Source organism: Rhodococcus sp. 15-2388-1-1a (genome assembly GCF_002259145.1).
In the GTDB taxonomy this organism is placed as follows: Bacteria; Actinomycetota; Actinomycetes; order Mycobacteriales; family Mycobacteriaceae; genus Rhodococcoides.
Genome location: NZ_NPFP01000015.1, coordinates 1 through 56,949, shown reverse-complemented (window position 1 = coordinate 56,949; position 56,949 = coordinate 1). Strand labels below are relative to the sequence as shown.

General features: G+C 65.3%; 53 protein-coding genes, 1 tRNA gene and 2 pseudogenes (1 of these 56 only partly in view). 23 read left to right on the top strand and 33 right to left on the bottom strand.

The features are described from left to right. A protein-coding gene (locus tag CH302_RS09585) for a PDR/VanB family oxidoreductase (protein WP_230596515.1) crosses the window boundary here: on the bottom strand, positions 1-459 show its beginning. It extends 561 nt beyond the left edge of the window; 459 of the gene's 1,020 nt are visible here — the first part of the coding sequence; it begins with the start codon at positions 457-459; its stop codon lies off the left edge, out of view. A gap of 83 nt (positions 460-542) precedes the next feature. Continuing rightward, complete coding sequence (locus CH302_RS09580; protein WP_037195510.1) at positions 543-1,442, bottom strand: metal-dependent hydrolase; 900 nt, start codon at positions 1,440-1,442, stop codon at positions 543-545. 115 nt (positions 1,443-1,557) lie between these two features. On the opposite strand from CH302_RS09580, the gene CH302_RS09575 reads away from it, so the two are divergent. Beyond that, on the top strand, positions 1,558-2,073 hold the full coding sequence (locus tag CH302_RS09575) for a hypothetical protein (protein ID WP_052048032.1): 516 nt from the start codon (positions 1,558-1,560) through the stop codon (positions 2,071-2,073). 140 nt (positions 2,074-2,213) lie between these two features. On the opposite strand, the gene CH302_RS09570 is transcribed toward CH302_RS09575, so the two are convergent. Then, a complete protein-coding gene (locus CH302_RS09570; protein ID WP_037195506.1) occupies positions 2,214-2,681 on the bottom strand; it encodes an alpha-isopropylmalate synthase regulatory domain-containing protein in 468 nt (155 codons plus the stop codon). 228 nt (positions 2,682-2,909) lie between these two features. Here CH302_RS09570 and CH302_RS09565 point away from each other — a divergent pair, with 228 nt between their 5' ends. Beyond that, complete coding sequence (locus CH302_RS09565) at positions 2,910-4,109, top strand: ATP-binding protein (protein WP_037194877.1); 1,200 nt, start codon at positions 2,910-2,912, stop codon at positions 4,107-4,109. 65 nt (positions 4,110-4,174) lie between these two features. On the opposite strand, the gene CH302_RS09560 is transcribed toward CH302_RS09565, so the two are convergent. The 3 genes from CH302_RS09560 to CH302_RS09550 form a co-directional block, all read right to left on the bottom strand. Next, a complete protein-coding gene (locus tag CH302_RS09560; protein ID WP_230596446.1) occupies positions 4,175-5,848 on the bottom strand; it encodes a DUF2075 domain-containing protein in 1,674 nt (557 codons plus the stop codon). A gap of 79 nt (positions 5,849-5,927) precedes the next feature. Next, entirely contained in the window at positions 5,928-6,248 is a 321-nt protein-coding gene (locus CH302_RS09555) for a nucleotide pyrophosphohydrolase (protein ID WP_037194875.1), read from the bottom strand. A gap of 92 nt (positions 6,249-6,340) precedes the next feature. After that, the gene (locus CH302_RS09550) at positions 6,341-7,525 is read right to left on the bottom strand and encodes an alkane 1-monooxygenase (protein ID WP_052048031.1); all 1,185 of its coding nucleotides are present in this window, start codon (positions 7,523-7,525) and stop codon (positions 6,341-6,343) included. 167 nt (positions 7,526-7,692) lie between these two features. On the opposite strand from CH302_RS09550, the gene CH302_RS09545 reads away from it, so the two are divergent. Together CH302_RS09545 and CH302_RS09540 are read left to right on the top strand one after the other, a co-directional pair. Continuing rightward, on the top strand, positions 7,693-8,547 hold the full coding sequence (locus tag CH302_RS09545) for an alpha/beta hydrolase (protein WP_037194874.1): 855 nt from the start codon (positions 7,693-7,695) through the stop codon (positions 8,545-8,547). A gap of 28 nt (positions 8,548-8,575) precedes the next feature. Next, positions 8,576-9,424, top strand: a complete 849-nt coding sequence (locus CH302_RS09540; protein WP_037194873.1) for a patatin-like phospholipase family protein — start codon at positions 8,576-8,578, stop codon at positions 9,422-9,424. 9 nt (positions 9,425-9,433) lie between these two features. On the opposite strand, the gene CH302_RS09535 is transcribed toward CH302_RS09540, so the two are convergent. Both CH302_RS09535 and CH302_RS09530 read right to left on the bottom strand, forming a co-directional pair. After that, positions 9,434-10,342 (bottom strand): amidohydrolase family protein, encoded by a 909-nt coding sequence (locus CH302_RS09535; protein ID WP_052048030.1) that lies wholly within the window; start codon positions 10,340-10,342, stop codon positions 9,434-9,436. After that, entirely contained in the window at positions 10,329-11,012 is a 684-nt protein-coding gene (locus tag CH302_RS09530) for a dienelactone hydrolase family protein (RefSeq protein ID WP_094649929.1), read from the bottom strand. Before CH302_RS09530 ends, CH302_RS09535 begins: the two co-directional genes overlap by 14 nt. 106 nt (positions 11,013-11,118) lie before the next feature. Between CH302_RS09530 and CH302_RS09525 the strand changes: the two genes are divergently transcribed. Beyond that, positions 11,119-12,096 carry an NADPH:quinone oxidoreductase family protein gene (locus tag CH302_RS09525; RefSeq protein ID WP_037194869.1) on the top strand — a complete coding sequence of 326 codons (978 nt, stop codon included), beginning with the start codon at positions 11,119-11,121 and terminating at the stop codon, positions 12,094-12,096. A 35-nt stretch (positions 12,097-12,131) separates the two neighbouring features. On the opposite strand, the gene CH302_RS09520 is transcribed toward CH302_RS09525, so the two are convergent. Beyond that, positions 12,132-13,502, bottom strand: a complete 1,371-nt coding sequence (locus tag CH302_RS09520; RefSeq protein ID WP_255137794.1) for an ABC1 kinase family protein — start codon at positions 13,500-13,502, stop codon at positions 12,132-12,134. Then, complete coding sequence (locus CH302_RS09515; RefSeq protein ID WP_176460676.1) at positions 13,499-14,062, bottom strand: TetR/AcrR family transcriptional regulator; 564 nt, start codon at positions 14,060-14,062, stop codon at positions 13,499-13,501. The genes CH302_RS09520 and CH302_RS09515 overlap by 4 nt, the downstream gene beginning before the upstream one ends. A 65-nt stretch (positions 14,063-14,127) precedes the next feature. On the opposite strand from CH302_RS09515, the gene CH302_RS09510 reads away from it, so the two are divergent. Then, positions 14,128-14,784, top strand: a complete 657-nt coding sequence (locus tag CH302_RS09510) for a DUF998 domain-containing protein (protein WP_052048029.1) — start codon at positions 14,128-14,130, stop codon at positions 14,782-14,784. Here the strand turns inward: CH302_RS09510 and CH302_RS09505 are convergent. Next, positions 14,767-15,546, bottom strand: coding sequence for an enoyl-CoA hydratase/isomerase family protein (locus tag CH302_RS09505; RefSeq protein ID WP_037194868.1), 780 nt, complete (start codon positions 15,544-15,546; stop codon positions 14,767-14,769). The two genes, CH302_RS09510 and CH302_RS09505, sit on opposite strands and share 18 nt — an antisense overlap. A gap of 79 nt (positions 15,547-15,625) precedes the next feature. Between CH302_RS09505 and CH302_RS09500 the strand changes: the two genes are divergently transcribed. Continuing rightward, positions 15,626-15,699: transfer RNA gene (locus tag CH302_RS09500), tRNA-Met, on the top strand. A 52-nt stretch (positions 15,700-15,751) separates the two neighbouring features. On the opposite strand, the gene CH302_RS09495 is transcribed toward CH302_RS09500, so the two are convergent. From CH302_RS09495 to CH302_RS09475, 5 genes are all read right to left on the bottom strand, one after another. Further along, positions 15,752-16,390: an LON peptidase substrate-binding domain-containing protein gene (locus tag CH302_RS09495; RefSeq protein WP_037194867.1), complete on the bottom strand. Its 639-nt coding sequence runs from the start codon at positions 16,388-16,390 to the stop codon at positions 15,752-15,754. Continuing rightward, positions 16,387-17,301, bottom strand: a complete 915-nt coding sequence (locus CH302_RS09490) for an alpha/beta fold hydrolase (RefSeq protein ID WP_037194866.1) — start codon at positions 17,299-17,301, stop codon at positions 16,387-16,389. Before CH302_RS09490 ends, CH302_RS09495 begins: the two co-directional genes overlap by 4 nt. Positions 17,302-17,400: 99 nt before the next feature. After that, complete coding sequence (locus tag CH302_RS09485; protein ID WP_037194863.1) at positions 17,401-19,974, bottom strand: alpha/beta fold hydrolase; 2,574 nt, start codon at positions 19,972-19,974, stop codon at positions 17,401-17,403. A gap of 183 nt (positions 19,975-20,157) precedes the next feature. Further along, entirely contained in the window at positions 20,158-22,680 is a 2,523-nt protein-coding gene (locus CH302_RS09480) for an ABC transporter permease (RefSeq protein ID WP_037195494.1), read from the bottom strand. A 68-nt stretch (positions 22,681-22,748) separates the two neighbouring features. Further along, positions 22,749-23,483, bottom strand: a complete 735-nt coding sequence (locus CH302_RS09475) for an ABC transporter ATP-binding protein (RefSeq protein ID WP_037194862.1) — start codon at positions 23,481-23,483, stop codon at positions 22,749-22,751. A gap of 75 nt (positions 23,484-23,558) precedes the next feature. Here CH302_RS09475 and CH302_RS09470 point away from each other — a divergent pair, with 75 nt between their 5' ends. Then, positions 23,559-24,323, top strand: coding sequence for a deoxyribonuclease IV (locus tag CH302_RS09470; RefSeq protein WP_037195492.1), 765 nt, complete (start codon positions 23,559-23,561; stop codon positions 24,321-24,323). Here the strand turns inward: CH302_RS09470 and CH302_RS09465 are convergent. From CH302_RS09465 to CH302_RS09445, 5 genes are all read right to left on the bottom strand, one after another. Further along, on the bottom strand, positions 24,301-24,996 hold the full coding sequence (locus CH302_RS09465; RefSeq protein WP_141216617.1) for a hypothetical protein: 696 nt from the start codon (positions 24,994-24,996) through the stop codon (positions 24,301-24,303). The two genes, CH302_RS09470 and CH302_RS09465, sit on opposite strands and share 23 nt — an antisense overlap. Before the next feature lie 106 nt (positions 24,997-25,102). Next, positions 25,103-25,579: a DUF309 domain-containing protein gene (locus CH302_RS09460; RefSeq protein ID WP_037194857.1), complete on the bottom strand. Its 477-nt coding sequence runs from the start codon at positions 25,577-25,579 to the stop codon at positions 25,103-25,105. Positions 25,580-25,615: 36 nt separating this feature from the next. Further along, entirely contained in the window at positions 25,616-26,881 is a 1,266-nt protein-coding gene (locus CH302_RS09455) for a multidrug effflux MFS transporter (protein WP_052048028.1), read from the bottom strand. 61 nt (positions 26,882-26,942) lie between these two features. Beyond that, positions 26,943-27,887, bottom strand: a complete 945-nt coding sequence (locus CH302_RS09450) for an aldo/keto reductase (RefSeq protein WP_037194855.1) — start codon at positions 27,885-27,887, stop codon at positions 26,943-26,945. 51 nt (positions 27,888-27,938) lie between these two features. Continuing rightward, positions 27,939-28,871 carry a DNA-3-methyladenine glycosylase family protein gene (locus CH302_RS09445; protein ID WP_052048027.1) on the bottom strand — a complete coding sequence of 311 codons (933 nt, stop codon included), beginning with the start codon at positions 28,869-28,871 and terminating at the stop codon, positions 27,939-27,941. A 175-nt stretch (positions 28,872-29,046) separates the two neighbouring features. On the opposite strand from CH302_RS09445, the gene CH302_RS09440 reads away from it, so the two are divergent. The 4 genes from CH302_RS09440 (at position 29,047) to CH302_RS09425 (ending at position 33,586) form a co-directional block, all read left to right on the top strand. Then, positions 29,047-30,240: an MFS transporter gene (locus CH302_RS09440; protein ID WP_037195488.1), complete on the top strand. Its 1,194-nt coding sequence runs from the start codon at positions 29,047-29,049 to the stop codon at positions 30,238-30,240. Between the two features lie 119 nt (positions 30,241-30,359). After that, positions 30,360-30,959: a ribonuclease H family protein gene (locus CH302_RS09435; RefSeq protein ID WP_037194854.1), complete on the top strand. Its 600-nt coding sequence runs from the start codon at positions 30,360-30,362 to the stop codon at positions 30,957-30,959. A 210-nt stretch (positions 30,960-31,169) separates the two neighbouring features. Then, positions 31,170-32,576 (top strand): hemolysin family protein, encoded by a 1,407-nt coding sequence (locus CH302_RS09430; RefSeq protein WP_037195487.1) that lies wholly within the window; start codon positions 31,170-31,172, stop codon positions 32,574-32,576. After that, the gene (locus CH302_RS09425; RefSeq protein ID WP_037194853.1) at positions 32,573-33,586 is read left to right on the top strand and encodes a hemolysin family protein; all 1,014 of its coding nucleotides are present in this window, start codon (positions 32,573-32,575) and stop codon (positions 33,584-33,586) included. The genes CH302_RS09430 and CH302_RS09425 overlap by 4 nt, the downstream gene beginning before the upstream one ends. Positions 33,587-33,595: 9 nt before the next feature. On the opposite strand, the gene CH302_RS09420 is transcribed toward CH302_RS09425, so the two are convergent. The 4 genes from CH302_RS09420 to CH302_RS09405 all read right to left on the bottom strand — a co-directional run bounded on the left by CH302_RS09420 (position 33,596) and on the right by CH302_RS09405 (position 36,491). Beyond that, a complete protein-coding gene (locus tag CH302_RS09420; RefSeq protein WP_037194851.1) occupies positions 33,596-34,483 on the bottom strand; it encodes a pirin family protein in 888 nt (295 codons plus the stop codon). Further along, on the bottom strand, positions 34,480-34,953 hold the full coding sequence (locus CH302_RS09415; protein ID WP_037194849.1) for a MarR family winged helix-turn-helix transcriptional regulator: 474 nt from the start codon (positions 34,951-34,953) through the stop codon (positions 34,480-34,482). Before CH302_RS09415 ends, CH302_RS09420 begins: the two co-directional genes overlap by 4 nt. Then, the gene (locus CH302_RS09410) at positions 34,940-36,031 is read right to left on the bottom strand and encodes an LLM class flavin-dependent oxidoreductase (RefSeq protein WP_037194848.1); all 1,092 of its coding nucleotides are present in this window, start codon (positions 36,029-36,031) and stop codon (positions 34,940-34,942) included. Before CH302_RS09410 ends, CH302_RS09415 begins: the two co-directional genes overlap by 14 nt. Before the next feature lie 85 nt (positions 36,032-36,116). Beyond that, positions 36,117-36,491 carry a hypothetical protein gene (locus tag CH302_RS09405; protein ID WP_094635053.1) on the bottom strand — a complete coding sequence of 125 codons (375 nt, stop codon included), beginning with the start codon at positions 36,489-36,491 and terminating at the stop codon, positions 36,117-36,119. 538 nt (positions 36,492-37,029) lie between these two features. On the opposite strand from CH302_RS09405, the gene CH302_RS09400 reads away from it, so the two are divergent. Further along, positions 37,030-38,067 carry a GGDEF domain-containing protein gene (locus tag CH302_RS09400; protein ID WP_176460674.1) on the top strand — a complete coding sequence of 346 codons (1,038 nt, stop codon included), beginning with the start codon at positions 37,030-37,032 and terminating at the stop codon, positions 38,065-38,067. On the opposite strand, the gene zapE is transcribed toward CH302_RS09400, so the two are convergent. Beyond that, complete coding sequence (gene zapE / locus CH302_RS09395; RefSeq protein ID WP_082323826.1) at positions 38,006-39,061, bottom strand: cell division protein ZapE; 1,056 nt, start codon at positions 39,059-39,061, stop codon at positions 38,006-38,008. The two genes, CH302_RS09400 and zapE, sit on opposite strands and share 62 nt — an antisense overlap. A gap of 59 nt (positions 39,062-39,120) precedes the next feature. Between zapE and CH302_RS09390 the strand changes: the two genes are divergently transcribed. The 3 genes and pseudogenes from CH302_RS09390 (at position 39,121) to CH302_RS30555 (ending at position 40,258) form a co-directional block, all read left to right on the top strand. After that, positions 39,121-39,681: a TetR/AcrR family transcriptional regulator gene (locus tag CH302_RS09390; protein ID WP_052048024.1), complete on the top strand. Its 561-nt coding sequence runs from the start codon at positions 39,121-39,123 to the stop codon at positions 39,679-39,681. 144 nt (positions 39,682-39,825) lie between these two features. After that, positions 39,826-39,900: pseudogene (locus CH302_RS30560) on the top strand (hypothetical protein); the annotation flags it as partial. Positions 39,901-40,021: 121 nt separating this feature from the next. Then, positions 40,022-40,258 (top strand): hypothetical protein, encoded by a 237-nt coding sequence (locus CH302_RS30555; protein ID WP_052048022.1) that lies wholly within the window; start codon positions 40,022-40,024, stop codon positions 40,256-40,258. A 10-nt stretch (positions 40,259-40,268) separates the two neighbouring features. Here CH302_RS30555 and CH302_RS09380 read toward each other — a convergent pair whose 3' ends face one another. Beyond that, positions 40,269-41,156, bottom strand: a complete 888-nt coding sequence (locus CH302_RS09380; RefSeq protein ID WP_037194846.1) for an oxidoreductase — start codon at positions 41,154-41,156, stop codon at positions 40,269-40,271. Positions 41,157-41,191: 35 nt separating this feature from the next. Between CH302_RS09380 and CH302_RS09375 the strand changes: the two genes are divergently transcribed. Next, entirely contained in the window at positions 41,192-41,401 is a 210-nt protein-coding gene (locus CH302_RS09375; RefSeq protein ID WP_037194845.1) for a DNA-binding protein, read from the top strand. Positions 41,402-41,413: 12 nt separating this feature from the next. On the opposite strand, the gene CH302_RS09370 is transcribed toward CH302_RS09375, so the two are convergent. After that, positions 41,414-42,220 carry a pentapeptide repeat-containing protein gene (locus CH302_RS09370; RefSeq protein WP_037194844.1) on the bottom strand — a complete coding sequence of 269 codons (807 nt, stop codon included), beginning with the start codon at positions 42,218-42,220 and terminating at the stop codon, positions 41,414-41,416. Between the two features lie 32 nt (positions 42,221-42,252). Then, entirely contained in the window at positions 42,253-43,890 is a 1,638-nt protein-coding gene (locus tag CH302_RS09365) for a 2-isopropylmalate synthase (protein ID WP_052048021.1), read from the bottom strand. A 213-nt stretch (positions 43,891-44,103) separates the two neighbouring features. On the opposite strand from CH302_RS09365, the gene CH302_RS09360 reads away from it, so the two are divergent. From CH302_RS09360 to CH302_RS09340, 5 genes are all read left to right on the top strand, one after another. After that, entirely contained in the window at positions 44,104-44,766 is a 663-nt protein-coding gene (locus CH302_RS09360) for a FadR/GntR family transcriptional regulator (RefSeq protein WP_371828461.1), read from the top strand. Between the two features lie 95 nt (positions 44,767-44,861). After that, entirely contained in the window at positions 44,862-45,644 is a 783-nt protein-coding gene (locus CH302_RS09355) for a putative protein N(5)-glutamine methyltransferase (protein ID WP_037194840.1), read from the top strand. Positions 45,645-45,689: 45 nt separating this feature from the next. Beyond that, complete coding sequence (locus tag CH302_RS09350; RefSeq protein WP_037194838.1) at positions 45,690-46,391, top strand: type 1 glutamine amidotransferase domain-containing protein; 702 nt, start codon at positions 45,690-45,692, stop codon at positions 46,389-46,391. Between the two features lie 108 nt (positions 46,392-46,499). Further along, positions 46,500-48,827: an endopeptidase La gene (lon, locus tag CH302_RS09345; protein ID WP_037194835.1), complete on the top strand. Its 2,328-nt coding sequence runs from the start codon at positions 46,500-46,502 to the stop codon at positions 48,825-48,827. Positions 48,828-48,939: 112 nt separating this feature from the next. Beyond that, positions 48,940-50,805, top strand: coding sequence for an ABC transporter ATP-binding protein (locus CH302_RS09340; protein WP_037194833.1), 1,866 nt, complete (start codon positions 48,940-48,942; stop codon positions 50,803-50,805). A 36-nt stretch (positions 50,806-50,841) separates the two neighbouring features. On the opposite strand, the gene CH302_RS09335 is transcribed toward CH302_RS09340, so the two are convergent. From CH302_RS09335 to CH302_RS09325, 3 genes are all read right to left on the bottom strand, one after another. Next, complete coding sequence (locus CH302_RS09335) at positions 50,842-51,834, bottom strand: iron-siderophore ABC transporter substrate-binding protein (protein ID WP_037194831.1); 993 nt, start codon at positions 51,832-51,834, stop codon at positions 50,842-50,844. An 86-nt stretch (positions 51,835-51,920) separates the two neighbouring features. Further along, positions 51,921-53,135, bottom strand: a complete 1,215-nt coding sequence (locus tag CH302_RS09330) for a lipase family protein (protein ID WP_037194829.1) — start codon at positions 53,133-53,135, stop codon at positions 51,921-51,923. Between the two features lie 225 nt (positions 53,136-53,360). Beyond that, positions 53,361-55,664, bottom strand: coding sequence for an ATP-dependent DNA ligase (locus CH302_RS09325; protein WP_037194826.1), 2,304 nt, complete (start codon positions 55,662-55,664; stop codon positions 53,361-53,363). Between the two features lie 59 nt (positions 55,665-55,723). Between CH302_RS09325 and CH302_RS09320 the strand changes: the two genes are divergently transcribed. Beyond that, entirely contained in the window at positions 55,724-56,152 is a 429-nt protein-coding gene (locus CH302_RS09320; RefSeq protein WP_032396781.1) for a type II toxin-antitoxin system Rv0910 family toxin, read from the top strand. Positions 56,153-56,237: 85 nt separating this feature from the next. Here CH302_RS09320 and CH302_RS30985 read toward each other — a convergent pair. Beyond that, a pseudogene (locus tag CH302_RS30985) lies at positions 56,238-56,949 on the bottom strand (DUF222 domain-containing protein); the annotation flags it as partial.

Below are 56,949 nucleotides of genomic sequence, written 5' to 3'. Positions count from 1 at the left end.
CATTGCAATGATGGGGGTGATACCGATTCCGCCCGCGATGAACAGGGCGCTGCCCTCGCCGACGAAGGGAAACCCGTTGCGCGGTCCGCGGACGGTGACCTCGGTGCCCGGCTGCAGCCCGTGCATCTCGATGGATCCGCCTGCGCCGGTCGGGATTCGGCGCACGGCGATGCGGTACGAGCTGCGGTCGGACGGATTGCCGCACAGTGAGTACTGCCGGCGGCGGCCCGAGGGCAGGTGTAGATCGAGGTGACAGCCCGGATGCCAGATCGGCAGCTGCTCCCCCATCGGCGACGCGAGGGTGAGAGCGGCGACATCGTTGTCCTCGGCGACGATCTTGCGTTCGGTGACGACCAACTTCAGTGCGGAATCGGGATTGTGTCCTGCGACGGCATCGTTGTACTCCGCACCGGCAGCCGCCTGCATGTACCCGTTGAGGAACGTACCGAGCAGCTGCATCGAGCGGTCGGGACGTGCTCGTCCGCGCAGGTCGGGCGGTGCATCCTTGGGAAGCAGCCGCGGGACGCGTCGTGCGTTGAGCTTCACCGTGCCGCAGCCTGCGCGGCAGGCGAGGACGCGAGGTACCGGACTGCCTGTGCGGTGGAGCCTTCCTGGCTGGGGTGGTACGACTTCTTGAGGTAGCGCGACATGCTGCGGCCGACGTGCGTCAGCGCGGGAAGGGTGCCGCGTTTGACCGACTTCCGCCACAGAGCCGACCGAGGCTTGCGCACGGACTTGGGTGCAGACTGCAGCTCCGGATCGTTCTTCATGAGGAAGATGATCCCGCGCATCCAGATGTAGGCCATCAACGGCACGACCACCACGAAGGTGCGCAGGCGACGGACCTCGCGCTTGTCGAAGTACCGCAACGTGTCGTACGCGACCGAACGGTGCTCGACTTCTTCGGCACCGTGCCAGCGCAGCAGATCGAGCATGGTGGGGTGAATGCCCGCGCGATCGAGACCGTCGGCGTTGAGCACCCAGTCGCCGAGAAACGCCGTCACGTGTTCGATGGCGGCGATCAGAGCCAGTCGCTCGACCAGGTTGTTCTTCGAGCGCAGGCTCGTCACCGAGTCGGATCCGAGGACCTTGCCGAAGGCCCACTCCATCTGATCGGTGAACGGTGTCGGGTCCAGGCCCTTGGTCTGGAGGTGCACGAGCACGCCGGTGTGCGCCTCGGCGTGAACGGCTTCCTGCCCGATGAAACCGATGACGTCGTCGCGCAGCTTCTCGTCGTCGATGTACGGCAGAGCTTCCTTGAAGGTGTCGACGAACCAGTGCTCGCCGGCCGGAAGGATCAGGTGCAGCACATTGAGTACGTGCGTGGTGTACGGATCGCCCGGCACCCAGTGCATCGGCAGGTCGGTCCAGTCGAACTTCACGTTCCTGGCCTGCAGCATCACTTCGCCGGGATCCGACGCGACGGTGTTCCGTTCGGTCATCGAGCCCACCTCCTCCACATCCGCATGTGTGGCCGATGCCACAGTGCGCGCTTTAGTATAAACACCAGTTACAGGTAAAAGGAACCGTGTCGGCGTCGAGTGAGAGACTGCTGTGATGACCGACCCCTCCCCAGCGGCTGTTCCCCCGAGCACCGTCCCCATCACCTGGCCTGCCGAATGGCCCGCCGAGGTGCGACGGATCGCCGATGCCACGAACGATGCCCTCGCCGCTGTGGCGGCGCGGGCTCCGATCGCGTTCGACGACGCCGTCGAACTTCTGGGCCGCTCGGACTCGGCACAGGCCGGTCGAGTGCATGCCGAAATGGTACGCACGTTGCTCGAAGAGGTATACAGCGATGGATTGACCGGCGAGAACGTCCAGGAGGTGCTGGGCCGAACCGTGCGCGCCGCGGACTGGCTGCCGAATCTGGACATCGCCGGGTTCGTCGAGGTGCTCACCGGGGCCCTGGGGGTTTCCGACGTCGAAGAGCAGTCGCGCATGAGGCCGCGTCCGGCGCATGCGTTGCTGGTGGTCGCGGACCTACTTGCGGTGCGCCGCGGCCGCGCCGAGACCTATCTGCGGTACGCACTGGCCGAAGTGCGCCGCGCCGAGACGATCGAAATGCCCTAGCGAGATCTGTACCTGTCTTGCGCACGTGCTGGACGGGCGAAGAAAGCGCTACCCATGCAGGAGATTGTGCGCGTCGAGTTCGCAGTTGTGCGGACAACGAGGGTCTTTATTGCCGCACAACTGCGAACTCGGAGTTTTGGCTACCGATGCAGGATGTTCGCCCCGGCGAGGATGGCCCTGATCGACGACAGGTGGGCGTCGGCATCCATGCCCATCGACCATTCGCGGCGACCGTCGTGCTCGGCCAGGACGAAGGTGGCGGTCTCGTCGCCGATGATCTGCTGGTGGAACGAGAGGATCTCGATGCGGAATCCGGCGTCGTGGAGCATCGACGTCAAAGCCTCGATCGGCCCGTAAGTCGTTGCCGCACAAGCGATGATCGTGTCGCCGACGCCGAAGGTCGCGTCGAAAGCAGTCCGACCGCCAGTTGCGCTGTCGGCAGTCCATGACCCCAGTCGAAGCGGTCCGGTGGTGGGCGAGAAGCGGTCGGCGAAGTGTGCCCACGACATGTGTTGCCAGGTGATCTCGTCGCGCATCGTGCGTGGAAGGGCACAGCCGAAGCGGGCATGGAACGGATCGGTGGCAAAGGTGGAAGCAAGTGAATTCATGAGGGTGGTCTTCCGAATGTGAAGGGAGGACCGATAGAGCACGACGACCCGCAGCGAGGGGTCGGTCCGAATCAGACCCCGCTACGGCGGCGTACTACGAGAATTCGCTTCACACCCCAGAAAGTAGCCCTTCGCCGCAGCCGCGCGCAAGTATCGAGTGAATTCCGATCTCTAGGACACGAACTAGATGTCCGCATATATCGCACGATTCGTTGTAACTTTGGCCCCATGGACCCCGTGCGTAACCCCTACGCTCCCGGCGCCGGCCAGCGCCCACCCGAGCTCGCAGGCCGAAAGAAGCAGCTCGACGCCTTCGACGTCGTGCTCGAACGCATCACCCGCGGCAGACCGGAGCGCAGTGTCGTACTCACCGGGCTGCGAGGCGTCGGGAAGACGGTATTGCTCAACCAACTCCGATCCGCGGCCATCGCCCGCGGATGGGGCACCGGCAAGATCGAGGCTCGGCCGGACCAGGAACTGCGTCGACCGCTGTCGTCGGCGCTGCACATGGCGGTCCGCGGCATCGCGGCCTCGCATCGCGATCCCGAACGCGTCGACGAATTCCTCGGTGTGCTCAAGGCCTTCGCCCTGCGCTCCACGGCCGACAAGGGCATGCGGGAGCGGTGGCAGCCCGGCATCGACGTCCCGGCGAAGACCGGCCGCGCCGACTCCGGCGACATCGAGATCGACCTCGTGGAACTGCTGCTCGACGCCTCCGCGCTGGCCGGCGACGTGGGCGTGGGCATCGCCATCTTCATCGACGAGATGCAGGACCTGGGTGCCGCGGACATCTCCGCACTGTGCGCCGCCTGCCACGAGCTCAGTCAGGACACCGCGCCGCTGATCATCCTCGGGGCGGGGCTGCCGCACCTGCCTGCGGTGCTGTCGGCGTCCAAGAGCTACTCCGAGCGCCTCTTCAGCTACCACCGGATCGGCCGACTCGAACGAGCCGCGGCCGACCTGGCCCTGATCGCCCCGGCCGATCGCGAGGACGTCGAATTCACCCCCGACGCGCTCGACGCGCTGTATGCGGCCGCCGACGGCTACCCGTACTTCGTGCAGGCCTACGGCAAGGCGACATGGGATCTCGCGGCCGACACCCCGATCACCGTCGAGGACGTGCGTGTCGCCGCTCCGACGGCGGAAGAGGAACTGGCCGTCGGATTCTTCGGTTCTCGCTACGAGCGTGCGACGCCTGCCGAGCGCGAATACATGCGTGCGATGGCCGAACTGTCGGTGGACGACGGCTCGGTGCCGACCTCTGCCGTGGCGACCGAACTGAAGCGCAAGCCGGCGTCACTGTCTCCCGCCAGGGACGGACTGATCAAGAAGGGCCTGATCTATTCGGCCGAGCGGGGCACCATCGCGTTCACGGTGCCGCACTTCGGTCGCTACCTGCGGGCACAGACCGACGAACCTGCTGGGTGAGTCAATGATGAATGCCGAGCCAGCAAACAACTAAGAGGTGGGAAATGGCCTTGCAAGGTCATTTCTCAGATTGACTGCTGGGATGGGATGTACTGCCGCAGGTATTCACGTAAGCCAGCGTCGACCGCGTAAACGTATGTACCCAGCATCCCTCGTGTCAGCAGCACGCCGTAAATATTGACAATGAACTGCTTGAGATCGTCATCGCTGTACCTGATTCCAAGAATTGCATTGTTCTCCTTGCCTTTCGAGTCGAAGTAGGAAGCGCGATCGATGAACAGGCCACGGCCTGCCTCGTAACGTAAATCGGCACCGATGATGACTCCGGCGTAGTTGAGGTCGTACCCTTGCACGGTGTGGATCGAGCCGACCTCGTCCAACGACTCTGGCGATGCAATCCAATCAACCGCAGTTCCGTTCCAACGAAACTGTTCCCCCTCGATTTCAATATCCCATGCTTGTTTGTCCTTCTTGGACTTCCATTGCCACGCGTAGCCGGCAAGGAGTCGGGCAAGGCCGACGTCGGCGTCTCGGCGGAAGATCTCATCGCGCATGTCGGCTACGTTGTCGAAAAGGCGAAAATCGTAGTCTCGGAAGGTCTCTCGACGTAGCGGCTGGGCGACTATTTCTGCACCGACGACGCGGCGGACATATGAGACGTAATTCTCTTCCGCTCGAATTCGCATCTGTGTAGTCAAGGGGTAGTGGCGCTCGTTGCTCGCCGCCCGTCGCACCACGCTGCGCAGCCGCTCCGCAGTGAGGTCGGCCGGGCGGACGCGTTGCGCACCATCGAGGAGGAGAAGCTGGTGATGGCTCTTTTCTTCTATCCAATCGAGTTGTGTTTTTGAAAGGTCATCGGATCCGAAGATTTTCGATGTGATCTCGGCGAACCGCTTGTTCTGAGAGCCAGATGGTTGGTTGGCACGCTGGTTCAGTCGGTGCGCTTCGTCGACTATGAGCAGATCGTAGGTTTCCGCGGACTCGCCGACTTCGAAGGGCGTGAGCACCATGTCGGGCCTGAGGCCCGGAGTCTTCCTGAAAACTCGTTGGATGGAGGTGCGCAGCGATTGCTGCGGGACGACCAGGCCGATGCGTTTGTCTTTCAGGAGTTCGCGATAGCCATCGACGAAAAATTCGGCAAATATAGAGTTACTTTCGACTGTGTCGTCCTGATTCGAACTTGCTATGTCCATCAACAGCTTCAGCAGGTAGATGGCGATTACGGTCTTGCCGGTTCCGGGGGAACCCTGAACAACGCTCGTGCTTGGGGTTTCGAATTCGAAATCCTGGAGCAAACCCTCGACGATTCCCTCGACGGCTACAGCCTGATCCTGGCTGAGCGCCTTGAATGGAGACAGCTTGAAGAGGTCGCTGTTCTCGATCTCTTCAACCGACCGCGTGAACATGCCGTCCGCGCGTAGGGAGTCAAAAACATCCTGAAAGCTCTCGCGGTACGAGGCGCGCTCAAAATAGTCTGATTCGACAATGCCGTCGTTTCGGTTGAGAACACGAAAGGTTCCATCGCCAGCCAACAAGCGAATGAGGTACGACTCAAGATCCAAACAGGCAGACTTATTGAACCGGTCATTCAAGATTACGCGGATTTCGCTGAGGTGCCGCTTGTCGGAGCTCTCCAAGTGTTGCTTCATGCGATTCGCAGCGTTGATGGTCTCGCCCACATAGACATTGCGAAGAACTTCACCGCGACCTGGTAACGGAGCACCGTCGAGAACGTACACGACTGGCCAGTTTCTGTTGCGCGAACTGAGTGGCGCCCATTTCGCTACAGCGGAAGACGAGAACTCCAGGTGCTCGATCTCAAAGAGTGTCATACTTCTCGCTGCGGCCGAAAGACTTCTCTATCGGATACTTTTCACGAGTCAACGCGAGCTTGTTCTGGACGATCCGATCTGGATCGAGTCCGAGTTTGTCGGCTAGCAGGAGGCAATACGTCAATACATCTGCGAGCTCGTCGCGGACGTCAGCATCGTTGGCGTTGGAGGTCCATTGGAAGCACTCGAGTAACTCGCCGGCCTCGATCGAGATACTTTTCGCGAGGTTTTCGGGGCTGTGAAATTGGGACCAGTTTCGCTCCGCGACGAATGCCGCGATCTGCTCACGCGTAGTAGCCTCAACCATGGCTTCACGTTAGCACCGGCTGCTGACGAAACGTCGTCGGAGCCGCTACCTACGCGCACAGACCGACGAGCCTGCAGCGGTGTGACTGTCGCCTAGTGTGCCTCGGCTCGCTCGACGCACAGTCGCTCGAGTTTCCGAACTGCCTTGGGGTCGGAACGGTCGACGTTGACGAGCTCCGGGTCACCGTCGTAGAAGTCGATCAGTCGCTGATCCATCACCTTGCGCCACAGTGGCGGTACCAGCGCGCAGAAGATCATCACCGCATAACCGGCCGGTAGCTGTGGGGACTCGTCGACGGTGCGCAGAGCCTGGTAGCGGCGCACCGGATTCGCGTGATGATCGCTGTGACGTTGCAGGTGATAGAGGAACAGGTTGCTCCAGAGGTGATCGCTGTTCCAGCTGTCCCGGTGGGTCGGCTTTCCGTATCGACCGCTGGGGCGCTTCTGTCGCAGCAATCCGTAGTGCTCGAGGTAGTTGGCCGCCTCGTACAGGACGATGGCGATCGCGGCCTGAATCAACAGATACGGCACGATCACCGTGCCGAAGACGGCGATCAGGACGCCGAACAGCAATACGCTCATGGCACCGGCATTGAACAGGTGATTCTTGTGGGTCCACCTCGACATGCCCTGCCGAGCGAGGCGTCGGGACTCGAGGTCCCAGGCCGAGTGCAACCCGTGGACGATCGTGCGCGGCAGAAACTTCCAGAACGACTCGCCGAACTTCGCCGATGCCGGATCGTCCGGGGTGGCAACGCGGAGGTGGTGGCCGTGGTTGTGCTCGACGTAGAAGTGGCCGTAGAGCGTCTGCGCCAGCGTCACCTTCGAGAGCCAACGCTCGCGGAGCTCGCGCTTGTGCCCCAGTTCGTGGGCGGCATTGATGCCGACGCCGCCGACGATGCCCACCGTGATGGCCAGGCCGATTCGCTCGGGAACGCCCAACGGCCCGTGCGCCCACAGATAACAGGCGGCGACGAGGCCCGCGTACTGCAGCGGCAGGAACAGGTACACGCACCAGCGGTAGTACGGATCCTTCTCCAGTGCGGCGATCGCCTCGTCCGGGGGATTGCTGCGGTCCACTCCGGCGAACTTGTCCACCAGTGGCAGTGCGACGCCCATGATCATCAGGCCGAGGGTCCAGAACGCGCCGGGGCCGAGGAGCGACACCAGACCCCAGGCCAGGAACGGGCTCAGGGGAATGATCAACCCCAGCGGCCACAGGTAGCGCTTCGGGTCGCGCCACCGCGGCGACGTTCTAGTGGCGGACTCATCACGCATTCTGGATTCTTCACTCCTGGTCGGTGCCGTGTCCCGATGCACGAGGACAATCGGTAGTGGGGTGTCACAACTACATCGCCCGTCCCACCAGGATAGTTACCCAAGCAAATATTTGTAGGTTGTCCGATGGGCCGTCGCACGACCCGCTGCCCTTGTACGGTGACCGAATGAAGCATGTCGAGTCGTCGTTCGTCGGAGTCCACGGAACCCGAATCGTCTACGACGTCTGGACCCCCGAAACCACGTCGACCGGGATCGTGGTGCTGGCCCACGGCCTGGCCGAGCACGCAGGCCGGTACCGGCACGTCGTCGAAAGGCTGGGCTCGCTCGGTCTCGTCGTCTACGCGCCCGACCACCGCGGACACGGGCGATCCGGGGGCAAACGGGTGTCGCTGGAGAAATGGTCCGACTTCACCGACGACCTGCACACGCTGTTCGGCATCGCAGCTGCTGAGCATCCCGATCAGCGCACCTTCCTGCTCGGCCACAGCATGGGCGGTGCTATCGCACTGTCGTACGCACTGGACCATCAGTGCGACCTCGACGGTCTGATGCTGTCCGGGCCCGCGGTGGCTCCCAGCGTGGGACAGCCGAAAGCCCTGGTGGCGGTCGGCAAGGTCCTCGGACGATTCCTACCGGCAGTGCCCGTACTGAAACTCGACCCCAAGCTCGTCTCGCGCGACAAGACCGTAGTCGACGCCTACGTCGCCGATCCGCTGGGCTACCACGGCACCGTTCCTGCGGGCCTGGCCGCAGCGATGCTCGGCGTCGGGGAGACCTTCCCCGCGCGGTTGCCGTCGCTGAAGATTCCCGTGCTGCTCCAGCACGGGACGGCAGACGGATTGGCCGATGTTTCGGGCAGCGAACTCGTCGCCGAACTTGCCGGATCCGACGACCTGACCCTGAAAACGTACGACGGGCTGTTCCACGAAGTGTTCAACGAACCGGAGAAGGAGCGCGTACTCGACGATCTCATCGACTGGCTGCGTCCACGTGTACACACCGGCGCTGTAAGTTCCTGACGGATCTTTTCGAAGAAGGAGTACGACCATGACCAGGCGAGCACTCGTATTGGGCGGCGGCGGAGTCGCAGGTATTGCGTGGCAGACGGGTGTCCTACTGGGATTGGCAGAATCCGGAGCCGACGTCACAGATGCCGAGATGCTGCTGGGAACATCGGCAGGCTCCTCGGTGGCAGCGCAGATCTCGAGCGGAACCGCGTTGGCCGAACTGTTCGAGCGTCAGGCAGACGAGGCGAAGCAGGACCACGAACCGCATGCCGAGGCGACCATCGACGAACTGGTCTCGATGTTGGCTCGAGCGGCTCAGAACTCGGACGGCAGTGCCATCGACACTCGCAGGCGCATCGGTGCCGAGGCACTGGCGGCCTCGACGATCACCGAGCGTGAGCGCAGGGCCATCATCGAACGACGGCTGCCGTCGCACTCGTGGCCGAGCCGCGATCTGCGGATCGTCACCGTCGACGCGCTGACGGGCCGGCATCGAGTTCTCGATCGTGGCTCGGGCGTTCAACTGGTCGACGCGGTGGCCGCGAGCTGCGCCATCCCGGGAATGTGGCCCCCGGTGACGATCGGCGATCATCGTTACGTCGACGGAGGTATCCGCGCGAGCGAAAACGCCGATCTGGCAGTCGGTTTCGAGAAGGTGCTGGTGTTCAGAGTGGGCGCACTCGACCTGGAGCACGATCCCTTCGACATCGAACGAGAGCGGCTGGTCAAGGGTGGCTCGAAGGTGGAAGTGATTGCACCCGACGCCGATTCGTCGGCTGCCATCGGACCCGACGCCACCGACATCGCCGTCCGATCGGCCGCGGCCGTGGCCGGACGTGCGCAGGGCAATGCCATCGCCGAGGGTATTGCCGAGTTCTGGGTCGGCTAGAGAACTGCTCTAGCCGAACAGTGCAGCCCCGTTTTCCCAGCACACTGCGCGAACCCAGTCGTCTCCCAGGTCGAGTCGGCGCACTGCCTGCAGGGCGTGCAGATACGGGTACGGGATGTTCGGGTAGTCGCTGCCGAACAGAATGCGATTCTGCAGATCGAGCAGTCGTGGCAGCTCGTGTCTCGGAAATGGTGCGCCCGCCTCCGAGAAGTCGGTGAACGACATCGTGGTGTCCAGTCGAACGTTCTCGTAGCGATCGGCCAGGTCGAGGAAGTCGACGTACTCGGGCATGCCCATGTGCGCGATGATCAACGGGAGCTGGGGGAACCGTTGCAGCAGTGCGGCAATCGGTTCCGGTCCGGTGTGGGTGCCGGGTGCCGGCCCGGATCCGCAATGGATCACCACGGGTACCTGCGCGTCCGAGAGTGCGCCCCAGACGCCGTCGAGCAGGGGATCGTTGGGCGCATAATTGCCGACCTGTATGTGCGACTTGAAGATTCGGGCACCGTTCGTCAATGCCTGCTCGACGTACTCGGTGGCCCCGTCCTCGGGGTAGAACGTGGCGGTCTGCAGGCAGTCGGGGGTGCGCGCCGCGAAGTCGGCACCCCACGAGTTGAGCCACGCCGCCATCGACGGCTTGTGGGGGTAGATCATCGAGGTGAAATGCCGTACACCGAATCCTCGAATGACCTGCAGCCGTCGGTCTTCGGCGAAACGATACGAAATGGGCCAGACGCTGCCAGTCAGCGGCCCTGCGCTGTCGAAGTAATTCCACACCTTGTCCATCACGTTCTTCGGCATGAAGTGCGTGTGGACGTCGAACAGTCCGGGCAGCGACAGCTCGGTCCAGAAGGCGACGATACGTTCCGTCTCCTCCGCGAGTTCGGCGTCGGAACGGGGTGGCTCAGCGTGCGACATGGGCGTCGAACCACTCGAGAGTCTTGCCCCAGGCGTCGGCCGCCGCATCGGCGTCGAACACCGCGGGGCGGTCATTGCAGTGAAATCCGTGCTTGCCGTGGGCGTAACGGGTGATCTCGGTCTCGACCGGGGACGTTGCGGTGATCTCGCGCAGCGTTTCCACCTCCTGGAAGGGGATGCCCTCGTCCAGGTCTCCGAAGAAGCCGTGCCAGGGTGTCGCGAGGGCGTCACCCACCGACGCCATCGCGGGGTAACCGAAGCGGCCCTGGGTGATTCCGCCGCCGTAGAACGTCGCTGCCGCACCGAGTTGCCGTCGGACAGCGATGTGGAACGCAACGGTGCCGCCCATGCAGAAACCGACGATGGCAATGGACGAGGGCTCGAATCCGAGCTCGGCGAGCGCACCCGCCGCCGCGTCGACGTCGGAATCGACCTCGTCCGCCTGCAGCCGCCCGATTGCCGCCATCGCCGAGTCCATGTCCGAGTACGACAACACGGTCACGCCCTCCTGCCGGTGGAACAGATGCGGTGCGACCGCGACCCAACCGGCGGCCGCGAGGCGGTTGCAGACGTCGACGATGTGATCGGTGACCCCGAAGGCCTCCTGAATGACGATGACGCCGCCGCGGGCGTCACCGTCGGGACGGACGACGGTGAGGGGAGTGTTCATCCGTCGATTGGAGCACACCCCTGTTCGCGCATGCCGGTAGCCACGGTGAGTTCTGTTGTTTTGTACGGTGGCGTGCAGGGAACGATCCCGACCGAGAGGACCATTCATGCGCGCGGTACAGATCTCCAGCCTCGACGGACCCGACTCGGTGAGTGTGGTGGACATCGACGAACCCGCCCCGCGTGACGGGTCGGTGGTCATCGAGGTCCATGCTGCGGGCGTCGCCTTTCCCGACGCGTTGCTCACCCGCGGGCTCTACCAGTACAAGCCCGAGTTGCCGTTCGTACCCGGCAGCGAGATCGCCGGCATCGTTCGGTCGGCACCGCCGGAGTCCGGCTTCTCCGCAGGTGATCGAGTAGCCGCACTGACGGGGCTGAGCGACGGTATGGCCGAGGTCGCCGTCGTATCCCCGGACACGGTGTTCGCGCTGCCCGAGTCGGTGTCCCTCTCCGCAGGCGCTGGGCTGTTGTTCAACGACCTGACGGTGCACTTCGCGCTCCGGGAACGTGGCCGTTTGGCGCCGGGCGAGACGGTTCTGGTGCACGGCGCAGCAGGGGGCATCGGAACCTCCGCGCTGCGAATGGCTCCGGTGCTCGGCGCATCTCGCGTCATCGCCGTCGTGAGCACGGAGGCCAAGGCCGACATCGCGCGATCCGCCGGAGCCACCGACGTGGTGCTGGTCGACGGTTGGAAGGACGCGGTCAAGGAACTGACCGGCGGCCGTGGCGTCGACGTCGTCGTCGATCCGGTGGGTGGTGATCGGTTCACCGACAGCATCCGCTCGCTTGCACCGTCGGGCCGAATCCTGGTGCTGGGCTTCACCGGTGGCGAGATCCCGACGGTCAAGGTCAACCGATTGCTGCTCAACAACGTCGATGTCGTCGGCGTCGGTTGGGGTGCATGGTGGATGACGCGCCCGGGCTACCTCGCCACCCAGTGGGCCGAGATCGAACCGCTCCTCGCCGACGGATCGCTCAGTGCGCCGGAGCCGTCGGTGTTCCCGGCCGCCGATGCGGCTGCCGCCATCGCATCTCTGGAAAACCGCACTGCGGCAGGCAAAGTGGTGCTCGACTTCACTCACTGACTCAGCACCCGTTGACGCTGTGTCGAGCTGCCGGTTCACTCCGGCAGCTCGACGCCCCTCGCCTCGGCCAGTGCCGCGATCTCGGCGGGGAAGACGTTCTTGAACACGAACGGATCGGTCCCGAGCGCCCAGTTCGGGGCGAGTTCGATGGCGTATCGCTCGAAGTAGCCGAGTTGTTTGGCCACCAGGATCAATTCCTCCGGGCTCGATGTCTTGTACTGCTTGCCCATGTTCACCAGCGCTCGGATGAAGTCCGCCAGGCTGAAGTGCGCGAGAGTTGCCGAGAGCATCGGAGCGAACACCGACTGCAGGATCGCGCCGACCTCGGCGTCCGAACCCATCTGCGGGGCAACGATTCCCAGTCGTTTGACGGTACCGGCGAGCCGGGTGAAGTCGCCGTCGATCACGGTGGCGTGAAACAGATCGAGCAGAAGCGCGCGCCACTGCTCGTCCACCTCGCCCATGACTCCGAAGTCGAGGAATGCCACTCTGCCGTCGTCGAGGACCCACACGTTGCCCGCATGCACGTCGCCGTGGAAGAGGCCGTGCAGCACAAGGGCTTCCATCCAGACCTTGGCGGCGCGGCGGACGATGAGCTCGGACTGCTCTCCTGGCTCGTAGCGGTCGAGTGGGGAGCCGTGCATGCGTTCCATGCAGATGACGCGCCCACCGCAGTAGTCGAGAAACACCTCGGGGGCGGTGACGTGGGCGTTGTCGTCGAACGCGCCGATGGCCGCGCGAAAGCTGTCCTGGCGCTTGGCTTCCACGGCGCTGTCGAGTTCGGCGAAGGTGGCAGCGTGCAGGTCGACGATGATCGCCGACGCGTTGGCCGTGGCGAAGAACGGAATGAACTTCTCGAGTCCGCGGGCGATGAGGTACGCGATGCGCAGGTCGATCTTCATGCGGTGGTAGATGCCTCGCCGCTGTACCTTCATGACCACTTCACGGCCGTTGTCGCGGCGAACGCACAGATGCACCTGAGCGACCGAGGCGGACGAGAGCGGTACGTCGTCGAACGAGGAGAACAGGTCGTCGATTCCGCGACCCAGATCGGCCTCGATCACCGCGCGCGCCTGCGAACCGGGGAACGGTGGCACCTCGTCGAGGCAGCGCAGACAGGTATCGGCGAGAACCTTGGGAAACAGTCCGGGCGAGGAGCCCATCAACTGACCGACCTTGACGAAGGTGGGTCCGAGTACGAAGAAGGCGTCGACGACGGCCTCCGAGGCGTGCAGTGGCCACCCGCGCCGTGGCGCGCGCACCCAACGGCCGATCGCGACGAGCTGGAAGTACGCCAACACCGATCCGATGACGATGAGCCGCAGCAGTTCTCGTATTCCGAAAGTCTTCAGCTCGGGTGCGGGCTTCGGTGTCATGGGCTCGGGTGTCACGGCCTCGGGGGTCATACGTGCACCCCCGCAGGCACGCGTGCTGCCGAGGCTTCCAGGCGTGCCAGCAGTCGATCGAACCGCGTTGCATCGTCCGAGGCGCGTGAGAGCACCAACGCGCCCTGAATCCCGGCCACGATCTCCTCGGCCAGTTCGGCTGCCGATTCGCCGTGTCCCAGCCGGCGCAGTACCGGAGTGAGGGCGTCGATCCAGTGGGTGAAATGCGCTGCGACGCGGCCCGAGAACACCGCACGTTCGAGACCGAGCGTGAACGCTCCGAACAGGCACACCAGACGATTGGACCGGAAGTATCGCGCGGTCTGCTCGAACATCTCGTGGGTGGTCGACGCGGCATCGGTGCCGTGTCGCAACGGCTCGAACACGTTGTGGTGGAACCACTGCTCGACGTCGTCGAGGACGGCCTCGGCCATCTCCTGCTTTCCACGCGGAAAGTAGTGGTAGAGGCTGCCTTTCCCCAGGCCGGTCTGTTTGCTGATGACCGCGAGGGTTGACCCGTCGAATCCGTGGTCGCGGAACACCCCTGCGAGTACCGGCACCACGTCGTGGCGATCGCTCATGAGCCGGTACTGTACCAATCGGTACACGACGGGTGTATCGGGGCTCCGGGAGTGGAGCCTGCGAAATGACCCATCGGGGTCGAGCCGAGATGGGTCATGCAGCTGTGAAGAGAACTACCGTCCTGGCAGCCGGAGCCTTCCTCGTCGGCGGGGTGACGTATCTGGCCGCCGAAGCCGTGGCCGCGCTCGGGTGGACGGACCGGCCGTACAGCTACGCCCGCAACAACATCAGCGACCTCGGAATCCCCGACATCTCGCCGCTGCACGCGGTGATGAACACCGGCTTCGTCGTCGACGGCACGTTGTTCCTCTTGGCGGGGCTGGGACTGTCCGTGCTCTTCGAAGGCCGGGCGCGGTGGATCGTGGCCGGCACCTCCGTTGTGCACGGTGTCGGCAGCATCGTCGTCGGGCTCGCCCACGCCTCGGTCGACGGGGCATCGACGCCCCATGCGGTGGGTGCAGGCATGGCGATCGTCGGCGGCAATCTGGTGCTGCTGGCCGCGGGACGATACGGCGGCCGCGTCGGTGCGCCGCGTTGGTACACCGTGGGCAGTGCGACTGCAGGAGTGGCAGGACTGGTGGGGCTGGCGCTGTTTCTCGCCGACACCGGAATCCTCGGCGGCGGAACATTCGAGCGCATCTCGGTCTACACCATCATCGGATGGGAGATCGTCACCGGCGCAACGATTCTGGTCAAGCGTCGCCTATCCGAACTCGGGTGACTCCTTGGCGAGAAAGGCGCGCACGCCTTCCTTGCCGTCGGCCGACTCGAACGCCTCCTCGAACACCGGCAATGCCCGTCGTGCGGGCAGGCCTGGGGACTCGCCGAACGTGAGCGCGAGGGCGCGCTTGTTCGCCCGAAAAGCAGAGCGGGATTTTCGCGCCAGTGCCTGCGCCAATCCCAGAGCCACCGACAAGGACTGTCCGCGCGGAGCGACTCGATTGATCAGGCCCCACTCCAGAGCGGTCTCGGCCGGGATGGGCTCGCCGAGCAACACCAGTTCGGCGGCGCGCGCCTGACCGACCCGCCGCAGCGCACGCATGGACCCGCCGCTGCTGGGGATCACACCGAGGTCGATTTCCGGGAGTCCGAGTCGAGCCCCCTCGTCGGCGACGACGAGATCGCAGCACAGCGCCAGTTCGAGGCCGCCGCCCAACGCGAATCCGTCGATTGCCGCGACCGTGGGCAGCGGTAGATCGTCGAGCATCTCGAGGGTGGCGTTCTCGAGAATGCTCTTGCGGGCGAGTACGTCACCGCCGTCCTGCATCTCGGGCATCTCGGAGATGTCCGAGCCGGCACTGAACACCCGGTCGCCGGTGAGAACGACCGCCCGGACCGCAGCATCGTCGATCAACTCGAGAAGGAGGGCGCGCAGTCGCCGCGTCGCCGGACGGGTCAGTGCATTGACCGGTGGGTTGCTCAGCGTGATCTGCGCGACGCCGGCGTGCGGAAAGGTCAGGACGGGAGAAAGCGCGGTGGTCATACTTCGGAACCGTAGAGCCTGCGGCTGACCTGGCGATTGGGAGACTGCCGAGATGGCATGTAGCGTGGTGAACACCCGACGCGGGGTGGAGCAGCTCGGTAGCTCGCTGGGCTCATAACCCAGAGGTCGCAGGTTCAAATCCTGTCCCCGCTACTACGCACGTCAGGCCCGACATCGATGATGTCGGGCCTGACGTGTTTCTGTCTCAGGGTTGCAATCGGAATTGCACGACGGCGGTGACATTCTCGATGGCGTCGTCGAGAGCGGTCATGCGTGCTCTGGCGTCCGGCGCGGACAGGATGTCGAGTCGATCGGACTGACCCATCGGAATCAGTGCTGCCAGCGACCAGATCTTCTCGGCGGCCGAGATCGGCAGGCCCAGGAAGTCCGGAACACCCGGTGTGGCAACGTTCTCCGCCGATTCGAGTCGGCCGATCAGTTCGTAGAGATCCTCGATCCGCGCCCAGGTGGCGTCGAATTCGGTGTCGGCGATCACCGCGTCCGTGTCTTCGTCCGGCCATGCTCGAACGTCGGCCAGTGGGTACGGGTCGTCCGGCAGCCAGGCGTCGATCCTGATCCGTTCACCGCCGACGCATTCGAGTAGATAGCGGCCGTCGCCGATGGACTCGTGACCGATGATGTGTGCGGTCGTGGCCACATCGTGCCGGACGTCGCCGCCGCCGGCTTCGTGCCCGCGCGCGATGAGTACCACGCCGAAGCTCGGATCGTCCTGCTTCAGGCAATCGTGCACCAGGGCTTGGTAGCGCGGCTCGAAGATGTGCAGTGGTAGTCGTTCACCGGGGAGCAGCACGCTGCCGAGCGGGAACATCGGTGTCACGCTCACGGGTGCTGCGACGGAACAGCCGCCGGGGTGATCGCCGCAGGCGCGCTCTTCTCGGTCCGGTTGGAGTCCAGGAATTCGTCGAGCAGTCGGAAGAAGAAGTCCGGCTCGTCGAGCTGGGGAAAGTGGCCGGCGTCGGGAAAGATCTCGACGCGACTGTTCGGAACCTCGCGTCGAATGTTGTCGGCGTGCTTGGCGGGAATCATCCGGTCCTTGCCGCCCCAGACCAGCAGCGACGGAATGGACTCGAACTTCTCGAAATGTTGCTTCGCGCTGACGGTCTGCCCCCGCGGGCCCACCACGGCCCGCGTCGACGCCAGGAACGCCCCACGGGTGGAGCGGTCTGCGACCGACCGGAACGACCGCCAGGTCTCGGCCATGCTGGGTCCCGGCGCGACCGGCAGACCCAATTTGCCCAACTGCGCCAGCGCGCTTTCGGTATTCCTACGGAACCAGTCCGATGCGAGCAGCGGCAACACCAGCTCACTGCCGGGCAGCGTCGCTGCCTTGAGCACCAGGCTCACCTCCGGACCGAGGCCGCCACTGCTGACCAGCGCCAGGCGATCGACTCGCTCGGGAAAGAGATACGTCAGCTGCATGACGATGCCGCCGCCGAGAGAATGACCGACCATCGGTGCGGAGTCGATGTTCAGGTGGTCCATCAGGTCGCGAATGGTGGCCGCGTGCGAACTCAGCGAGTAGTCGCCGGTCGGCTTGTCGGAGTCTCCGTGCCCGAACAGGTCGGGCGCGATGACCCGAAATTTGTGCGACAGACGTTCCAGCTGCGGGCCCCAGGACCGGTGCGACCCGAGCAGGCCGTGCACCAGAATCACGGGCGGGCCGTCGCCCATGTCCACGTATCGCAGGACGTCCTTGTGTAGTTCTACCGACTGCAATTCGTACGATGAACTCATGGTCGACCTCCTCGTCGTGTGATTCCCGGGTCGTCGCGCGGCTCGGTGAGCCTCGGTCACAAACGTACAAGCTGAGCCGACACTGCGACAGACCGTCGGTCAGCGTGCGAGGCCCGCGTCGTCGAAGGTGTTCGTGATCGTCTCGGCCAAGTGCGCGGCCATCGGTTCACGCAACATGTCGACGTGATCCCCGGAGATGTCGACGAAGGTCAACTCACCACGACCGACCGTCTGCCACGACCTGAGTTCCTTGACGTTCTCTGCCGTGCGAACCACGGTCATCGAACCCGACCATGGTGTCGGAACGTGCTTGTTCAACGCCACGTACCCGATGCTTGCGAAAACCAACCATTCCATCGTCGTCGGGTACCGCAGCAACCCGGCGAACTGCATCCGTAGCCAGAGGGCAGCGGTGCCGATGCGGCCGAGGTGGAAGCCTGCGTCTTCGCGCGTCTGAGCCGGCGGAGCAGCCGGAACTTCGCGACCCCCGGGCAACCTGTCCAGCAGATGCCGAAACAGTCGCGTGTCGAGGAGCAGCAGGTGGGGAGTTCCGAGGCCGGAGTCTCGGATCTCCTCCGCCATCGCGATGGCAATCCAGCCACCGAGCGAATGACCGACCAGATGGAACGGGCCTTCGGGCTGGACTGTGCGAACAGCGTCGACGTAGCGCTTCGCGGTTCGCCGAATCGTGCGGTCCGGGCGTCCGCGCTTGCCGCGGCCGTGCGCCTGCAACGCATACACGGGGCGGTCGTCGTCGATGTGTTTGACGAGATTCAGAAACGCCATCGCACCGACGCCTGCTCCGCCGACCAGGAAGATCGGTGCCTTGCTTCCCTCCGTGCGCAGCGGCACGAGCACATCGTGTTCGCCGGTCGTGCGCCGACGCGCAGTTGCCGCGTCCTCGAGCCGGGCATCGACTGTCACGGCCAGCGCTCGAACAGTGGTCGCCGCGAACACGTCCTCCGGCGTCAGATCGATCTTCAGGCTCTCGCGAAGTTGGGCAAGCATCGCCGTGGTGGTCAGCGAGTTGCCGCCCAGCGCCAGGAAATCCTCGTCCCGGCCGATGGTGTCCAGCCCGATCGCGGTGCGCGCGGCCTCGGCCACGATGTACTCGGTCGGGCCGACCGCTGTGCGCTCGACGCGTCGATCGGCGGGCTCGGGCAGTGCACTTCGGTCGACCTTGCCGCGTTCGTTTCGCGGCATCGCGTCGAGCGCGACGATGTGGGTGGGCACCATCCATTCCGGCAGCGTCCGGCGCAGTGACGCTCTGATCTCGCCCACGGAGGGTCGCCGACCGGAACGAGCCGAGCACACGTAGGCCACCAGGTCGGTATCGGTGCCGGAGGTCCTGCCGATCACCGCTGCGTCGCCGATCTCCGGCATGGCGCGCAGCGCTGCCTCGACCTCGGCCGGCTCCACCAGGTAGCCACGCACCTTGACTGCGTCGTCGATGCGTCCGGCCAGGTGCAGTGTCCCGTGTTCGTCGAGTCGTCCCAGATCGCCGGTGCGGTACCGGAACAGACCGTCGCCGAGCGCGGCGAATCGTTGGGAGTCCAGACCGGCACCGCCGAGGTAACCGTCGGCCAAGCAGCTCGACGTCACCCGTACTTCGCCGATCACGTCGGGCGCACACGTCGAACCGTCGGAGGCGACGACCTCGACGAGCTTGCCCGGGATGGGTCTGCCTGCGGGGAGAAAGCCCGACGGCAGCGCTCGCTCGAGCGGGTATTCGCCGTAGGCGACGGCACCGGCCTCGGTGGTCGCGTACCAGTTGACCACCGTGGCACGGCTGTCGAACCGCCGCCGGAAGCCGTCGGCATCGTCGGAGTGCAGGGATTCCCCGTACGTGATGACCACCCGCAGCGTCGGTACGGCCCCGCGCCCGCCTGCTGTGTGTTCGGTGGTTCCGTGATCGACTGCGGAGACTGCGCGCAGCAGCGACGACGAGCAGTGCAGCGTCGTCAGGGAATGCGCGGCAGTCCACTCGACGGTGCTGCTGGGGACACCCGACCTGGGGTCGCGGCAGTGCACGGCGGCACCGCTGAGCAGGCCGGCGAACAACGTGTTCAAGCCGGCACCGAAGCTGACCGGAAGCGAGTTTCCGACGCGGTCGTGTGGGCTCAGCGCCAACGCGTTGGCAACCTCGTATGCCTTGGTCAGACACATGCGGTGGCTCAGGATCACGCCCTTTGCGGTGCCGGTGGATCCCGAGGTGTAGTTGATCACCGCGGTGTGGTCGCCCGACAGTGTCGGCAGCGGAACACAGGAGTCCATGGCGGCGACAACGGTGGCGGAGTCGATCGCCGTCGCAGCTGCTTGGTCGATGATCGTGGCGCGGCGTTCGGCCGGAAGCATGGGGTCGAGCGGCACCAGGGGATGGCCCGCGGCGACGACGGCCAGCATCAGCACGATCGAATTCGTCGTCGCGTCGGTGTCCACGGCGAGCGGCCGAGAATCGGCGGGGAAGAGAGTGGCGATCTTGCGAGCCAGAGAGTAGGCGCGGTGGAGGAGCTCGTCGAAGGTCAGCGAGGTGCCGTCGACGTCGAGTGCGACGGCATCGGGCAGGGCGTGAGCCACCTCGCGGTAGCGGGCCATCAGGGTGTCGCGGCGTTCGGGCCGGCACAACGGGGCCAGAGAAAGTCGGGTCGGCGCATCGATGTCCTGAATCGACATGATTCTCCTTGCACGAGCCCGACCCGTGATGACGGAGTCGGTTTGTGACTCACAAACCGTCTCTGAGACTGTTTTACCGACTCAAAGGTAGACGCGCATGGCCTTTTTACGCAAGCGGAAAACCGGACATTCCACAACAATCGGGTGACGTTGCGGAATGCCCGGTCTGTTTCGGGCCTGTCCCTACAGGTCCGCGATGGCCTCCAACGGCTTCGTGCGTGCGGCTCGCACGGCAGGCCACAGCGCCGCCAACACACCGACGACGGCCGATCCGAGCAGCATCGCCACCACCTGGCCCCACGGCACGGTCATGGTGCCCAGGCCCTCGTCGCGCAGAGTCTGCACGAATCCCCACCCGAACGCGATGCCGAGGACGACGCCCACGATCGCGCCGAACAGTGCGATGAGCAGCGACTCGAGATAGATGATGCGACGAACCTGTGGACGCTGCATTCCTATGGCCCGCAGCATGCCGATCTCCCGACGCCTCTCCACCACCGACAGGGCCAGCGTGTTGACGATGCCGAGCACGGCGATGACGACGGCCAGTGCCAGCAATCCGTACAGCACGGCGAGCAGGGTGTCGATCTGCTGACCCTGGCTGCCCTTGAACTCCTCGACGTCCTGAACCTGGACGACGACGAACGGCGTGGTCGCCGCTTCGAGATCGGTTCGCAGCGTGTCCAGGTCGGTACCGGGCGTGGCCTTGATCAGAACCAGAATGTCGGACCGGGTGATGGACGGCGTCACCTCCTGGTAGATGTCGCCCGAGACGATCCAATTCCCGATGAGCGGATTGTCGGTGAACACACCGGTGACGGTCACGGGGACCGACGCCCCGTCCACGGTGTCGAAGGTGACCTCGGTTCCGACCGTCCATCCGCGGTTGGCCGCTTCGGTTTCCGACACCGAGAATCCGTCGCTGTCCAGGTCCGCCGTGCCCTGGACCATCGACAGCTCGAGCAGTCCCTCGGGAGAGCCGTCGATGGCGGCACCGTACTCCTCCTGGCCCGCGATGGTGACGAACACCGGGTGCAGTACCGCGGTGCGGTCCACGCCGGTCACCTCTTGTGCAGCGGTCGTGGCACCGGTCGGAACGCCGATCGACTGCGGACCGGAGAGGATGTAGTCCGCCTCGACGCCGGTGTCGACGAGTGAGTCGACGCTGGCCTTGGCAGTGGATCCGAGCACGCCGATGACGGTGACGAGCATGAGGCCGAGCATCAGGGCGAAGGCGGTGGCCGCGGTGCGTCGTGGGTTGCGTACCGAATTGGTCCTGGCCAAGCGCCCGATCGCTCCGAACGGACGGGTGATGACGGCACCGAGCGCGCCGACCACCGGCCGGGACAGCGACGGCGCGGCCAGTGCGGTGGCGACGATCAGCGCGACGGCTCCCGCGCCGACCGTGGCAGCGGCCGCCCCGCCGGTCGACTGCGCGCCGATGATCAGTGCGGCCGCGCCTGCGATTCCCAGGCCGACGCCCACGAACGTCCTGGTGCGCAGGGTGTCGCCCGCAGAGGCGAACTCCTCGCGCATCGCGGCGACCGGTGGAATCTTGGCCGCCCGCCGTGCCGGGGCGTACGCGCTCAGCACGGTGACGACGATGCCGACGGCGAACGCGACGACAACGGTGCGCGGCTCCAGTGCCAGCGGTCCCGACGGTAGGCCCAGGTCGAAGGCGTTGAGCAGCGCCCGCAGCCCGTAGGCCAGCCCGACTCCGCCGACGAAGCCGAGGATGCTGCCGATGACGCCTACGACCAGAGCTTCGAGGACGACCGATCGGCTGACCTGTCCGCGGCTGGCTCCGATGGCGCGCAGCAGTGCCAGTTCGCGGACGCGCTGAGCGACGATCATCGAGAACGTGTTGTAGATGATGAAGGTGCCGACCAGCAGGGCGATCCCGCCGAAGGCGAGCAGGAAGTAGTTGATGAACGACAGTGCCGACTCGACCTCGGCCTGAGTCTCGGCCTGTACGTCCGCGGCGGTCTGGACCTTCAGATCGGGAAACGCCGCGGCGATCTCGTCGCGAAGATCGCTCTGGGTCAGCCCTTGCGCGGCCAGATCGTTGCCCGCGACGTCGATGTACTGCACGTGGGCACCGTCGGTGAACAGCTCGTTCGCCTGGCTCTGCACGAATTGGATTCCGATGTAGCCACCGGATTCGGTTGCCGTCGAATAGATTCCGCTGATCGTGACGTCGGTGATGCCCTTGGACGGCACGAGGACCTGGGTGGCGTCGCCCACCTTCAGTCCCGCGCGCTCGGCACCACCTTCGTTGATCGTGACCTGACCGGGAGCGGTGGGAGCCGAACCGTCGACGAAGGTGGTCGGATCACCGAGTCTTTGGTCGTCCGGGAGGTACGACTCACCGATGGTCGGTGCGCCGCCGGACTGTACGGCGGCACCGTCCGAGCCGAGCAGCACCAACTGCCCGCCGACGTACGGCGACACGGCGCGCACGTTCGGCAACGCCGAGATCGCCGCGATGTCCTCGTTCGGTACGCCGGACGAGCGTGCGTCCTCGGGGCTCACGCGAACGTCCGCGCCCTGCGCGGTATCGGCGAACAGTGAGGAGAAGGTGCGCTGGAGGGTGTCGGTGAACACGAAGGAACCCGCGACGAATGCCGTGCCGAGCACGACGGACAGCACGGTCAGAGCAAGGCGAACCTTATGTGCAGCAAGGTTTCTCAGCGAAACCTTGCGCATGGGATTGCCCGACGCGGCCCGACGTGGGGCCTTGTCGGCGACCGAGTGTTTGGAGGCCGAGTGCGCCATTATCGGACCGTCTCCAGCTTCTTCATCCGCTCGAGTACGGCGTCGGCCGTGGGCGCGTTGAGCTGATCGATGACTGCGCCGTCGGCGAGGAACACGACGCGGTCGGCGTAACTGGCCGCGCGCGGATCGTGCGTGACGATGACGACGGTCTGATCGAATTCGTCTGCGGCAGTGCGCAGAATCGACAGCACCTCGCCGGACGAGCGGGAGTCGAGGTTGCCGGTGGGCTCGTCGCCGAACACGATGTCGGGTCGACCTGCCAGTGCGCGGGCGCACGCCACTCGCTGCTGCTGTCCGCCCGAGAGCTCGCTGGGGCGGTGATCGAGGCGGTCGCGCAGGCCCAGTCGATCGACCACGGTGTCGAGCCATCCCTGATCCGGCGTGCGGCCGGCGATGTCGAGGGGCAGCGTGATGTTCTCGAGCGCGGTGAGCGTCGGCACCAGATTGAAGGCCTGGAACACGAATCCGATTCGGTCCCTTCGTAATCCGGTCATCTCCTTGTCGGAGAGTGCCGTCAACTCGGTGTCGCCGATGGTCACCGTTCCCGAGGATGCGTTGTCCAAGCCGGCCAGGCAGTGCATGAGCGTGGACTTCCCCGAACCCGACGGGCCCATGATGGCGGTGAATTCTCCGCGAGCGAAGTCGACGCTCACCCCGGACAGTGCGTGGACCTGGGTGTCCCCTGATCCGTAGACCTTCGATACGTTGACCGCACGTGCGGCGATGTCGCTCATGGGTGCCAGTGTTCCAGCGTTCTGCGCCCGTCGCTATCAGGGGAGACCCTGAACACCACCCCTATGATGGGCGTCATGCGCATCGGAGCCCACGTCCGCGACAGCAGCGACCCTCTCGGCACGGCCGAGGCCCTCGGCGTCGACCTCGTCCAGATGTTCCTCACCGATCCGCAGAAGTGGAACAAGCTCTCCCCGCACCCTCAGGGCGAGGCGTTGCTGACCGGCGACGTCGACGTGGTGGTGCACTCGTCCTACGTCCTCAATGTGGCGAGCCTGAACAATCGGATCCGTATTCCGTCGCGCAAGGCCGTCATCGAGCAGGCCGCTGCTGCGGCCGAGATCGGGGCCATCGGGTTGGTCGTCCACGGCGGCCACGTCCGTGAGGGCGAGGACACTGCCAAGGGAATCGACAACTGGCGCAAGCTGTTCGAGCGCCAAGCGGAGCAGGGCGGCTTCGCGGTGCCGATCTTCGTCGAGAACACCGCGGGCGGAGACTCCGCGATGGCGCGCCACTTCGACGACATCGCCCGGTTGTGGGACGCGATCGGTGAGTTCGGTGCCGGATTCTGTCTGGACACCTGTCACGCGTGGGCCGGGGGCGAGGATCTCGTCGACGTGGTCGACCGAATCAAGGCCATCACCGGACGAATCGATCTGGTGCACCTGAACAATTCGCGCGACGAGTTCGACTCGGCGCGAGACCGGCACGCGAACCTCGGCACGGGAACGATCGACGCCGAGATTCTGACCGCCGTCGCACTGGCTGCCGACGCGCCGGTGATCCTCGAAACTCCCCCCGAGGGGATCGAGGACGACGTCAGGCTGCTGAAGAGCCTGTAGTGGCGAGTGCGAGGCTGTGCACGGCCGCCGACCACAGTCGGATCAGTTCGTCGACGCCGTGCAGGTTCGCAGCCCAGGTGATGCGCGCCGTCGCGGTACCCGCATCGGTCACGGAGATCCCGAAGTCGATGGCGTGATCGCGGCTGGGCTCTGCCAGTGCATCCTCACACACGATGATCTGAGCTCCTGCGCGCGAGGCCAGCGCGGGATAGTTGCGAGTCAGTGCGTAGTCGCGGCCGCCGTTCGGCACCGAGCCCAGCCGCCTCGAGACGTCGTCGACGAGGTGCTCGCGGAGAGAGGGGACGGCGAGAGCGTCGGTGCGAAGCGCAGGAAGCCGGACCGGGTGCACTGCACCGGTGTTCTCGAGATCGAGGTCGACCAGCACGCCGGCCGAGGAGCCGCGGTGGTTGTTCGCCTGCCACGTGGACACGGCCGAACCCAGGGCCGCGAGCAGCAGAACGCGGCGGCGGTGTGCGCCGTCGGGCAACGCGAACGTCACCGATGCCTGCTCGAATTCCGTCGACCGTTCGGTGAGCAACGGTCGCTCCGCCGGGGTCAGGACTGCGACCCAGTACGGAACCTGTTCGGCTACCTCGGTGCAGAGAGTGCGTCCGAGCTGGGCCGGGCTGATCGTCTCGCGGTGCACGAGTCTGAGCGGTGCGAACACGGTCACGCCGACGAACCCCACTTCCGAAGCAGATTGTCCTAGCCTTACCTAACCTTCACCAGGCTAGCTCGAGTCGGGATCGGACGCCAGGACGCCCCCTGTCGGGATCGGTTCAGTCGATAGCGCGCAGCGCCGGAATACCGGGGGCCACCGGCAACCGTCCGGTCTCGAGCTCGACGAGCAGGCCCTCCGACCAGGCCAGCAGGCCGGTGACGTCGACGTGATGCGGAGGATCGCACTCGAATCCGATGAGTCGGTCGTGTCCCTGCCGGAGCAGCGAACCGGCACCGACGCGATTGCCGCGCATCAGATGAGTCAACCCGACGGCGAGTTGGGCGAGGCCCTGCCACAACGGACGCTCGTCGGGCGAGCAGCTCTTCCACGTTCCCTCGAGTACCTCGTGCGCATGGAACGGCATGTCCGCGTCGAGGAATCTCTGCGCTTCGACCAGAGCAGCAGTGGGAGGAAGCCGGAGGTCGTCGGGCACCCGTGGGGTTCCGTTGCCACCGCGCGCAAGGGGCCGCCCGAGACCGTCACGAGGCCTGGCGTTGAGGGGTTTACCGTGCGCATCACGTTCGCGTTCGGCCATGGCGGAAACCCTAGTGTGTGGTGGCCCCCACCGAGCTCATAGGCGCGAAGACGAGCGCGCGGTGATGACACCCAGTGCTACCAGTGCGGCGGCGGAGGTCGCGACCATCGTGGTGGACACGGCCACCGCGTCGTTTCCGAGTGCGCCGACGACAGGCGCAACGATGGCACCGAGCCCGAATTGCGCTGCTCCGAGGAGGGCAGCGGCACCGCCTGCAGCCTCACCGTGCCGGGACAGCGCGAGCGCAGGCGCGTTGGGCATCACGAACCCGACGGCCCCGAGCACGAACCACAGCGGGACGACGAACCCGGCCATGCCGCCGACCCCGGTGATAGCCAGGACCGTCATGACGGCACCGGCGAACACCGCGAAGGACAGCGCTGTCAGCACGATCTGCACCGGTGCGAAGCGTCCGAGCAGAAGGACGTTGAGCTGGGAAGCCCCGATGAGGGAGATGGCACCGGCGGCGAAGACGATCGCGAACTGCTGCTCGTCGAGGCCGAATTCCTCCTGCAGAACGAACGACGACCCGGCGATGTAGGCGAACAGCGACGCCATCGCCAGTGCGGCCACCAGGACGAGAACGACGAACTGGGCATCACGCAGCAGTGAACGGTAGGTGCGAAGTACCGGCAGCACTCCGCTGGCGCGGCGACGCTCGGGTGGAAGCGTTTCGCGCAGCGACACGATCGCCAACGTCATCAGAGCAACACCCATGATCGCCAGCGCCGCGAACACGAGACGCCAGGATCCGACCAGCAGCACGGCACCGCCGAGCGATGGGGCCAGCACGGGAGCGACGCCCATGACCAGCATCAGGCGTGAGAGGACGGTCGCGGCGGCGCGGCCACTGAACAGGTCGCGCACGATGGCCATCGCGACCACGGCTGCGGCTGCAGCACCGAGACCCTGCACGACGCGGAGGCCACCGAGAACGGCGATGTTGGGAGCCACGATGCACGCGACCGAGGCCAGGATGTGCACTCCGGTGCCGACGATCAGGGGCAGGCGTCGGCCGACGATGTCCGAGAGCGGCCCGATGATCAGCTGACCGAGGGCAAGACCGACGAGGGTGCCCGCGAGGGTGAGCTGCACAGCGGACGAGGACGTGTTCAGGTCGTCGGCGATGGCCGGAAGGGCCGGCAGATACATGTCGATGGTCAGTGGGCCGAGCGCGATGAGCGCGCCGAGCACCAGGATCACCCGCAGGCGTTCCCTGGACGTCGGCTCGGGGGACGTGTTCGTTGCCGGTGCTTCGGCTACGGCTGTCTCGGCTGCTGACGTGTTCGGTGCTTGGGCCACCCGAGGTTCAGCAACCGGGGTACACGTTCTGTTCCCGGTTGCTGACTACAACTTTCGTGTTCTATGCCACGGCGTCGGACAGTACGGTCAGCTTCTCGACTTCCTGGCTGGTCAGAGCCAGTGCCGGTGCGTCCAGCAGAGCCGGTAGCTGAGATATCTTGCTCGCGCTGGCAATCGGCGCGGTGACTCCCGGCCGGGCCAGCAGCCAGGCCAGCGCGACGCTCGAGATCTCTGCCGAACGGGATTCGGCGATCTCGCGCAGACCCTGCACGACATCCAGACCGGCGTCGGAGAAGTATCCGGTGGTCAGTCGTTCGCGCTGTTTGCCCGCGAGGTCCTCGCGGGTGCGGTACTTGCCGGTCAGGAAACCTGCGGCGAGGGAGAAGTACGGGAACACCCCGAGGTCGTTCTCGACGGCCAGGTTCTGCAGCTCGCCCTCGTAGTCGCCGCGGGCGACCAGGTTGTAGTGCGGCTGCAACGCGATCGGGGCGGCGAAACCGTTCTCCTTGGCCAGTTCCAGCCACTCGCGCACCCGCGCGGGGGTGTAGTTCGAGATGGCGACGTGCCGGACCTTGCCCGCTGTCACCAGCTCGTCGAACGCGGCGAGAGACTCCACGAGCGGGGTCTTCTCGTCGTCGTAGTGCGCGTAGTAGACGTCGATGTGGTCGGTCTGCAACCGGCTCAGCGACGCGTCGGCGGCGGCTCGGATGTTGTCCGCGGCCAGTCCGCGGAACTCGGGATGCTGGCTGACCTTGGTGGCGATGACGACGTCGCCCCGGTTTCCGCGGGCTCTGGTCCAGTTGCCGATGATGGTTTCGGACTCGCCGCCGGAGTTGCCGTCGGCGAATGCCGAGTACGAATCCGCGGTGTCGACGAAGTTGCCTCCGCCCGCGACGAAGGCATCGAGAATCTCGAAGGACGCAGCCTCGTCGCTGGTCCAGCCGAAAGTGTTCCCGCCTAGAGCGAGGGGAAAGACATCCAGATCGGAACTACCGATGGCAACCACAGACAAACCCCTTACGTCGGCGAACAACTCGACTGTACGAGCAGCGAGGGCTCAGTGCCACGTGTGATCCACCAGCGCGGTTCGCGGACCGAACTTGGGCTTGGTGGCCTTGCCGCTCAGGTACAGCAGCCGAATCGCGCGATGCCTGTGCGGTGCCAAAGGCTGCAGATACTCGACCATCTCCGCGTCGTCGATCGGTCTCCCCAACAGCGACCAGCCCACCACCGACGCCAGGTGGTAATCGCCCACCGACAACGCGTCGGGATCCCCGAGGGCGCGTTGCGCGGTCTCGGCCGCCGTCCAGACACCGACGCCCGGGATCGCCCGCAGCCTGCGTTGCGCGTCCTCGGGTGTCATTCCCGACGCCTCCTCCAGCCGCCCGGCTGCGCAGGCAGCGCGGACGATGGTCTTGGACCGGGCCGGGTCCACGTTGGCGCGGTGGTACTCCCACGACGGGATACGACGCCACACGTCGGGTGTCGGGAAGACGAACATCGGCTTCGGCGTCGGCCCCGGTGCCTTCTCGCCGAACTTGCTCACCAGGTGGCGCCACGATCCGAAGGCCGAAATTCCGTGGACGCGTTGCTCGATGATCGCCGGGATCAGGGCCTCGAGGACCAGTCCGGTTCTGCCCAGACGCAGGTGCGGTAGTTGCCGATGGGCTTCCTGGAGAATCGGATGCTCCGGTGCGAAGGTGGCTGCATCGTCGTCCTTGCCGAGCAGAGCGGGCACGGCGTCCAACAGTTCGGGTGCACCGGGGCCCCAGGCTCGAACCTGCGCGCTCGTCGGCGACACCTGCGTCAGGCGGTATGTCACCGGGCCGGAGCTCATCCGCGACGTGCGCCAGATCCCGCCGTCCGGCGTCGACTCGTAGGTGGGATCGCCGCGGCCACGGCGTAGCGGCGACACCGACATCCGCACGTCGAGCCGTTGCTCGGACGTGACCAGGCGCGCGATCCCGTCGGAACCGGCATCGTCGGGCATCGGTTCGTCACCTCCGAACGGTCGTGGCCATGCGGACCGAGTGGGCCCCCTTCAGGGCTCGGTCGACACTGTTGCAGCGCCGACGGCAAGATACATAGTGCCTCGCGGAGCGCAGGAGTACCGCACGGACTCTCTCGCCGCCTCTGGTCAGGTCGACAGCATCAGGAGGATCTTCGTGGCTCGATCGAGTGCAGCATCGTTCGTCGGAGTCGCCTACGCGTTCGTCGTGGCGATGATGGGTACGACCATGCCGACGCCGCTCTACGCGTTGTACGAGGTCGAATTCGGCTTCTCGGTATTCGTCGTCACGCTGGTGTTCGCCGCGTACGCCGTGGGTGTGCTCGGAGCCCTGCTGGCCTTCGGGCGGTGGTCCGATTCGCTCGGTCGTCGTCCGATGCTGTTGGCGGGCATCGCCTTCGGACTGATCAGTGCCGTGGTGTTCGTGACTGCGGATTCGCTCACGGCCCTGGTGATCGGGCGAGTGCTGTCCGGGTTGTCGGCCGGGATCTTCGTCGGAACGGCGACGGTGACCCTGATCGAACTGGTACCGGACGCGTGGCGGGATCGTGCTCCGGCGATTGCCACGGCGGCCAATATCGGCGGCCTCGGCCTGGGCCCGCTGGTGGCCGGGTTGCTGGCCGAATACCTTCCGCAACCGCTACGCCTGACCTTCTACGTCGACATCGGCCTGCTCGCGGTGGCTGCCCTGGCGGTGTTTCTCGCTCCCGAAACCGTTCGGGTCGCAGCGGGGGCGCGCCCGCAGATGCAACGACTGTCTGTTCCGGCGGACGTCCGTGGCACTTTTCTGCGCGCGTCGATCGGTGGTTTCGCCGGGTTCGCGGTGCTCGGCCTGTTCACCGCGGTATCGCCGGGTTTCATCGCGGGTGTGCTGCAGATCGACAACCATGCCGTCACCGGCGTCGTGGTGTTCGCGGTCTTCGCTTCGTCCGCGACCGCGCAGATATCGATACGCCGGGCCGATCCGACGTCGGCGCAGCGCTGGGGTTGCTTCGTTCTGACGGTCGGTCTGGTGGTCCTGGCTCTGTCGTTGGTACTGACGTCGCTGCCGGTCCTGGTGATCGCGGCACTGCTGTGCGGTATCGGGCAGGGCGTGACGTTCAGCAACGGTATGGCGGCCATCGCCGCGGGGCTTCCGCCGGAACGTCGAGCAGAAGTGACCTCGACGTTCTTCGTGGTGCTGTACGTGGCCATCTCGGTGCCGGTCATCGGGGCCGGGGCTGCGGCGAACGAATGGGGATTGGTGACCGCGGGACTGGTGTTCTCCGCGCTCATCGCAGCGCTCGCGGCGGTGGCGTTCGTGCTGCTCACCCTCGACGGCAGGAAGGCCGGGGCGTCCCACTACTCCTGACCCGGGTGGCGTTGCGCCGGAATCGATTCGCGGTGCCGTGCAGTCGACCGCCAAGTACCTCGGTGTTCGTGCGCGAGTCACCCGGAGTTTGTCGGTGCCCCGAAGTAGGGTCTGAGACCGTGATCATCGTGAGTACGGACGGCTCGTGTCTGCGTAACCCCGGCGGAGCAATCGGGTGGGCGTGGATCAACCACACGGGGCCGAGCAACTCCGGTGGTGAGCCCTCGGGCACCAACCAGGTCGCGGAGCTCAGGGCCCTGCTGGAGGCGGTTCTGGCTCACCCCGGCCCCGAGCCGCTGTTGATCGAATCCGATTCGCAGTACGCCATCAAGTGCGCGTCCGAGTGGCTCGCGGGCTGGAAGCGCAAGGGCTGGAAGACAGCGGGCGGCACCCCGGTACGCAACCTGGAGCTGGTGCAGAGCATCGAGCGGGCCATCACCGAACGTGAAGGCCCGGTCCGGTTCCGGTGGGTCCGCGGACACGTCGGCAATCACTTCAACGAAGCAGCCGACGCCTTGGCCGGAGAGGCCGCGCGAGCCGTGGCTGCAGGGGGTGCGGTGTCCCCTGCCGCAACAGCACCCGCGAAGAAGGCACCGGTGAAGACGGCACCCGCGAAGAAGGCACCGGTGAAGACGGCACCCGCCCCGGCAACTGCCGCCTCGGCCCCGACGGCGCGTGAGGCGTCGACGTCCGACGACGCGGTTCCGACGCTGTTCTGATCGCTCATTCCGCCTGGTCGTGGGAATTACGCGCCGGCAGTCGATAGAATCACGACATTCCACTCAATTCGGATTCTCTGACACCGGAGGCGTCGAGCGCACTGTGCACTCCATCGATCCCCCTCGGCCGCCCATGGCCACTGCTTCGTCGGAGGGCACTGCATCGTCCGCGGGCACTGCTCCGGCCGTTCGCCGTCGAGTGATCACATGGTGATCACAGCGATACTCTCCTTGCTTCTCGGCTTCGTGCTCACCGCCGCGATCATCGCGGCCAACGGATACTTCGTGGCCCAGGAGTTCGCCTACATGTCCGTCGACCGGGCGACGCTGCGTACCGGAGCCGAGAAGGGCGACGCGTCGGCCGAGCGAGCACTGAAGGTCACCAAGCGCACCTCGTTCATGCTGTCGGGCGCGCAGCTGGGCATCACGGTCACCGGTCTGATGGTCGGTTACGTGGCCGAGCCGTTCATCGGCGAATCGTTGGGCGAGTTGCTGAGCAGTGCCGGAGTTCCCATCGCGGTGGGGATTTCGATCGGCACGGTGGGCGCTCTTGTGCTTGCGACCGTCGTGCAGATGATCTTCGGCGAGCTCTATCCGAAGAATCTCGCGATCGCCAGCCCCGACCCGCTGTCCCGACGCCTTGCCCGCTCGACGCTGATCTACCTGGCCGCGTTCGGTTGGCTGATCACCTTCTTCGACAAGTCCTCCAACGCGATGCTGCGTCTGCTGCGCGTCGAGCCGGTGCACGACGTGGACAGCAGCGCCACCGCGAAGGACCTCGAGAGCATCATCGAGGACTCCCGCGCGAGCGGGGATCTCACCGAAGATCTCTCGTTGTTGCTCGACCGCATCCTGGATTTTCCGGAGCGCGATGTCGCACACGCGATGATTCCCCGCACTCGGGTGGACGCGGTCACTCCCACCACTGCCATCGGTGAGATGCGGGCGCGGATGGTGCGTGCGCACACCCGGTATCCGGTGATCGGTGACCGTGAGGAGCCGATCGGTGTGGTGCAGCTGGCCGAGGTGTTGGCTGCCGCGCCCGACGACCGGCGTCCGGTCACCGAGATCATGCGGGCACCGCTGATCGTGCCGGAGCTCATGCCCCTAGAGGATGCTCTGGAGTTGTTGTCCAGCACCAAGAACGAGCTGGCCTGTGTCATCGACGAGTACGGCGGATTTGCCGGGGTGCTCACCATCGAGGATCTTGCCGAGGAACTGGTCGGTGAGATCACCGACGAGCACGACGACGAGGACATCGCAGGCGTGCACGATCAGGAAGACGGAGTGTGGCTCATGGACGGCGACGTCCACGTCGACGAGGTCGAACGCACCATCGGTCGCGACATGCTTTTGCCGAGAGGCGATTACGAGACGCTTGCCGGCCTGCTCATCGCGGAGGGCGGGAATCTGCCCGAGGTCGGAGACACGGTGCGTATCGACCTCGCGGTGTTCGGGGCCGACCTGATGGAAGACGAACCGCCGCGTCCGTCCCTCGAAGTCGAGGTGCTCGAGGTGGATCGGCACGTGCCGAGTGAGCTGAGAATCAGACTGCACGAGAACTCACCGGACGGCATCGAGGATTCGCCGGAGTCGGACGAGGAGACGGACCGATGAACGCGTGGGTCGTCGTCGCGGTGACGGTACTGCTCATCGCGCTGAGTGCGTTCTTCGTCGTCATCGAGTTCGCGCTGCTCGGTGCCCGCAGACATCGACTGGAGGAGAAGGCAGGCACGAGCCGATCGGTGCGGGCGGCGCTGCGCGGAATGAACGAGTTGACGATCATGCTGGCGGGCGCGCAGCTGGGCATCACGGCCTGCACCTTCGCGCTCGGTGCCGTCACCAAACCCGCCGTCGATTCCTGGCTGGGTCCGGTGTTCACCTCGTGGGGTGTGCCGGGTTGGTTGGCCGGAACCGCCGCGTTCGCGCTGTCGCTGTTGGTCGTCACCTTCCTGCATCTGGTGATCGGTGAGATGGCCCCGAAGTCCTGGGCCATCGCGCACCCCGAACTCGCTGCCACCATCATCGGGTTGCCGTCTCGGGCGTTCATCCGCCCCTTCCGGCTGTTCCTGGTGTGGGTCAACAAGATCGCCAACACGCTCGTCCAACGGTCGGGAGTGGAGCCGGTCGAGAACGCCGCGGTCGGCGGTCGCGATGCGGAGACCATCCGCAACCTGGTCGAGTACTCGTCGCAGGTCGGTGTGCTGGAACCGGAACTGCAGACCCAGATCACCCGGGTGATCGAACTCGAGACACTGACCGTCGACAAGATCACGGTGCTCGACTCCGAGGCGACCTCGGTGCCGCACGGTGCCACTGTCTCCGATGTGCAGGAGGCGGCGTTGCGCTCAGGTCACCTTCGGGTACTGCTCACCGACAGCTCCGGCGCGACGCCCGGCGTCGTCCACGTGCGGGACACGTTGCTGGCCGACGTCGGTGAACCGGCCGCCGATTACGCACGGGAGGCCTACTCGGTCGACGGATCGACACCGGTGTACGAATTGCTACGGCAGATGCGCAACCGCAGCGTGCAGCTCGCGGTCGTCGAGACCGGTGGGCAGTTCCTCGGCATCGTCACGCTCACCGACGTCATCAAACGGGTACTGCCCACGGCTCCTGCTGCGTAGCAGATCAATTCAGCCGCGCGGTTGCATCCGGCTGTTGGGTAGCGGAGGTGCGTGCAGTCGAGATCCCGGATAGCCCTCGACGGTGCCGAACTGTTCGCTGCCGCGCTCGTAGGCGGCCCGATACTCGACGACGTCCTCGTGGCTGCGGCCGACGAAGTTCCACCACATGACGATCTGCTCGCCGAACGGCGGTCCGCCGAGCAGCAGCATCCGCACCGGCTCTCGGGTCGGATTGTGCAGATCGAGCGTCGAGCCGCCCGGTTCGCGGTAGCCGAGATCGGCTGCGGCGAGCACTGTCTCGTCCATCGTCACGGTGCCCTGATCGACGATGACGCCGTGCTCGAACGTCGGGTCGACGTCGAGGGTGACGCGGGCTCCTGCGTCGAGCACGATCTCGGCTCCGAGGAGTGGGGTGAACGTGGCCACCGGCGAGGTCTCGCCGAGCAGTGAGCCGAGGAACACTCGTGCGGTCAGCCCCTGGCTCGTGTGGGTCTGTGGCACGTAGTGTTCGAAAGTCGGTGCGGTGAAACGAGATCGAGCCGGAAGTGCAACCCACAGTTGCATACCGTGCAGAATTTCCGTCTGCGGGGTCGAGGTCTCGGAGTGACTGATGCCGTGGCCGGCCGTCATCAGGTTCAGCTCGCCGGGCCGGACCATGGCGTGTGATCCGACGCTGTCGCGGTGTTCGATCTCGCCGGAGAAGAGCCAGCTGACGGTCTGGAGCCCGGTGTGCGGGTGGGGCGGCACGTCCATCGGTGAGGTGTCGGGACCGTAGTGGTCTGCGAAGCACCACGCACCGATCAGTGAACGCTGCCGCTGCGGGAGCGTACGCCGAACCTTCAGTGCGCGTGGACCGCCCAGGGGAACCTCGCGTGGGGTGAGAATCTCGATCGTCATTCGATGCCTGCCTGTGTGATTCGGAGCCCTGCCTGTGTTTTTCGGAGCTTGGTGCAGAGCCGGTCGAGCTCGGCGAGTTCGTGGCCGTCCAGTGCGCCACCGACCAGTCGTGCGATCTGTGTCGCATGCTTGCGGCCGATCGATTTCTGCAGCTCCGCCCCTGCCTCGGTCAGGCAGATCACCGTCCCGCGTTTGTCCGACGGATCGCTCTGTCGGACAACATAACCCATCGTCGTGAGCCGGTCGCACATCCTGCTCAGCGACGGTTGGCTCAGGAGGATCCCCTCGTTGAGTTCGTGCAGTCGGAGTGCGCGAGTGGGGCTGCTGCTCAAGGTGAACAACACGTCGTACTCGCGCACGCCGATCGGCTTCCAGATGTCCTCGGCGGTGAAGCGTCGCATCAGCGTCACCTGGGAGCGGAAGAGTGACTCCCAGGCATCGACTGCCGCCTCGGTTCTAGATCGAGACACGGGCGTTTCGTTCGGCCAGGGTGCTCGCGTGAGTCGGAGGATTCTCCGGAACACCCTCCGGGCGTCGGGCAGCGAATTCCTTGCGCAGCACCGGCACCACATCTGCGCCCAGGATGTCGAGCTGCTCGAGCACGGTCTTCAGCGGCAGTCCGGCGTGGTCCATCAGGAACAGTTGGCGCTGGTAGTCGCCGAAGAAATCCGCGAAGGCCAGGGTCTTCTCGATGACCTGCTGCGGAGATCCGACAGTCAGCGGAGTCTGTTCGGTGAACTCCTCCATGCTAGGGCCGTGGCCGTACACCGGAGCGTTGTCGAAGTACGGTCGGAATTCCGTCACCGCGTCCTGGCTGTTCTTGCGCATGAACACCTGTCCGCCCAGGCCGACGATCGCCTGGTCTGCACGCCCGTGCCCGTAGTGCTCGTAGCGTTCGCGGTAGAGGTCGATCAGCGCGATGTAGTGCTCCTTCGGCCAGAAGATGTTGTTCGCGAAGAATCCGTCACCGTGATAGGCGGCGATCTCTGCGATCTCGGGGCTGCGAATGGAGCCGTGCCAGACGAACGGCGGAATGCCGTCGAGCGGTCGCGGCGTGGAGGTGAACCCGTCGAGCGGGGTGCGGAAGTTGCCCTTCCAGGTCACGACGTCCTCGGTCCACAGGCGTCGGAGCAGTTGGTAGTTCTCGAGCGCCAGCGGGATGCCCTGACGGATGTCCTGGCCGAACCACGGATAGACCGGACCGGTGTTGCCGCGGCCCATGATGAGGTCGACGCGTCCCTCGGCGAGATGCTGCAGCATCGCGTAGTCCTCGGCGATCTTCACCGGATCGTTGGTGGTGATCAGCGTGGTCGATGTCGAGAGAATCAGCTTCTCGGTCTGCGCGGCGATGAAGCCGAGCATGGTCGTGGGAGACGACGGCACGAAGGGCGGGTTGTGGTGCTCGCCGGTCGCGAAGACGTCGAGCCCGACGTCTTCGGCGTGCTTGGCGATGGTGACCATCGACCGGATGCGCTCGTGTTCGGTGGGCGTCACTCCCGTCGTGGGGTCGGTGGTGACGTCTCCGACGGTGAAGATTCCGAACTGCACAGTGTGCTCCTACCCGAACAAAGTTCATGCGTTTGCATCGACTGCGTCGTACAACGGTGGGCCGTCACGCGCTATTCCACGTCGTTCACCGGACGAGTGACGCGGTTCCGCTCAGCAGTCGCACGTCGTAGGCCTCGACCGCACCGTGTACCTCGGTCGATCCACCGTGGACCGTGTACAGCACCGCGTAGGAGGTGAAAGTGACGGGTTGGCCGTCGTCGGGGTCGATCGTGACGCGCGGCAACACGACCAGCAGGTGGGTCCGATTACCGTCCGACAGATTTTCGACGACGGTGCGAACCTCGAATCCCAGGTCCGATCGGGTGACGTCGGTGGACTCCAGCGTTTGCCCGCTCAGAACGAGTTGCGCCGCCCAGACGCCGGCGGATCGGTGGGCATCGAGGGTCCCGGTGATGTCGTCGCCGGTGAAGTCGTAGTGGTTCGCTGCTGTGAAAGGCATGGTCACAGGCTATTCCTCGGGTCGTGAAAAATCTTCGGAAAAATTTCCCATCCGGTACCCATCCACCTCGAGGGGGGCTGCGAATGAACAGTGAGACACCCGCTACTGCTGTCGCCCCCGACCGCCGTCAGTAGTGGGTGTCTCCCTTTGTCTGTAGGGGGAAGGCGTGCATCGGTCGTGGAAACGACGGGCGAGCGCTCCGCAGGCCGGGCGAGACCGGATCAGGGGATTTCGGGCGAGCCGAAACGGTGATCGGTACGCTTTCGGACCTGGGCAGTTCGTTTCACAAGGGAGCCCCATGCACGAAGACTTTCGATCGCCCGTAGCGCGGCACGGCGAGCGATCGAATGCGTCCCTACGACCACGTTCGATGCGGGCGCACGGCGCGACACGGAGTCGCCACCGCAAACGGTCGACCCCACTCCTGCCGCCGAGGTCGATCTCGAGTACCACCGTTCCGCCGCTCGGACCCCAGCCCAGTGCAGCTCAGGTTCTTCGCCACTGGTTCGCTGCTCCGCACGATTTCGACTGGATCTTCGTGCACAAGTCGACTCGTCCGCTGCACCGATTGATCCGAGTCGTGTTCGCGAGCTGTGTGGCCCTGTACGCCGTCGTGTCGATCCTGATGCTGGCCTCGCCGAACGGGCCGACCGGATCGGGTCCTGTTGCCTACGTACTCTTCATCCTGGTTCTGCAGTTCGCCACGATCGTGTGGTTGCTCGTCGGGCCGCTGCCGGATCGTAAGTGGCAGTTGGTGGCGTTCCTGGTGTTCGGCGACGTCGGGCTTGCGTCGGTGATTCTTCTCGATGTACCCACGTCGGCGCTGATCGGCACGTTCCTCTTCGCGCTGACAGGGTCGATGTGCACCTTCTTTCTCGGACCGAGGCTGCTTGTCGCTCACCTGGTGTTCGCCAATCTGGTGATCGTCTACATCGGGGTGGCCGCGTACACGCAGGGTTTGTGGGGGCCGTGGGATGCGATCGCCGCAGTGCTGGTTGCAGGAGGTGCGACGTCGGGTGTCCCGATCTTCGCCCAGATCGCCTGGTCGTTGGTGTGCGAGGACGCACGGCAATCCGAGATCGATCCGCTGACCCGCTTGAAGAACAGACGCGGACTGCAGAATGCCATCGAAGACCTGTGGACGGTCGCTCACGGCGAGCAGCTGGCGCTCGTCCTCGTACTCGTCGACATCGATCGGTTCAAGAGCGTCAACGACCGCTACGGACACGACCAGGGCGACGCCGTCATCGTCCTCGTTGCCGACCGTCTCCGCGACCACCTCGGCACGTCGGGGGTGGTGGCGAGAACAGGGGGCGAGGAGTTCGTAGCCGTCCTCGTCGGCGAGGCAGAACAACTGTGTGAGCTGGTGGCGGAGGTGAGCGGCACTCTGACGAATCGCTCGGATCCGATACCGGTCACAGTGAGCGCCGGCGCCGTCGTGATCGCTCCCGATTCCGATGCGTGGACCGCAGGGGTCGACGTGGTCAACGATGCGACGCGCGTGGCGGACTCCCTCATGTACCGAGCAAAGGCGGACGGCGGAAATCGAACAATGCTCGAGACGATGTGGCCGTAGCCATGTCGGTGCGCACGGAAGATCCCAATTCACTGAGCCTGCTGACTAATCGATCGGTGTCGAGACCCGAACATCCGACGGCGAATTCATCCAGCGGGACGAGGGCGTGGAAGTCGACCCGCACATCGCGGTCGTAGGCGACGTCCACCAGATTCGCGAACCGCTGAGCAGCGAACTCGTCGACAGTCGACAGTGCGGGCACCTCGGTGACGGTCAAGCTGGTTGTCTCCTCGAACAGTCGAAGGTAGTCACCCGTCGAACGAGCGGTGCAGCACAGATCGGCAAAGGTGCGACCGCCGATGCCCGACTGCGGGCCAGTTCGGTCACTCCGCAGGCTCCGCTCCTGCTTTTTCTGGTCACTCCGCAGGCTCCGCTCCTGCTTTTTCTGGTCACTCCGCAGGCTCCGCTCCTGCAGACTCCAACTTCCCGACGCGAATCGCGAACCGCTCGTGCCGGCGGCTCGGTAATCGACGGGACCGTCGACGCAGATCACCTCGAGATTTTTCTTCAGCTTCTCGATCGTCGGAACGAAGGTCGGGTGGTACAGCGGATTGGGCAGCAGATCGTCGGGGGCGTAGTTGGAGGTGACGACCAGAGCGACCCCACGGACGAACAGGGCGTCGAGCATCCGCGTGATGAGTCGGGCGTCGCCGATGTCGTGAACGTGGAATTCGTCGAAGCACAGCAGTTCGGCCTGCACTCCGGTGTCGTCAGTCGAGAGGATGTCGTCGATGGCCGCGTCGATCGAGAAGCGGTGCCGAAAGTACGCAGCGTGCAGGTCGCGAAAGAAGGCATGGAAGTGGACGCGCTTCTTCGCGGTTGTCTCGGCACCGGCGAAGTAGGCGTCGAGCAGCCAGGTCTTGCCGCGGCCGACCGGGCCCCACAGGTAGACGCCCTCTGTGCCGGGGGTCGAGAGTACGTCGGCGGCCGATGCTTGGGCGTCGTCGAGGGTGAAGTCGGCGTCGAATGTGTGTGGCGGGGCGATCGGCCTCATGGCTCGAACCTACGCCGCCATCCTCTACTTTTGTAGAGTGAGTGTGTAGGGTCACGATCATGGATCGCCGAACCGCAATCGCAGATACGGCGCTCGAGGTCATCGCCCGAGACGGCCTGCGCGCACTGACGCATCGGGCGATCGATTCGGCGCTCGACTACCCGGCAGGGTCGACGTCCTACTACTTCCGCACGAAGTCCGACCTACTGGCGGCGGTTGCCGCCCGACTCGTCGAGCGTTCGCGCGAGACGTTCATGGATATCGCCGGAACCGAGAGTGATGTCGCCACGGTCGTCGCGCGGTATCTTCACGATGCGCTCACTCATCGCATGATCGACCTTCGGGCCCGGTCCGCGTTGATGCTGGATCCTGCTGTCGCGCAGGATGTTCGGGACCTGCTCGCTCTGTCCTTCTTCTCACTCGAACGGGCGCGGGCCCTGTTCGTCGACCCCGCGCACGGAGACGGTCTGGTCTCGCTCTGCGAGGGTCTGATGGCCGATGTGATGTTCGGCCGTCGAGTATCGAAAGATGTTGCATCGCTGCAATTACCGATCTCGGTCTACCTGCAGGGTGCCGGGAGCTCACTGCGAGGGGCCCGGGTGGACACCGACCTTCCGTAGCCTCGTCGAGCATGCGATTCGGTCGGTACTTGCCCCTGGTGTGCGTTCCCCTCGCGGTGTTGACGGGGTGCGGAACGGACTCGGCGGCGGACCCGACCCCGCTCGGGTCGTTTCGATCTGCAGGCCCATCGCGGCGGTCTCGGCTTGGTCACCGAGAGCACGATCGAATCGTTCACCAACGCACTGCAACTGGGGGTGAGCACCCTCGAACCGGACACTCGGATCACCGAGGACGGCATCGCGATCGTCACCCACGACCGCAGGGTCTCGGACAGCAAATGCGTCGATACCGGTTCGCTCACACCGGGGGGATCCCAAGTTTCCGTACGTCGGGAAGTTCGTGAACACACTGACACTCGCGCAGATTCGTACTCTCGATTGCGGAGCCCTACCGCTCACGGACTATCCGGAGCAACGACGCGTCCCCGGCGCTCGCATGCCGACCCTCACCGAGGTGTTGGATCTGGTGAAGTCGGCCGACGCGCCGGGAGTGAAACTCAATGTCGAAACCTACCCCGACCGGGTGCGTGCCGTCATGAGCGAGCGCGGACATCCTCTGCCCGAGCCCGCCCGGTGACGGTCCCTCGTCAGAACGGGTAGCCGACCCCGGTCAACTTCTCGCTGGCGTCCCACAGCTTCGCAGCCAGAGCGGGGTCCTGTGCGGTCTTGGTCATGCTCGCCGGGCCCGGCTTACCGCGCGTCTCGAACAACGACTTGGGGCCGCTGTACGTACCGCCACCCGCAACGTCGACGGCGTAGAGCGTGGGACGTGCTCCGGCACTGGCAGATTGCGAAAAGATCTTCAGTCCGATCGGAGCGAGAGTGGCCAGGATCTTGTTGCTGCCCAGACCGTCGGGGCTCGAGTACAGCTCGGTGGCCGAGATTCCGGGGTGCGCGGCATTGCTGGTGATCTTCAGTCCGGCCTTGTCGATCCGGCGCTGGAGTTCGAGCGCGAACAGGATGTTCGCAAGCTTGGAGTTCGCGTACCCGCGCTGGGGGTTGTACCCACGCTCGAGCTGGAGATTGTCGAAATCGAGCTTGGGGCCCTGCCGGTGCGCGACGGAAGCGATGGTGGTGATCTTCGCGTCCGCAGCGAGCTTGGGGAACAGCAGGCCGGTCAGGGCGAAGTGGCCGAGGTGATTGGTGCCGAGCTGGAGCTCGAACCCGTCCGCCGTCTCGTTCCGCAACGCAGGCATCATGACGCCCGCATTGTTGATCAGCACGTCGATCGACTCCGGTGCCGACTCTGCGTACGCACGCACCGAAGCCAGGTCGGCGAGGTTCAGGGTGGCGGTATCGACGGTTCCGCGGGGTGCCTCCGCCGACATCTTCGCCGCGGCGGCATCGGCCTTGTCCTTGTTGCGGCACGCGAGCGTCACGTGGTCGCCTCGCTTCGCCAACTCCAAGGCGGTGTAGTAGCCGATGCCGGTGTTCGCACCGGTGATGACAACGCGTCTCTGCTTGGTTTCGGGCACGCCGCCAGGCTACCGGTCTGTTTTAGACTTCGCCCGTGAGCAGAGCAGAAGCCGATGGGCATGCGGACTTTCCGAAGGGCACCGGACTTCCCGCGTCTCGGGCATTCCGCGCGGCGGGGTACGCGTGCTTGGACGATCTCGCAGGGGTGCCCGCGGCCGAGCTGACGAAGTTGCACGGTGTCGGCCCGGCATCGCTGACGGTCATCCAGGCCGCGTTGGAGCAGACCGGTCGATCGCTCGGCTGAACCGGTCGAGTCTCAGGCCCAGTGACTCGGACGCGTCACCGATTGTGGGAGTCGCGTCGCCTCGTCACCCTTCGCCGCATCGATCTGGAACTGTGTCGCGAAGATGCTGCCGCGTAGATCCGTACCTCGGAGGTCGGCACCCCGGAGGTCTGCACCGATCAGGTCGGCCAGGCGCAGGTCGGCACCACGCAGGGTGGCCCCGATGAGGTACGTGCCGCGCAGGCTCGCGCCGCGCAGATCCGCGTCGGCCAGTTGTGCGCCGATCATGTCGCGGCCACGGTAGTTCTTCTTCTCGCCCTTCACTTCGGCACGAACCAGATCGCTTGCTGCGAGCAGCAACTCGTTGATCCGCGAACGCAGACCGGAGACGTCGACCGAGCGCAGAACGTCGGGTGCCGACTCGGTCAGCGCATCCAAGTCTGCGTACTCGCCGGACAGTCGATCGTGCAGTGTCGCGGTCGAATCCCGGTCACGCGCATCCGCCAGATACCAGAGCAACTCGTGCAGATCACGCATGATCGGGAACACCGCGAACATCTCCGACGAGTTCGACGGCTGCTGCCGCCAGTCCCGTCCGGCGAACGTGGACTGCGACACCTTCTGGCCCGCACCGAAGCAGTCGTACACCGTGCACCCGGGAAAGCCCTTCTCCCTCAGCGTCGGGTGAATGCCGCACCGTGAGTCCTGCCGAAGATTGCGGCACGGCTCACCGGCGGCCTTGTCGACGGCGAAGTCCGAGGACTTCGCGAAGGGCAGAGCGACGCAACAGAGTCCGAAACAACTGCCGCAGTCGGCCAGTAAGTTCTCGGGCGCGTGCATGCGTCCACTCTGTCCCTCGGCGCGGGGCAGCGTCAAACGAGATTGTTCGCGGCCGACAGCAGTGCATTCAACGAAGAGGCGACGACGGATCCGTCGATCCCCACTCCCCACGCCGACTTTCCGCCCCGACGAACCTCGACATACGTTGCCGCTCCACTGTCCGAGCCGTGAGTGGTGGAGTGCTGAGACAGACCGAGCACCTCGACTCCGAGAATCTGCGCCAATGCGTCGACCGGCCCGGTTCCGGCGGCGCTGTGGTGATGCTCGCCGTCGTCGTCGGCGAGGGTGACCGACAGGGTGGAGTCCGCATCTATCGACCACGCCACCAGTGTGCGACGGCCGGTGCGAATGTAGTTGTCCTCGAACAGGGTCCAGATCTCCTTGGAGCTGATCTCGGTCCCCGTCGAGTCGGTGTCGTGCTGGACCACCCGGGCGAAGTCGATCTGCAACCTGCGGGGGAGTTCCAGGCCGTGGTCCACCGACAGCAGATATGCGATCCCACCCTTTCCGGATTGGCTGTTCACCCGGATGACTGCGTCGTAGTCGCGTCCCACGTCGGCGGGATCTATCGGCAGGTACGGCACCGCCCATGGCGCGAGGTCGGGGTCGACGCCGAGGCGGTCGGCCTCGATGCGGTGGTGAACCATGCCCTTCTTGATCGCGTCCTGATGCGTTCCCGAGAACGCTGTGTAGACGAGGTCGCCCGCGTACGGGTGCCGTTCGTGCACGTCGATTCGGTTGCAGTACTCCACCGTTCGGCGAATCTCGTCGATGTCGGAGAAGTCGATCATCGGGTCGATACCCTGGGCGTGCAGGTTGAGGGCCAGCGTCACCAGGTCGACGTTCCCGGTCCGCTCCCCGTTGCCGAACAGGCACCCCTCGACGCGTTGCGCGCCGGCCAGCACCGCCAACTCTGCGCACGCGACTCCGGTGCCTCGGTCGTTGTGCGGGTGCACCGACAGGATCACCGAGTCTCGGCGGTCCAGGTGTCGATGCATGTACTCGATCTGGTCGGCGTAGACGTTCGGGGACGAGATCTCCACTGTGGCAGGGAGATTGTGGATCACCGGGCGATCGGCACTGGCATCCCAGATCCGCGACATGCCGTTGCAGATCTCGAGCACGTAGTCGGGTTCGGTCAGGTTGAACACTTCCGGCGAGAACTCGAATCGAACCCCGCTCCTGTCTCCGGCTGCGCGTGCTATCCGCTCCCCGGACTCGAAGATCAACCGGCGCAGTGCATCACGGGAATGTCCGAGCACCACCTCGCGCCAGGTCGGTGCCGTCGCGGTGTACATGTGCACCACCACGTCGGGTAGTCCCTCGATCGAGGCGAAGGTCTGCTCGATCAGGTCGGCTCTGGCTGCGGTGAACACGACGATCGTCACGTCCTCGGGCACGGTGCCGACGAGCGACCGAACGAAGTCGAAGTCGGCGCGACTCGCCGACGGGTACCCCACCTCGATCTCCTTGTAGCCCATGTTCACGAGCAGGTCGAACATGCGGCGCTTGCGCTGCGGATCCATGGGCTCGGCGAGCGCTTGGTTGCCGTCCCGGAGATCGACCGGAACCCACAGCGGGGCGGCGGTGAATGTTGCTGTCGGCCAGCGCCTTTCCTGATCGATGACGGTGACACGGCGGTGCACGTCGCGGTAGCGGTGCGAGGGCATCGGGCTGGGTTGTTGGCGGTTGCTGAACACGGTGATCGTCGTCCTCGGGTGTGTGGGTCTCTGCTATCGGCGACCGGCGCGGTGTCGTACCCCGCGACGGGGTGCCGGTCGGCGATTGACCCCGTCGCGGCGTGGAAGGAGGAGCACGCACCCGAACATGTCTGAGGACTGTAATGCAAAGGTTACTTCTCAGACAAGTGGTGACGCGGGATACTGGTGTTCGTGTCCACCGAACATCTCCGTCCCGCAGACCGCGCAGTCACCGAACTGGGTCGACGCATCGGTGCGGGCGAATGGCCGGTCGGCGCGAAATTGCCGGGTGAGACGTCCCTCGCGCACGAGCTGGGGGTCGGCCGATCCACCGTGCGCGAGGCCGTGCGGGTGCTCGCTACCCGAGGGCTGGTGAGATCGCGGCAAGGTGCCGGGGTGTTCGTCGTCGCAGACTCGGTTCCGATCGATGTCTCCGCATCGGTGCAGCGTGCCGGCCTGGCACAGGTGCAGGAGGTACGTCGCATCGTCGAGATCGACGCCGCAGGCTTGGCCGCGGAGCGTCGTACGGATGCCGACGTCGAGCGGATGCGGCGCGCACTCGACGCGCGGCACGCCGCCGCGAGCGAGTCCGACGCGGCGTTCGTGAACGCGGACATCGACTTCCACGTCGCAGTGGTGGCCGCCGCCCACAATTCCCTGCTCTCGGATCTCTTCGAATCCTTCCTGCCACGACTGCGGGCCGAACTGCTGGCCTACACCTCGGAGGTACTCGCACGGCCACGTGGAACCGAGCCCGACGTGGACCTGCACGAAGCACTGTTCGACGCCATCGCGGCGGGAGACCGGGCCGCGGCGGTCTCGGTGGCACGCGAGCACCTGGGCTGAGCTACTGCCCCGTCCTGTCGTGCGACATACCGCGCTACAGTGTTTCCGCGGGCGAGTGAGCGGGCGGGCGAACAGCACTCCGGAAGGCACGATCGATGTCGGAACTCGAGTACGGCCAGGTGGTGTCCGCGTTGCGCGGTGCCGGGTGCGTGTTCGCCGAAGAGGAAGCCGACATCCTCGTCGAGTCCGCGTCGACGCCGGCAGAGCTGACCGCGATGCTCGCGCGCCGCGTCGCCGGTGAACCGCTCGAGCATGTCGTCGGCTGGGTCGCGTTCTGTGGTCGACGCATCGCCGTCGCACCGGGCGTGTTCGTACCTCGCCGTCGAACCGAGTTTCTCGTCGAATGTGCTGCGGCGCTGCATCCTTCGGTGTTGCTCGACCTGTGCTGCGGTTCGGGGGCGATAGGCCTGTCGGTCGATGGTGTCACCGAGTTGCACGCTGCCGACGTCGACGCGGTGGCGGTGGAGTGTGCATCGCGCAATGTCGCACACGTAGGGGGCGCGGTCCCGGCCGGTCACGTTCATCGCGGTGACCTGTACGACGCCGTGCCGCCGGAGATGCGCGGCAGATTCGATGCGATCGTCGTCAACGCGCCCTACGTCCCGACGGGCGACATCGGGTTGATGCCACGAGAGGCGCGCATCCACGAGCCGCACATCGCACTCGACGGCGGTACGGACGGTGCCGAGATTCATCGTCGTGTCGCCGTCGGCGCTCCGCAATGGCTGGCTCCGGGTGGCCATCTGCTCATCGAAACCAGTGCAGCACTGGCGCATTCGACGCTGCGTGCCGTGATCGACGCCGGCTTCGCCGGTCGTATCGCCGAATCCGAGGCGCTCGATGCCGTCGTGGTGATCGGTTCGATGGGCGAGCAGTGATCGACCGGGTGTTTCGATCGTGGGTCTCCGTGGCATTCCCCGGGCATGACTACATTGCTGTTTGCGGTAACCGCTGCCGACCACTGGACCCTGAACGACGGAACGAAGCACCCCACCGGGTACTGGGCCGAGGAGCTCGTCGAGTCCCATCGAACGTTCGTCGACGCAGGCTGGGACATCACCGTCGCGACGCCAGGCGGTAAGGCTCCGGTCGTCGACGAGGGCAGCCTGGCCGTCGATGCCAACGGCGGCGACGAGGAGAAGGTGGCGGATCAGAAGAGCTACCTCGCCTCGATCGAGTCGATCCTGTCCTCACCCGCAAAGTTGGAGGACCAGAAGGCGTCCGACTTCGACGTCGTCTTCGTTCCCGGCGGTCACGGACCGATGGAAGACCTCGCGGTCTCCGAGAGCTTCGGGGCACTGGTGGTCGACTTCCTCGACTCGAACAAGGTCGTCTCCGCGGTATGCCACGCGCCTGCCGCCTTGCTGCCGGCCGTCCGTAGCGACGGAACCTGGGCGTTCGACGGGTACGAGCTCACCGGATTCACCGACGAGGAGGAGACCCAGGCCGGTCTCGCCGAGAAGGCCCCGTGGTTGCTCGAATCCCGGTTGCGCGAGAACGGCGCGAAGTTCGATTCCACCGACGCGTGGGCACCGAACGTCGTCGTCGACCGAAACCTGTACACCGGCCAGAACCCGGCATCGACGCGTCCCCTCGCGGAGAAGCTGGTCAGCTCGCTGAAGTAGCCGGAAAGGGCGGTCGGCGTTCTGCCCACGGAGAACAGCGGACGGTCGAGGGAACATCACTACTGCTTTCGAAGTTGAGCCCCTATAGCTCAATCCTTTGGAGGAGAAGTGACCGAAACCGTTCGTGTCCCCGTACTGTTCCTGACCGACCCGATCGTCCTGCCCGGCATGGTGGTGCCCGTAGAACTCGACGAAGCAGCGCGTGCCGCCGTCGACGCCGCCAAGGCGAGCAACGACGGCACGCTGCTCGTCGCGCCGCGTCTCGAAGACCGCTACGCCGCGTACGGAGTCCTCGCCACGATCGTCCAGATGGGACGCCTGGCGGACGGGCGACCGGCCGCAGTCATCAAGGCCGGTCGCCGCGCGCACATCGGCCACGGCGTCAGCGGCCCCGGTGCCGCCCTGTGGGTCGAGGCGGAGCCCGTTCCGGATGTACTCACCGGCAGCCCCGTCGACGACGGTCTCGATGCGCTCGCGGCCGAGTACAAGCGTCTCGTGGTGGCGATGCTGCAGCGCCGCGACGCGTGGCAGGTGATCGACTCGGTCAACAAGCTCACCGACCCAGGCGCGATCGCGGACACGGCCGGTTACGCGTCGTATCTCACCGACGTGCAGAAGCGGGACCTTCTCGAAACCCCGGATGTGGCAACGCGTCTGACGTCGCTCATCGAGTGGACCAAGGCCCATCTCGCCGAAGTCGAGGTCAACGACAAGATCTCCGGCGACGTCCGCGAGGGTATGGAGAAGACTCAGAAGGAGTTTCTGCTCCGGCAGCAGTTGGCGGCCATCCGCAAGGAACTCGGCGAGGACGAGCCCGACGGTGCGGACGACTACCGTGGCCGCGTCGAGGCTGCGGACCTGCCCGAGAAGGTGCGCGAACAGGCGCTGCGTGAGGTCGGCAAACTCGAGCGGGCCAGCGATCAGAGCCCCGAGTCGGGCTGGATCCGCACCTGGCTCGACGCCGTGCTCGATCTGCCGTGGAACAACACCACGACCGACAACAACGACATCGACTCTGCACGTGCGGTTCTCGATGCCGACCACCACGGGCTCGACGACGTGAAGGATCGGATCGTCGAGTACCTGGCCGTCCGGGCGCGTCGCTCCGAGCGTGGTCTGCAGTCGGTCGGTGGGCGTGGGTCCGGTGCCGTCATGGTGCTCGCAGGTCCGCCCGGAGTCGGCAAGACCTCGCTCGGTGAGTCGGTGGCCCGTGCGCTCGGTCGGAAGTTCGTGCGCGTCGCGCTCGGCGGCGTCCGCGACGAGGCCGAGATCCGTGGGCACCGTCGTACCTACGTCGGCGCGCTGCCCGGTCGGATCGTGCGGGCCATCGGTGAGGCGGGATCGATGAATCCCGTTGTCCTGCTGGACGAGATCGACAAGGTCGGCTCGGACTATCGCGGTGACCCCAGTGCCGCTCTGCTCGAGGTGCTCGACCCCGCGCAGAACCACACGTTCCGCGATCATTACCTCGATCTGGATCTCGACCTGTCCGACGTGGTCTTTCTCGCTACGGCCAACGTGATCGACCAGATTCCCGGGCCACTGCTCGACCGCATGGAATTGGTGACCATCGACGGCTACACCGAGGACGACAAGGTCGTCATCGCCCGGAACTACCTGCTGCCCCGTCAGATGGACAGGGCAGCAATCACATCCGAGGAGGTGACGGTCACCGACGCCGCGCTGCGCAAGATCGCGGCCGATTACACCCGTGAGCCGAGAGTGCGGCAACTCGAGCGACTGCTGGCCAAGGCGCTTCGCAAGGTTGCGACGAAGTTGGTGGGCACCACGGATGTCCTGGAGATCGGCGAGCCGGACCTGGTGACGTACCTCGGTCGCCCACGGTTCACGCCCGAAGCTCACGAGCGAACCGAAGTACCTGGTGTGGCAACGGGTCTCGCGGTCACCGGACTCGGCGGCGATGTGCTGTTCATCGAGGCTGCGGCGACCGAAGGTGACTCCAGGCTCGAGCTCACCGGCCAGCTCGGCGACGTGATGAAGGAGTCCGCACAGATCGCGCTGTCCTACGTGCGCTCGCACGCACCACAATTCGGCGTCACGCAGGAATCTCTCGATCGCCGCATTCACGTGCACGTTCCGGCGGGCGCGGTGCCGAAGGACGGTCCTTCGGCCGGTGTGACGATGGTGACGGCCCTGGTGTCGATGGCCACCGGGCGGCCGGTGCGCTCGGATGTCGGGATGACCGGTGAGGTCACGTTGAACGGACGGGTGCTGCCGATCGGCGGGGTGAAGCAGAAGTTGCTGGCTGCGCAGCGTGCGGGACTGAAGACGGTGTTCATTCCAGCGCGCAACGAACCGGATCTGGACGACGTACCCGCAGAGGTGTTGAAGGCGTTGGATGTTCGCCCGATGACCGACGTCGCCGACATCCTGGCGCTCGCGCTGGAGCCGGCGGAGGCAACTGCTGCGGCGTAGTACCGCGGTGAGCGCCCAGGGAGGGGCAGGCGGCATCGGTCGCCTGCCCCCTCCCGTCGGTCTCGGGTGCCGCGCTTGACCTCGAGCTATGTCGAGGTTCTACGTTGGTGGGATGAGTATGGAGATGACCGCCTGGAACCAGATGTATCGCACGATGAACAGGCCCGACACCCAGTCGTCGTTCTCCAAGGAGACGGCTCGCAGGATTCTGACGTTCGCGGCACCGCATCGCCGCGCCCTCGGTGGATTCCTGGTGCTCAGCGTGGCCCTGGCCGTCCTTGCGGTGGCGACACCGGTGTTGGCGGGCCGGGTGGTCAATGCCATCGTGGACGGGCGAGAGCTTCGTGTGGTGGTGCTGCTGGCCCTGGCGATCGCGGCGATCGCTGTGGTGGACGCAGTGGTCGGTCTGATCAATCGATGGCTCTCGGCGAACATCGGCGAAAGCTTGATTCTGGATCTGCGGACGGCAGTGTTCGACCACGTGCAGCGGATGCCGATCGCATTCTTCACGCGAACCCGCACCGGTGCGTTGGTGAGCCGACTCAACAACGACGTGATCGGGGCGCAGCGCGCATTCAGCACCACGCTGTCCGGTGTCGTCAGCAATCTCGTGACCCTGGTGCTGACGTTGGTGGTGATGATCGGAATCTCCTGGCAGATCACCCTTCTTGCATTGGTTCTGCTGCCGGTGTTCGTGCTTCCCGCGCGTCGGATGGGTCGACGCCTCGCGCGGCTGCAACGCGAAGCGGCAGCGCACAATTCGGCGATGAGTACGCAGATGACCGAGCGGTTCTCGGCTCCGGGAGCAACACTGGTCAAACTGTTCGGTCATCCCGACCAGGAATCGGTCGAGTTCGCGGTGCGGGCGGCCAGGGTGCGCGACATCGGCGTGCGCAGTGCCATGGTGCAGACGGTGTTCGTGACGGCGCTGACGCTCGTCTCGGCACTGGCTCTCGCCGTGGTGTACGGATTGGGCGGCTTCTACGCCCTCAGTGGGAGCCTGGACCCGGGTTCGGTTGTGGCACTGTCACTTCTGTTGGCTCGGCTGTACTCGCCGTTGACCGCGCTTGCCAGTGCCCGGGTGGAGGTCATGAGCGCGTTGGTGAGCTTCGAGCGGGTCTTCGAGGTTCTCGATCTCGTTCCGTTGATCACCGACAAGCCCGACGCGAAAGCTCTGCCGCCCGGTCCGGTGGCCGTCGAACTCGACGATGTCAGGTTCGCGTACCCGTCCGCGGACAAAGTGTCGCTCGCGTCGCTCGAGGAGGTCGCAACCCTGGATTCGCGCGGGGGAGAGGAGGTTCTGCACGGGGTGTCGTTCCGAGCCGAACCCGGCCAGATGGTCGCGCTGGTCGGTACGTCCGGCGCGGGCAAGTCCACGATCGCGCAGTTGATCGCACGGCTGTACGACGTCGATGGCGGTGCGGTCCGGCTCGGGGGCGTCGACGTGCGGGACCTGACGGCCGAATCCGTCCGCGGCACAGTGGGAATGGTGACCCAGGACGGGCATCTGTTCCACGAGAGCATCCGGTCGAATCTGCTGCTGCCGCGGCCCGAAGCCACCGACGACGAACTGTGGGACGCGCTCTCGAGGGCGCGGCTCGCGGACCTCGTGCGCTCCCTGCCCGACGGCCTGGACACCGTCGTCGGCGAGCGCGGGTACCGACTCTCCGGTGGTGAGCGTCAGCGGCTGACGATCGCACGGCTGCTGATCGCGCAGCCACGGGTCGTCATCCTCGACGAGGCAACGGCATCGTTGGATTCGACGTCGGAGGCCGCGGTGCAGGCCGCGTTGGCCGAGGCGCTGGAGGGTAAGACGTCGGTGGTCATCGCGCATCGGCTGTCGACCATCAGGGCTGCGGACGTGATCCTGGTGATCGAGGACGGGCGAGTAGCCGAACGCGGCACGCACGACGAGCTCCTCGCGGCGGGTGGCCGCTACGAGGAGCTGCATCGGACGCAGTTCGCGCAGGTGGAGTGACCTTATGAAACCGGGAGCGGAGCCTGCGGAGTGACCTTATGCCGGGTCGGGGACGACGGTCGCTGGGTCGTTGTCGGTTGCGGCGGCGAGCATCGGGGTGAATCCGTCGATGGCGTAGTCCAGCGACAGTGGGCTCGAGTAGCCGAGGGCCGAGGGTAGGTCCGTACTGAAGGAGCCGATGTAGACGGTGCGGTCCTGCCGAACGACGTCGAGGGCGGCGAGTAGTGGGTTGGCCTGCAGCTGCTCGCGGCCCTGGCCGGCGATGACGAGGACGTCGGCGTCGAGTCGGTCGAGATTCTCCGGGCTGATGGTCTCGGAGGCGTCGGGAATCTCGAAGCCGAGGTCGGTGAAGAACAGGGCGCGGATGTCGTCCTTGCCGAGAAGCAGGTAGCTGCCGTCGTCCATGACGAACGCGAGGGACAGCGACTTGCCGGTGAACTGGGGGTTCTCGGCCTCGGTGGTGGCGAATTTCTGCTCGAGCTCGGCCGTCTGGTCCTGGGCTTCCTGCGACTTGCCGAGCGCTTCGCCGACGACCGCGAATTCCTGCTGCCACGTTGCCGCGGGCACGTTGTCGTAACCGCCGATGTCGGCGATCGTGGGAGCCATCCCGGAGAGGGTGTCGTACTGGCCCTGGTCGATGAAGGAGTACGGGCCGAGAATCAGGTCGGGTGCCTGTGCGGCGATCTGCTCCAGGTTGAGATCGGTGCTGCCGACTTCGGGAATCTCGGTGCCGCCCAACGCCTCTTGGGCCCACGGGCGCTGCCGGTAGTCGTAGCTCAGGTTGCCGCGCGTTGCGACGGGCTTGACGCCCAGCGCGAGTGCGAAGTCCTGTTCGTTGAATCCGATCGTCACGACGCGGGTGGGCTCGGTGTCGATGACCGTCTCACCGAATCGGTGATCGATGGTGACCGGGAAGCCGGCGGCGCTACCGGGGCTATCGGATGCGTCGGTGTCGGCATCGGACGAACAGCCGGCAGCCAGTGCCAGAACGGAGGCACCGGCGGCGACGAGCTGGACGGTCTTCTTCATGGGATCTCCTCGCAGCAGAACTTAGCGAGGTTAGCCTAACCGACCCATTGAAGCTTGGATCAGGTGCCAGGCGTCGGGCGGCCCGATCAGCAGTTGGAGGTAGCCGGTACTCCGGCGAACCGCTGGTCGATCCACTCGAGCGCCTGAGGCAGGCCGAGCACTGCCGCAGTCAGGTGATCGTTGCTGGGCACCTTCACCTCGGTCACCAGCACTCCGGCGCGGCAGTATCGGGCGATCGTGTTGTCGATGGCGCTGACCGGGATCAACGCATCGGAAGGGCTGTGCCACTCGAAGTACGGTGCCTTCGGTACGCCGGGGTACAGCTCGACGCTGTTGTCGTTGACTGCGGCGATCGCCTCCGGGCTGCTGATCAGGTCCAGCGTGCCCGCGACCTCCATGGCACTCTTGCCCGCGCCTGCCGCGATGATGTCGTTGGTGCACCCGTTCTGGATCTGGCTCTCGATCTGCTTACCGAGCGGGTTGAGCTGAGAGCTGATCGGGATGCGGGTGGGGTACTCGCGTTCGATACCGAGCGCGGCAGCGAACGCCAGACCGAACATGGGGTGCGGGGCGAAACCGAGATCACGGGCCATGCGCTCGAGGTTCATCGGAGCGCCACCGTTCGCGCTGCCGACGATGTTCAGCTCGGGTGCGTAGTCGTTCTGAAGCGCAGCAGCCCATGCCGTGGCCATTCCGCCACCGGAGTAGCCGGCCAAGGCAACCGGGCTCTGCTGAACCTGGATGGGATCGAAGCGCTGAGTGGCGCGAATGCTGTCCAGCACGATCTGCCCGCCGAGCTTGGCGGCACCGTATGCGCTGTTGGGTCCGAGGTGATCGGCGATCACGACCGTCCAGCCGCGCTGCAGCACCGCGTTCAGAGCTGGTGCTTCACGAATCTGAAGATTGGGGTCGTTCGACCAGAGTGCTTGTGAAGGTGCACATTCGAGACCGAGTGCATTGATGATGTGTTGGTAGGAAAGTAATGGGCCATTCGGCGCTTTGTTCTGCGGAACCAACACGGTATTGATTGCGGCGATGGGATCACCGGCCGAATTGGTGGAGCGGAAATTCAGCTGCCACACGTCCACGCCGAAGAATCCGGGGGGCGGTGGCATCGGGCGGCTGGAGATCACGTCGCCCGGTGCGAGCGCGTCGAGATCCACGGGCGGAGAGTAGAAGCCGTCCGCGATAGGCGTCGGGTACAACGGCGCAGCAGCAGCGTGACCTGCGCCGACGAGCGACGAACACAGAACTGCAACCGCCGTCATGCTGACAGCGCCTGCCAACTTGAGAACCCGCATGTCGAAAACCCCTCCGTGCCTGAACCGAAGCGACGAGCGCTGCGGCGATCTGGCAAGCCCCCGTAGAGCCGGCCCGCAAACCGATATAGCTGATGATGCGTGACTTGTTACGCTCCCCCAGAAACGATGGGCGCAACGGTACGCATCCGCTCATTTTATGGCAACCGTACGTTCCCTATCCTTGTTTCTTCGATCGGGTCCAAGTTTTTCACCCGGGCATTCTCGTCATTCCTGACGCACCGCCTTCGGTTCCTTGTCCGGGCGCAGACCACGCCAGCTCGGATGCCGCAGATGGCCGGATTCCGTCGCCTCGTAGAACCGCACCTCGCCGACGAGTACGGGCTCGACCCATACCGCTCCGTTCCGATCGGCCGCGGGCAGTACCGAAGAGAAGGGACTGTCCGACGCCTCGAGCGGGGCGAGGAGGGCAGCGAGTGTATCGAGCGCACGGTCGTCGAACCCGGTTCCGACGCGTCCCACGTAGCGCAGTCGCTCCCCGTCGGGTATCCCCATCAGCAGGGAGCCGAAGCCGCCCGAACGACGACCCTGGCCTCGACGCCACCCACCGATCACGACCTCCTGCGTTCGCCAGTTCTTGTGCTTGATCCACGTATGGGCGCGCTTGCCGGGTTGGTAGACGGAGTCGGTGCGTTTGGCGACGACGCCTTCCCAGCCCCGTTCTCGGCTCTCCGCGACGGCGTCCGCGGCGGAACCTGTCAGTCGCGGAGGCACCAGCACCGAGTCGAGTCCGGTGGTCAGCAGTTCGAGCAGCCGTCGTCGATCCGAGTACTTCTTGCGCAGCAGTGACGTGCCGTCGAGGTAGAGCAGATCGAAGGCGATGAATCGGATGTCGTCACGGGTGGCGTTCTGCAGTTTCTCGAAACTGCTGACGCCGCTGTCGTCGAACACGACGACTTCCCCGTCGACGACGGCGTCGTGCTCGGCCAGGTCGTCTGCGAAAGATTGGAGTGCGCCGAACTTCTCGGTGTAGTCGTTGCCGCTGCGCGTGCGCAGCGTCATCGAACCGTGCGTGAGTTCGGCGACGATGCGGAACCCGTCCCACTTGCCCTCGAACGACCACTCGTCATCCGGGAGGTCGAGGACGTCGCCGGCGGTCGCGAGCATCGGTGCGATGTTCTTGGGTGTGGGATCTTCCGGCGTGTGTTCTTCCGGAGTCGCTCGGGCGTCGGGTGCGTCTTTCATCAGATGCATGAGCCACTGATTGCCCTTGGTGCGGATCACGGCGAAGCGCCCGGTCGCCTTCTTTCCGTGCAGGACGACGATGACCTCGTCGTCCCGCCACTTCTCGAGTTCGTAGGTTCCGCTGTCCCAGATCGAGACGTCGCCGCCGCCGTACTCGCCCTTCGGTATCCGACCGGAGAACGTCGCGTACTCGAGCGGGTGGTCCTCGGTGTGAACGGCCAGCCGGTTCTGCTTCGGATCGTCCGGGATGTTCTTGGGGACGGCCCACGAGACCAGGACGCCGTCGTGTTCGAGTCGGAAGTCGTAGTGCAGGCGTCGGGCATGATGCTCTTGGATGACGAACGTGTCGTTGTTGCCCTGCGGCTCGGTGGTGGTCGGTATCGGCTCGGGTGTTCTGTCGGCGCTGCGCATGCTGCGGTACTTGCCGAGTTTGTCTGTGACAGGACTGCTTTCGGGGGCCGAGTCCACGGCGGGGTCCAGCTGTGCCAGTAGATCGCCGAGGTCCTGAAATCGCTCCAGGACCTCCTCGAACCGAAGCTGTTGCAGCCCCGACGCTTCCAGCTCGTCCCAGGTACGTGGTGCCGCGACGGTGGGGAGCGTTCGCCCACGGAGTGAGTACGGGGCGACCGTCGTCTTCTTGCCGTTGTTCTGGCTCCAGTCGACGAACACCCTCCCGGTTCTCTTCGCCTTCGCCATCGTGGCCGTGACCCGGTCCGGGGAGCGCTCTTCGAGCAGCGTGGCAACACGTTTGGCGACCGTGGATGCGCCTGAGGTCGACAGTGGTTTCTCGAGCGGCACGTACAGGTGAATTCCCTTGCTGCCGCTGGTGACCGGAAATGCGGTCATCCCGATATCGCCGATCAGATCCCTTATCTCACAGGCCACTTCGGCGCATCGGGCGAGATCCACGTCGTCACCGGGATCGAGATCGAAGACCATGCGGGTGGCAGGTCCGGGTTCGGTGCCGTCGAACCGCCACTGCGGCACATGCGCTTCGATGGCTGCCTGTTGACCGAGCCACGCCAGATCGGCAGCGGTGGAGAACAGCGGGTAGGTGACGACGCGGTCCGAATGCTGCATCGAACGCCGATCGAGCCAGTCGGGGGCGGACGCGGCGAGGTTCTTCTCGAAGAACGACGACTGGTCGACGCCGTTGGGCCAACGCTTGCGGGTCACGGCTCGGCCGACGAGGTGCGGCAGCATGGCGGGTGCGATGGCAACGTAGTACTCGATGATGTTGCCCTTGGTGGTGCCGGTTTCGGGGAACAGCACTTTGTCGAGGTTGGTGACGGAGACCTTCCGACCTTCGATCTCGAGCGTGGCCATCGTCTCAGGTTAACGGCCGCCGTCTGAAGATGCGGGAGAGTTGTGACAGGCTCGATCTCATGGCAACGATCAGTGTCTCGGTACAGATGCCCGAGAATCCGCAGGGCGCGTGGGACAAAGCGTCCGCGCTCGACCGGTTCGACGAGTGGATGACCATCCACGGTGGGTGGTGCAGTCCACCGCCGAAGAAGGTCGGCAAGGGCACCGAGGTGGAGTCACTGGTGAAGGTGAAGGGCTTCAAGAACACGATCAACTGGACCTTCACGGAGTACGACGAGCCGAAGCTGATCGAGATGTCCGGCCGCGGCAAGGGCGGGGTGAGAATTTCGCTGACTGTCCATGTGCGTGAGGCCGAGGGCGGTTCGGAGCTGACGCTCGATGCGAAGTTCGGTGGGGGTGTGCTCTTCGGTCCGGTGGGATCGGTGGTGGCGCGGGCTCTCGACACCGATGTGAAGAAATCCGTCGCGAACCTGGCGGCGTTGAGCTGATAGGTCTCAGCTGAAGTAGCTGCACGACAACCTCTTCCAGCCCCGCACCGTGTTCTCGGTGCGGGGCTGGAGTCTTTTCTGGGGCTCAGGCGATGTGGGGGCCTGCCCGGGCGTGCGATGGTCTCGGTTGTCGGTACGGGTCGACGGTTGCGGGTGGTACGAACCAGGGGTGGTTGTCGGTGCCGATGAACACTTCCCAATCGGAGTGGTGGATGAGGCGGTGGTGGAAGCCGCAGAGCAGAACCAGATTGTTCATGTCGGTGGGGCCGCCGTCGCCCCAGTGCCAGATGTGGTGTCCTTCGGTCCAGGCGGCAGGTTTTCCGCAGCCGGGGAACGCGCAACCGTGATCGCGGGCGGTGAGGGCTGTGCGTTGTTTGGCGGTGATGGTGCGGGCGGTGCGGGCGAGGTTCAACGGGTTGCCGTGTTCGTCCATGACGATGGCAGTGAGGACACAGTCGCAGGCCAACTGGCGGGAAGTGTTGCGGGAGAGCGGTCCCATCCAGGGGAGTCATCCGACCGAAGTGCCGTCGCCGAACAGGTCGCGATACGCGCCGCGATCGGCGGTAGGCCCGGCAGCGGGTTCGGTTGCAGTGCGGGTGTTCTCGTCATCGGTGATGTCGTCGGCGTCGCCGCGGCTGTGGAGGTCGGTGAGGTCTTGCAACCGGATGTGCAGGTTGACGTGCGGTCGTTCACCGCCTTCGATGGGGCGATCACTGGAGGCGAGGTAGTGGTCGAGGATGTGTCCGAAGGCGTCGGCTGTGCGGTGGGGGGGGCTGCGTGGGTCTTGGGTGCCGTCG

Coding starts and splice junctions, on each gene's coding strand:
- CH302_RS09550 (WP_052048031.1), bottom strand. CDS start 7,525: ATGCGTGATGAGTCCGCCACTAGAACGTCGCCGCGGTGGCGCGACCCG.
- CH302_RS09445 (WP_052048027.1), bottom strand. CDS start 28,871: ATGCCCGACGATGCCGGTTCCGACGGGATCGCGCGCCTGGTCACGTCC.
- CH302_RS09350 (WP_037194838.1), top strand. CDS start 45,690: ATGACTACATTGCTGTTTGCGGTAACCGCTGCCGACCACTGGACCCTG.
- CH302_RS09505 (WP_037194868.1), bottom strand. CDS start 15,546: ATGACCACCGCGCTTTCTCCCGTCCTGACCTTTCCGCACGCCGGCGTC.
- CH302_RS09580 (WP_037195510.1), bottom strand. CDS start 1,442: ATGACCGAACGGAACACCGTCGCGTCGGATCCCGGCGAAGTGATGCTG.
- CH302_RS09555 (WP_037194875.1), bottom strand. CDS start 6,248: ATGGTTGAGGCTACTACGCGTGAGCAGATCGCGGCATTCGTCGCGGAG.
- CH302_RS09515 (WP_176460676.1), bottom strand. CDS start 14,062: ATGAGCGATCGCCACGACGTGGTGCCGGTACTCGCAGGGGTGTTCCGC.
- CH302_RS09325 (WP_037194826.1), bottom strand. CDS start 55,664: ATGGCCACGCTCGAGATCGAAGGTCGGAAGGTCTCCGTCACCAACCTC.
- CH302_RS09320 (WP_032396781.1), top strand. CDS start 55,724: ATGGCAACGATCAGTGTCTCGGTACAGATGCCCGAGAATCCGCAGGGC.
- CH302_RS09545 (WP_037194874.1), top strand. CDS start 7,693: ATGAAGCATGTCGAGTCGTCGTTCGTCGGAGTCCACGGAACCCGAATC.
- CH302_RS09355 (WP_037194840.1), top strand. CDS start 44,862: ATGTCGGAACTCGAGTACGGCCAGGTGGTGTCCGCGTTGCGCGGTGCC.
- CH302_RS09575 (WP_052048032.1), top strand. CDS start 1,558: ATGACCGACCCCTCCCCAGCGGCTGTTCCCCCGAGCACCGTCCCCATC.
- CH302_RS09330 (WP_037194829.1), bottom strand. CDS start 53,135: ATGCGGGTTCTCAAGTTGGCAGGCGCTGTCAGCATGACGGCGGTTGCA.
- CH302_RS09390 (WP_052048024.1), top strand. CDS start 39,121: ATGGATCGCCGAACCGCAATCGCAGATACGGCGCTCGAGGTCATCGCC.
- CH302_RS09475 (WP_037194862.1), bottom strand. CDS start 23,483: ATGAGCGACATCGCCGCACGTGCGGTCAACGTATCGAAGGTCTACGGA.
- CH302_RS09510 (WP_052048029.1), top strand. CDS start 14,128: ATGACCCATCGGGGTCGAGCCGAGATGGGTCATGCAGCTGTGAAGAGA.
- CH302_RS09490 (WP_037194866.1), bottom strand. CDS start 17,301: ATGAGTTCATCGTACGAATTGCAGTCGGTAGAACTACACAAGGACGTC.
- CH302_RS09370 (WP_037194844.1), bottom strand. CDS start 42,220: ATGCACGCGCCCGAGAACTTACTGGCCGACTGCGGCAGTTGTTTCGGA.
- CH302_RS09565 (WP_037194877.1), top strand. CDS start 2,910: ATGGACCCCGTGCGTAACCCCTACGCTCCCGGCGCCGGCCAGCGCCCA.
- CH302_RS09570 (WP_037195506.1), bottom strand. CDS start 2,681: ATGAATTCACTTGCTTCCACCTTTGCCACCGATCCGTTCCATGCCCGC.
- CH302_RS09340 (WP_037194833.1), top strand. CDS start 48,940: ATGAGTATGGAGATGACCGCCTGGAACCAGATGTATCGCACGATGAAC.
- CH302_RS09540 (WP_037194873.1), top strand. CDS start 8,576: ATGACCAGGCGAGCACTCGTATTGGGCGGCGGCGGAGTCGCAGGTATT.
- CH302_RS09480 (WP_037195494.1), bottom strand. CDS start 22,680: ATGCGCAAGGTTTCGCTGAGAAACCTTGCTGCACATAAGGTTCGCCTT.
- CH302_RS09470 (WP_037195492.1), top strand. CDS start 23,559: ATGCGCATCGGAGCCCACGTCCGCGACAGCAGCGACCCTCTCGGCACG.
- CH302_RS09405 (WP_094635053.1), bottom strand. CDS start 36,491: ATGCCTTTCACAGCAGCGAACCACTACGACTTCACCGGCGACGACATC.
- CH302_RS09420 (WP_037194851.1), bottom strand. CDS start 34,483: ATGACGATCGAGATTCTCACCCCACGCGAGGTTCCCCTGGGCGGTCCA.
- CH302_RS09525 (WP_037194869.1), top strand. CDS start 11,119: ATGCGCGCGGTACAGATCTCCAGCCTCGACGGACCCGACTCGGTGAGT.
- CH302_RS09530 (WP_094649929.1), bottom strand. CDS start 11,012: ATGAACACTCCCCTCACCGTCGTCCGTCCCGACGGTGACGCCCGCGGC.
- CH302_RS09335 (WP_037194831.1), bottom strand. CDS start 51,834: ATGAAGAAGACCGTCCAGCTCGTCGCCGCCGGTGCCTCCGTTCTGGCA.
- CH302_RS09485 (WP_037194863.1), bottom strand. CDS start 19,974: ATGTCGATTCAGGACATCGATGCGCCGACCCGACTTTCTCTGGCCCCG.
- CH302_RS09460 (WP_037194857.1), bottom strand. CDS start 25,579: ATGGCCGAACGCGAACGTGATGCGCACGGTAAACCCCTCAACGCCAGG.
- CH302_RS09425 (WP_037194853.1), top strand. CDS start 32,573: ATGAACGCGTGGGTCGTCGTCGCGGTGACGGTACTGCTCATCGCGCTG.
- zapE (WP_082323826.1), bottom strand. CDS start 39,061: ATGAGGCCGATCGCCCCGCCACACACATTCGACGCCGACTTCACCCTC.
- CH302_RS09365 (WP_052048021.1), bottom strand. CDS start 43,890: ATGCCCTCGCACCGCTACCGCGACGTGCACCGCCGTGTCACCGTCATC.
- CH302_RS09520 (WP_255137794.1), bottom strand. CDS start 13,502: ATGACCCCCGAGGCCGTGACACCCGAGCCCATGACACCGAAGCCCGCA.
- CH302_RS09535 (WP_052048030.1), bottom strand. CDS start 10,342: ATGTCGCACGCTGAGCCACCCCGTTCCGACGCCGAACTCGCGGAGGAG.